Source organism: Pseudomonas sp. RIT409, from assembly GCF_003052515.2.
In the GTDB taxonomy this organism is placed as follows: Bacteria; Pseudomonadota; Gammaproteobacteria; order Pseudomonadales; family Pseudomonadaceae; genus Aquipseudomonas.
Genome location: NZ_QARE02000021.1, coordinates 57,672 through 102,469 on the forward strand (window position 1 = coordinate 57,672; position 44,798 = coordinate 102,469).

31 protein-coding genes, 1 tRNA gene and 1 pseudogene (1 of these 33 only partly in view) are annotated in these 44,798 nt (G+C 62.5%); 13 read left to right on the forward strand and 20 right to left on the reverse strand.

What is annotated here, in order from left to right:
* The 3 genes from DBP26_RS22075 to DBP26_RS22085 form a co-directional block, all read left to right on the forward strand.
* On the forward strand, window positions 1-370 hold the end of the coding sequence (locus DBP26_RS22075; protein ID WP_108239648.1) for a propionate kinase. Its footprint begins 836 nt before the window's first position; 370 of the gene's 1,206 nt are visible here — the last part of the coding sequence; the start codon falls outside the window, past its left edge; it ends in the stop codon at window positions 368-370.
* Between the two features lie 61 nt (window positions 371-431).
* Window positions 432-2,933, forward strand: coding sequence for a phosphoketolase family protein (locus tag DBP26_RS22080; protein ID WP_108239649.1), 2,502 nt, complete (start codon window positions 432-434; stop codon window positions 2,931-2,933).
* 8 nt (window positions 2,934-2,941) lie between these two features.
* Window positions 2,942-5,749, forward strand: a complete 2,808-nt coding sequence (locus DBP26_RS22085) for a cation-transporting P-type ATPase (protein WP_108239650.1) — start codon at window positions 2,942-2,944, stop codon at window positions 5,747-5,749.
* Window positions 5,750-5,853: 104 nt separating this feature from the next.
* On the opposite strand, the gene arsH is transcribed toward DBP26_RS22085, so the two are convergent.
* From arsH to DBP26_RS22135, 10 genes and pseudogenes are all read right to left on the reverse strand, one after another.
* On the reverse strand, window positions 5,854-6,588 hold the full coding sequence (gene arsH / locus DBP26_RS22090; RefSeq protein WP_108239651.1) for an arsenical resistance protein ArsH: 735 nt from the start codon (window positions 6,586-6,588) through the stop codon (window positions 5,854-5,856).
* The gene (locus DBP26_RS22095; protein ID WP_108239652.1) at window positions 6,588-7,058 is read right to left on the reverse strand and encodes an arsenate reductase ArsC; all 471 of its coding nucleotides are present in this window, start codon (window positions 7,056-7,058) and stop codon (window positions 6,588-6,590) included. The genes arsH and DBP26_RS22095 overlap by 1 nt, the downstream gene beginning before the upstream one ends.
* A gap of 144 nt (window positions 7,059-7,202) precedes the next feature.
* Window positions 7,203-7,553: a metalloregulator ArsR/SmtB family transcription factor gene (locus DBP26_RS22100; protein ID WP_108239653.1), complete on the reverse strand. Its 351-nt coding sequence runs from the start codon at window positions 7,551-7,553 to the stop codon at window positions 7,203-7,205.
* A 164-nt stretch (window positions 7,554-7,717) separates the two neighbouring features.
* A complete protein-coding gene (locus tag DBP26_RS22105) occupies window positions 7,718-9,091 on the reverse strand; it encodes an ATP-binding protein (RefSeq protein WP_108239654.1) in 1,374 nt (457 codons plus the stop codon).
* On the reverse strand, window positions 9,088-9,750 hold the full coding sequence (locus DBP26_RS22110) for a response regulator (RefSeq protein WP_108239655.1): 663 nt from the start codon (window positions 9,748-9,750) through the stop codon (window positions 9,088-9,090). Before DBP26_RS22110 ends, DBP26_RS22105 begins: the two co-directional genes overlap by 4 nt.
* Before the next feature lie 10 nt (window positions 9,751-9,760).
* Window positions 9,761-10,402, reverse strand: a complete 642-nt coding sequence (locus DBP26_RS22115; RefSeq protein ID WP_108239656.1) for a tetratricopeptide repeat protein — start codon at window positions 10,400-10,402, stop codon at window positions 9,761-9,763.
* Window positions 10,399-11,209 (reverse strand): annotated as a pseudogene (locus DBP26_RS22120) (SDR family oxidoreductase). The gene DBP26_RS22115 and the pseudogene DBP26_RS22120 overlap by 4 nt, the downstream one beginning before the upstream one ends.
* Window positions 11,196-11,885, reverse strand: coding sequence for an iron-containing redox enzyme family protein (locus DBP26_RS22125; RefSeq protein ID WP_108239657.1), 690 nt, complete (start codon window positions 11,883-11,885; stop codon window positions 11,196-11,198). The pseudogene DBP26_RS22120 and the gene DBP26_RS22125 overlap by 14 nt, the downstream one beginning before the upstream one ends.
* The gene (locus tag DBP26_RS22130; protein WP_108239658.1) at window positions 11,882-13,363 is read right to left on the reverse strand and encodes an AMP-binding protein; all 1,482 of its coding nucleotides are present in this window, start codon (window positions 13,361-13,363) and stop codon (window positions 11,882-11,884) included. The genes DBP26_RS22125 and DBP26_RS22130 overlap by 4 nt, the downstream gene beginning before the upstream one ends.
* Complete coding sequence (locus tag DBP26_RS22135; RefSeq protein ID WP_108239659.1) at window positions 13,353-14,030, reverse strand: thermostable hemolysin; 678 nt, start codon at window positions 14,028-14,030, stop codon at window positions 13,353-13,355. The genes DBP26_RS22130 and DBP26_RS22135 overlap by 11 nt, the downstream gene beginning before the upstream one ends.
* Window positions 14,031-14,207: 177 nt before the next feature.
* Between DBP26_RS22135 and DBP26_RS22140 the strand changes: the two genes are divergently transcribed.
* Together DBP26_RS22140 and DBP26_RS27005 are read left to right on the forward strand one after the other, a co-directional pair.
* A complete protein-coding gene (locus DBP26_RS22140; RefSeq protein WP_108239660.1) occupies window positions 14,208-14,744 on the forward strand; it encodes a cytochrome b in 537 nt (178 codons plus the stop codon).
* 21 nt (window positions 14,745-14,765) lie between these two features.
* Complete coding sequence (locus DBP26_RS27005; protein WP_158541407.1) at window positions 14,766-14,942, forward strand: hypothetical protein; 177 nt, start codon at window positions 14,766-14,768, stop codon at window positions 14,940-14,942.
* Window positions 14,943-15,231: 289 nt separating this feature from the next.
* Here the strand turns inward: DBP26_RS27005 and DBP26_RS22145 are convergent, their stop codons facing one another.
* The gene (locus DBP26_RS22145) at window positions 15,232-15,711 is read right to left on the reverse strand and encodes an LEA type 2 family protein (RefSeq protein WP_108239661.1); all 480 of its coding nucleotides are present in this window, start codon (window positions 15,709-15,711) and stop codon (window positions 15,232-15,234) included.
* A gap of 36 nt (window positions 15,712-15,747) precedes the next feature.
* Complete coding sequence (locus DBP26_RS22150) at window positions 15,748-17,226, reverse strand: nucleobase:cation symporter-2 family protein (RefSeq protein ID WP_108239662.1); 1,479 nt, start codon at window positions 17,224-17,226, stop codon at window positions 15,748-15,750.
* Window positions 17,227-17,571: 345 nt separating this feature from the next.
* Here DBP26_RS22150 and DBP26_RS22155 point away from each other — a divergent pair, with 345 nt between their 5' ends.
* Complete coding sequence (locus DBP26_RS22155) at window positions 17,572-17,865, forward strand: helix-turn-helix domain-containing protein (protein ID WP_108239663.1); 294 nt, start codon at window positions 17,572-17,574, stop codon at window positions 17,863-17,865.
* A 136-nt stretch (window positions 17,866-18,001) separates the two neighbouring features.
* Entirely contained in the window at window positions 18,002-19,435 is a 1,434-nt protein-coding gene (locus DBP26_RS22160) for an NAD-dependent succinate-semialdehyde dehydrogenase (RefSeq protein ID WP_108239664.1), read from the forward strand.
* Window positions 19,436-19,550: 115 nt separating this feature from the next.
* On the opposite strand, the gene DBP26_RS22165 is transcribed toward DBP26_RS22160, so the two are convergent.
* Entirely contained in the window at window positions 19,551-20,231 is a 681-nt protein-coding gene (locus tag DBP26_RS22165) for a DUF480 domain-containing protein (RefSeq protein ID WP_108239665.1), read from the reverse strand.
* 117 nt (window positions 20,232-20,348) lie between these two features.
* Between DBP26_RS22165 and DBP26_RS22170 the strand changes: the two genes are divergently transcribed.
* Together DBP26_RS22170 and DBP26_RS22175 are read left to right on the forward strand one after the other, a co-directional pair.
* Window positions 20,349-20,858 carry a DUF1993 domain-containing protein gene (locus tag DBP26_RS22170; RefSeq protein WP_108239666.1) on the forward strand — a complete coding sequence of 170 codons (510 nt, stop codon included), beginning with the start codon at window positions 20,349-20,351 and terminating at the stop codon, window positions 20,856-20,858.
* Between the two features lie 183 nt (window positions 20,859-21,041).
* On the forward strand, window positions 21,042-22,199 hold the full coding sequence (locus DBP26_RS22175; RefSeq protein ID WP_108239667.1) for an MFS transporter: 1,158 nt from the start codon (window positions 21,042-21,044) through the stop codon (window positions 22,197-22,199).
* On the opposite strand, the gene nhaR is transcribed toward DBP26_RS22175, so the two are convergent.
* The gene (nhaR, locus tag DBP26_RS22180) at window positions 22,190-23,092 is read right to left on the reverse strand and encodes a transcriptional activator NhaR (RefSeq protein WP_108239668.1); all 903 of its coding nucleotides are present in this window, start codon (window positions 23,090-23,092) and stop codon (window positions 22,190-22,192) included. The genes DBP26_RS22175 and nhaR overlap by 10 nt on opposite strands.
* 124 nt (window positions 23,093-23,216) lie before the next feature.
* Between nhaR and DBP26_RS22185 the strand changes: the two genes are divergently transcribed.
* The gene (locus tag DBP26_RS22185; RefSeq protein WP_108239669.1) at window positions 23,217-23,981 is read left to right on the forward strand and encodes a TerC family protein; all 765 of its coding nucleotides are present in this window, start codon (window positions 23,217-23,219) and stop codon (window positions 23,979-23,981) included.
* Between the two features lie 76 nt (window positions 23,982-24,057).
* Here DBP26_RS22185 and DBP26_RS27080 read toward each other — a convergent pair whose 3' ends face one another.
* Complete coding sequence (locus DBP26_RS27080; protein WP_177411114.1) at window positions 24,058-24,234, reverse strand: hypothetical protein; 177 nt, start codon at window positions 24,232-24,234, stop codon at window positions 24,058-24,060.
* A 268-nt stretch (window positions 24,235-24,502) separates the two neighbouring features.
* Between DBP26_RS27080 and DBP26_RS22190 the strand changes: the two genes are divergently transcribed.
* Window positions 24,503-25,147, forward strand: a complete 645-nt coding sequence (locus DBP26_RS22190; RefSeq protein ID WP_256600876.1) for a peptidase C39 family protein — start codon at window positions 24,503-24,505, stop codon at window positions 25,145-25,147.
* A gap of 92 nt (window positions 25,148-25,239) precedes the next feature.
* On the opposite strand, the gene DBP26_RS22195 is transcribed toward DBP26_RS22190, so the two are convergent.
* Window positions 25,240-26,523 carry an FAD-binding oxidoreductase gene (locus tag DBP26_RS22195; protein ID WP_108239671.1) on the reverse strand — a complete coding sequence of 428 codons (1,284 nt, stop codon included), beginning with the start codon at window positions 26,521-26,523 and terminating at the stop codon, window positions 25,240-25,242.
* A 206-nt stretch (window positions 26,524-26,729) separates the two neighbouring features.
* Here DBP26_RS22195 and DBP26_RS22200 point away from each other — a divergent pair.
* Window positions 26,730-26,806: transfer RNA gene (locus tag DBP26_RS22200), tRNA-Val, on the forward strand.
* Between the two features lie 210 nt (window positions 26,807-27,016).
* Window positions 27,017-27,670 carry a trypsin-like peptidase domain-containing protein gene (locus tag DBP26_RS22205; RefSeq protein WP_108239672.1) on the forward strand — a complete coding sequence of 218 codons (654 nt, stop codon included), beginning with the start codon at window positions 27,017-27,019 and terminating at the stop codon, window positions 27,668-27,670.
* Here the strand turns inward: DBP26_RS22205 and DBP26_RS22210 are convergent, their stop codons facing one another.
* The 4 genes from DBP26_RS22210 to DBP26_RS22225 form a co-directional block, all read right to left on the reverse strand.
* Window positions 27,671-28,879 (reverse strand): HlyD family type I secretion periplasmic adaptor subunit, encoded by a 1,209-nt coding sequence (locus DBP26_RS22210; protein ID WP_108239673.1) that lies wholly within the window; start codon window positions 28,877-28,879, stop codon window positions 27,671-27,673. It lies immediately after the preceding gene.
* On the reverse strand, window positions 28,876-31,029 hold the full coding sequence (locus tag DBP26_RS22215; RefSeq protein ID WP_108239674.1) for a type I secretion system permease/ATPase: 2,154 nt from the start codon (window positions 31,027-31,029) through the stop codon (window positions 28,876-28,878). The genes DBP26_RS22210 and DBP26_RS22215 overlap by 4 nt, the downstream gene beginning before the upstream one ends.
* Window positions 31,026-32,513 carry a TolC family outer membrane protein gene (locus tag DBP26_RS22220; protein WP_256600834.1) on the reverse strand — a complete coding sequence of 496 codons (1,488 nt, stop codon included), beginning with the start codon at window positions 32,511-32,513 and terminating at the stop codon, window positions 31,026-31,028. Before DBP26_RS22220 ends, DBP26_RS22215 begins: the two co-directional genes overlap by 4 nt.
* Window positions 32,514-32,552: 39 nt before the next feature.
* Window positions 32,553-44,798: BapA/Bap/LapF family large adhesin (locus DBP26_RS22225; RefSeq protein WP_146752957.1), on the reverse strand; the 12,246-nt coding region annotated here is incomplete at its 5' end.

Consider the following 44,798-nt stretch of genomic DNA (forward strand, 5'->3'; position numbering starts at 1 on the left):
GTTGTTGGGAGTGTCGGGCGGAATCTCCGGTGACGTACGGGAGCTGCTTGCCAGCGAGGCTTGCGAGGCGAGAGCGGCCATTGATTTATTTATCCGCAGCGTGGTGCGCGAGATCGGCATGCTGGCTGCGGTCCTCGGTGGCGTCGACGCTTTGGTGTTCACAGGCGGGGTAGGTGAGCATGCCACCCAGGTCCGGCAGGGGATTCTGGAGGGATGTCGATGGCTGGGCTTGCAACCGGACCGGGGGGAGCGCAGGGGCCCCAGTCGCCCATCCTCTCAGGCCAATGGCGTCAACGCCTGGGTTATTGCCACTGACGAAAATCTGGTCATGGCTCGCCATGCGCTTAAGCTCATCAGCCACCCGGCCTGAAGTGTGCGCGAGATGGTGGACAGCGCGATCGGTACCGCGTCGCTCTATTTACGGAGGTCTCATGTATCGTTTCAACCCTCAGCTGTCCACGGTCGATGTTTCAGCGAATGTCCCTTCGCCTCAGGCCGAGCCTTGCACGGGCGGCCCGCTGTCGGCGCAGCTTCTGGCTGGCATGCACCGCTACTGGAGTGCTGCGAACTATTTATGCGTCGGGCAGATTTTCTTATGCGCCAATCCACTGTTGCGTCGGCCTCTGCGGGCGGACGACATCAAACCACGTCTGCTCGGCCACTGGGGCACTTCAGTGGGCCAGACGTTCATCTACGTCCATCTGAACCGTTTGATCAGCGAGCGAAGGGTTTCGACACTGTTCATTTCTGGCCCGGGACATGGTGGCCCGGCGATGAACGCCTGTGCCTGGCTCGAGGGCACGTACAGCGAGATGCATCCGCACGTTACGGCAGACGAAGCTGGCCTGCTCAGGTTGTTTCGCAGTTTCTCGACGCCGGGCGGCGTACCCAGCCACTGCGGGCCACACACGCCCAACTCGTTGCATGAAGGCGGCGAATTGGGCTATTCGCTTGTACACGCTTTCGGTGCCGCGTTCGACAATCCCGAGCTGCTGGTGGCTTGCGTCATCGGCGATGGCGAGTCGGAAACAGCGCCGCTTGAGGGCAGTTGGAAGAGTATTCATTTCCTCGATCCCCGTCGCGACGGCGCAGTGCTGCCGATTCTTCACCTCAATGGCTACAAGATTTCCGGCCCGACGGTGGAGGCTCGGTGTTCGGATGAAGACCTCGTAAGTCTGTATCGTGGGCGCGGCTATCTGCCGATCATCGTGGCAGGGGACGACTTGCCGGGAATGCACCAGCGTTTTGCTTTGGCGCTGAACACCAGTTATGACCGCATTGTGCAAATACAGCGCCAGGCGAGGGAGCAGGGGGGCGAGGTGCGGCCTCGCTGGCCGATGATCATCTTGCGCAGCCCCAAGGGCTGGACGGGGCCGAAGATAGTCGATGGACTGCCGGTGGAGGGCACGTTCCGGGCACATCAGGTACCTCTGGCCAACGTTACCGGTAACCCTCGACACTTGCAGCAGTTAGACGACTGGCTGCGCAGTTACGAGCCGCAAACCTTGTTCGATGCCGACGGCCGTTTGTGTGCCGACCTGCAAGCGCTGAATCCGCCAGGCGCGTTGCGCATGGGCGCAACGCCTTATGTGAACGGCGGTCGTCGCCTGACAGCGCTCGACCTTCCCGATCTCGCGAATTACGGACTGCAGGTGCCAGCGCCTGGGCAGGTTATGGCTGAGGCACCGCGCAAACTGGGTGAATACCTGCGGGACGTAATGCGTTACAACCCGGACAATTTTAGGGTGTTCGGCCCGGATGAAACCAACTCCAATCGCCTCAACGCCGTGTTTGCTGCCAGCGATCGGACCGCTCCAGGCCCCTGCCTTGAAGTCGACGATCACCTGGCGCCCGACGGCAGGGTAATGGAAGTCCTCAGCGAGCACCTTTGCGAAGGGTGGCTGGAAGGGTATCTGCTGACCGGGCGGCATGGCATGTGGTCAACCTATGAAGCCTTCGCCCAAACGGTGGACTCGATGGTGACCCAACACGCCAAGTGGCTGCAGCAAAGCCAGGCGTTCGCCTGGCGACGTCCGCTGGCGTCTTTGAACATTCTTCTGACCAGTCACGCCTGGCGTAACGACCATAATGGCTTCAGCCATCAATCCACCGGGTTTGTCGATAACGTGCTGCAGCGGCGCGCTGACGTGGTTCGGGTGTATTACCCGCCGGATTCAAACTGCCTGGTCAACGTATTCGAGCACTGCCTGCGCAGCCGCAATTACGTCAATGTCGTGACATGCGGCAAGCAGCCGGACTTCCAATGGCTCAGCCCTGAAGCGGCCCGTGAGCATTGCTCCCGAGGCGCCTCGATCTGGTCATTCGCGAGCAACGACCACGATGACCGACCCGATATCGTACTGGCGTGCGCAGGCGACGTGCCTACGACCGAGATCGTCGCTGCAAGCTGGCTGTTGCAGAAGTACGTGCCCCAGATACGCGTACGTCTGGTGAATGTGGTTGATCTTGGCGTACTCAGCACACCTGAAGCGCGCCCCCATGGTTTCGATCAGCCGTCGTTCGAGGCGTTGTTTACCGCTGACGCCCCGGTCATGTTTGCCTTTCATGGCTCCACTTGGGTGATTCATTCCATGGTTCACGGCAGGGCCAACGAGGCGCGCTTTCACGTCCGCGGCTTCAGCGACCGAGGCACCACCACAACGCCTTTCGATATGGTGGTGCTTAACAACATGAGCCGCTATCAACTGGCCCTGGATGCCTTGTCCCATGTGCCCCGGCTGAGGGAGCAAAGCGTTGATGCAGTCGATCTTTTTCGCAGCCAATTGACTCGTCATCACGAATGGATTCGCGAGCACTTCACAGACCTGCCCGAAATACGCCATTGGCAGTGGACGGTGGACTTCAGCGAGTGCCTGCAAGGGGCATCGATGGCGCATGAGCATGCACACAGGCAACCTTTTACCGATGACTGAGGCCGTTTATGTCCTTTTCAACGGGGTCAGTCCGACAAAGCGCGGCATCGCGCTTTCCGAAGGATGTAAGTGGGCGGCAGGCATCGCCGCCCTGGCCTTCGCTGGATGTCGAGCAAGTTGCCGAGTCTTTGAAAACCGACCAGCTCAAGGGATTGAGCGCGGAAGAGGCCGGACGGCGACTGAGCACCATAGGATTCAATAGTCTGCCGGTCGCGCGCGGGCGTTCGATCCTGCTGACGCTGCTTGACCAGTTCAAAAGTGTCATCGTCCTGCTGCTATCCGTCGCCGCAGGTTTGGCCTACGGGATGGGGGAAGGCGCCGAGGCCGTTATGATCATGGCAGTCGTCGCTCTGAATGCAGCGATCGGTTTTTTTACCGAATGGAAAGCCGAGCAGAGTGTGATCAGTCTCCAGTCTCAGGAACCCGCCGTTTGTGACGTGATTCGCGATGGCATCCAGCAAGGCATTTCTGCCCATCTGCTGGTGCCCGGCGACCTGCTTGTGTTGAGCGCGGGCAACAAGATCGCTGCTGACGGTCGGATAGTCCAATCTCGCGATCTGCAGGTCAACGAATCTGCGCTGACTGGCGAATCGGTAGCGGTCATGAAAACGGCCGAATCGATGCCTCAACCTTGTCCTCCGATGGCTGAGGCTCAGAATATGGCGTTCATGGGCACGGTCGTTGTCAGTGGGCGCGGCCTGATGCTCGCGACCTCGACGGGCAAGCGAAGCCGGATGGGCGACATCGGAACGATGGTCGCGCAGGTCCACAAACAGCCCAGCCCGATGACGAAAAAGCTCGAACAGTTGGGTAACGTGCTCACGGTGCTCGTTGTCGTGTTATGCGTGATCATGGTCATCGCGGGGTTATTCAAAGGCCTGCCGCTGATTGACATGCTTCAAGTGGCAATCTCGTTGGCGATCGCGGCCGTTCCGGAGGGCCTGCTTGCCGTCTCAACCATGACGCTGGCCTTGGGCATGCTGCGCATGGCGAGAAGCGGGGCGATCATACGCCACCTCAGTGCAGTGGAGACGTTAGGGTCGACGACGATCATATGCACCGACAAAACCGGAACGCTGACGCGAAACGAAATGACAGTCGAGACTCTGATCGTCGGCGAGCGCTGCTGGAAAATTACCGGAGCTGGCTACGACAGTGAAGGCACATTTTACAGTGAGGGGGTTGTGCAAGACGTCCGCCGGGACTTGGCCGTCCTTGACTTGCTCCGTTCGGCTGCGTTGTGCAATGACGCCATGGTCGATCATCGCGATGGCCGGAATGTCATCCGTGGCGATCCCATGGAAGCGGCACTGCTGGTGCTGGCGGAAAAAGGCGGCTTCGAGGTGAAGGCCCTCCAGTCGGAGTACCCACGGTGGGCCGAGTCGCCGTTTTCCACGGCCTCAAAATCCATGAAAACCGTGCACCGCTCCAACGACGGTCAGGTCCTCGAATGTGCCAAAGGCGCTCCGAGCGTGATGCTTGATCTGTGTGGGCTGGAATCAGGGCCGCAAGGACCACGCTCTCTCACGGCCGCGAGACGACAATGGTGGGCGCACGCCAACGAGACACTTGCCGAACAGGGGCTTCGGGTGCTAGCGGTCGCGCATCGGATAGCTTCTGGCGGGAAGCAGGCGAGCGCTGAAGCGGGAGCCGATTCCGACCAATGGGTGTTTCTGGGACTGGCCGGACTAGTCGACCCATTACGGGATGAGGCCCGCCCGGCGATAGCCCGCTGCCGGGAAGCGGGTATCGAAGTGGTCATGATCACAGGAGATCAGGTCGTCACGGCTCAGGCGATCGCTCAACAGGTTGGGCTTGGCGACGAGGAACAGTGCCGTGTTTGCCACAGTCGCAGTCTGGACGCCCCTGGTCGAGGGCTCATTGCAGATCAAGTCAGAGCGGTCCACGTCTTCGCTCGTGCCGAGCCCAGGCACAAACTGCAGATCGTCAAGGCTCTCCAGTCAGCAGGGCAGATCGTCGCCATGACCGGCGACGGGGTGAACGACGCGCCGGCGTTAAGACAGGCCGATATCGGCATTGCCATGGGCCTGTGTGGAACTGACGTCGCTCGACAAGCTGCGGACATGATTATCACCGACGATAACTTCGCGACGATCGTCCTGGCAGTCGAGCAGGGCAGGATGCTTTACGCCAATATCCTGCGGTTCGTCCACTATCTGCTCTCTTGCAATCTGGCCGAGCTGCTGACTGTGTTCATCGCGATCATGGCGGGCTGGCCATTGCCGTTGTTGCCGTTGCAAGTGCTGTGGCTAAACATCGTCACGGACGTCTTTCCAGCGCTCGCGCTCGCGCTGGAAACATCGGCCCCTGGTGTCATGAAGCGCAAGCCGATCGCTCCAGGTCGGGCCTTGATCAGCCGTCGCCTGATGCTGACGATCGGTTGGCAGGGCGTGCTCTTGGCGGCATGCACGTTGGCAGCGTTTGCGTTTACGCTTTATGGCCTTCCAGGAACGGCGCACGACATTCCGCGGGCGGTGACGGTGGCTTTCATGACGCTTGGGCTGGTTCAGATTCTGCACGCCTTCAGTGCCCGATCGGTCCGGCGTCCTGTATTGACAGATCGGCTTTTCACAAACGTCTGGTTATGGGCAGCAGTAGCGGGGTGCCTGTCGCTTCAGCTTATGGCGGTCTACGTACCGCTACTGGAAGCGGTGCTGGGGACAGTCTGTCTGGGTGTGGCAGATTGGTTGGTGATCTTGGGTTGCGCCTTCGTGCCAGCGGTGTTTATCGAATGCATGAAGTGGCTCGACAGAGATTGCCGAGGTATGGGTCTGGAGTCTCCCCCTTTGGACTGATTGGCGTGGCGTACGATCAAGCCCGACTTTGCGGATACTCGGCTGTACTCCATGCCCTGCTTTCCACCGTAGTACCAACCCTCTCCCATGCCAATCAGCGCCGTCTAGATGGAGCGTTGGTTCACCCTGGCCGATAAAGCTTCCGCGCTTTCTTTCCGTTCAGAGTAGCGGTCGATCAGATAGTCCTCTCGGCCACGAACCAGCAGCGTGAACTTGATCAGTTCTTCCATCACATCGACTACACGGTCGTAGTACGGCGAAGGCTTCATTCGGTCTGCCTCATCGAATTCCAGATACGCTTTGGGCACCGACGACTGGTTCGGGATGGTCAACATGCGCATCCACCGACCCAGAATACGCATCTGATTCACGGTGTTGAAGGACTGCGAGCCGCCGCACACCTGCATCACCGCGAGCGTTTTGCCTTGGGTAGGCCGCACGGCGCCCATGGTTAACGGAATCCAGTCGATCTGCGCTTTGAACACCGCGGACATCGCGCCGTGGCGCTCCGGGGAGCACCACACCTGACCCTCAGACCACAGCACCAGATCGCGCAGCTCCTTCACTTTAGGGTGATCGACCGGCGCGTCATCCGGCAACGGCAGTCCGGACGGATCGAAGATCACCGTCTCCGCACCCATGTGTTGGAGAAGGCGTGCCGCCTCCTGCGTCAGCAATCTGCTGAACGACCGATCTCGGGTCGATCCATAGAGAAGAAGGATTCGTGGCTTGACGGTCGACGCATCTGGCAGGCCCAGCTTATCGGTGCTGGGGAAATCCATCAGCGACAGATCAAGGGCTGGAAAGGTGTCGGCAGAATCCCTATCAAACTCGCTCATCACAGTGCTCCGATCCGATCCAGGGCCTGCTTCAAATCCGCACCTTGAAGCGTTTTCAGATCCAAAGTGAAGAACGCGGAGAATCGCCTCTTGATGTGTTCAACCGTCGCATCGAATGCGGCCTGACTATCTTCATCAGTGCCGTTTACCTCGGACGGGTCGGACAGCCCCCAATGACTTTTGATTGCTGGGCCGAAATACACCGGACAAGGCTCGCCGGCGGCTTTATCGCACACAGTGATGACGACATCAGGGGGTGTGTCTGCGAAGGCTTGCGAGCCTTTGCTGTACAGGCCGGACGTGTCGATTCCCAGTCCTTGCAGAGTGCTCACCGCACGCGGATTGAGTTTGCCGCTTGGGAAGCTGCCCGAACTGATGGCTGTGAATCCGTCCGGGGCTACATGATTGAATAGCCCCTCGGACAAGACGCTGCGGCAGCTATTGGCCGTACACATGAACAAGATTTTCATAAACTGATTCCTACGCGCTGATGCTTAAACCCAAGGCAAGTACTGCCACTGTCGCAAGAATGGAAAGGTGAGTCCGCGGCCGACCGGGCAAGCGTGACCAGAAATATTGAAACTGCCAGCAGCATGTCAGTTCTCCATAAACACTCAGCAGCAGGCAACCTGGCGTACCGGGCGGCCTTCCATGGAAGCGAGGCGACCTCGGTCATCGCCTAACCACGAACGGTTAGCCTCATACGTCGTTTGGAGTACATGCACTGCCCATTGAGGCAGTTCTGGATGGAGGCGGTAATAGATCCACTGCCCCTGACGGCGATCCTCCAGCAGCCCGCAGGTTCGCAACTGTGCAAGGTGTCGGGAGACTTTTGGTTGGTGATCGTCGAGAGCGCAGATCAGCTCGCAGACACATAGCTCCCCCTCGGCAGCGAGCATGAGCATGATCCGGGCACGGGTTTCATCACCGAGACATTTGAAGAAGGTGTGGGGCTGGAAGGGCATGGCCAATCAACATATTCGGTTACTCGTATATGCGAATCTACAGATTTATTATGTTCGTAGGAAGACCTACGGGTTCTGATAGTGCCTCCTACGAGGCGATTGTCCGATTCGATGGCGGGCCCTCGATGCTCTTCCAGACATTCTGGATCGCTAGCCCACCCACACTATTGCGCCCCGACGGAAACCGCGAGGATGGCAACCAATCCTGTAGGTACTCTGTTTTCCAGTCGAACTGCACCGCTGAGGCGTACTGCGACTGTCTTCACGATGGCAAGACCGAGCCCGACCCCGTGGTCGTTACCTTTGCTGTAGAAGCGCTCGAAAAGCCGTTCACGATCAGACTCACTGATGCCGGGCCCTTGATCCGCGACGCTCAATTCAAAACCGTCGTTTTTAAACGTCAGGACGACATTGATTTGGCCGCCTTTTGGCGAGAAATTCACTGCATTCGTAATAAGGTTCTGCAGCGCGATATCGATCGCCGCGAAGTCAGTGTTCAGCGGATGCGTCTGCTCGTCGCACTCGAAGGACAGTTCCACCCCCCGGCTCAAGACCCAGGGTGTGAGCTGCGCAAGGCTTTCGCGTACGGAGGCCACAAGATCTCCCTGCTGCGCCTTGACCGGATTGGTACCCGGTTCGAGCCGGGCAATCGTCAACAGTTGATTGACTAACCGTGTCGTTCGATCAACACCCACGACAAGGTAGTTCAGTGACTCCCTTCGTTCCTCGTCGTTTTGCGCCTCCAGTACGTTTTGAGCATGTACCCGGAGCACCGCAAGCGGCGTGCGCATCTCGTGGGCCGCATCGGCGATGAAACGCCGCTCGCGGCTCAACAGTTCCTGAATCTGTCCGAGTAACCGATTCAGGGCCGCCTGCATCGGTTCGAGCTCGCTGGGTAACGGCGCAAGCTGCAGAGGCTCCAGTGATCCAGGATGACGACCACGTAACGTAGCGGCCAATCCGGCCAATGGCTTCAACCCCCAGCCAATGGCGAACCAGATGGCGGCCATCAACAGCAGGCTGCCGACCAGGTTGGGCAAGACGGTATGGCGGACGATCCGGTTGACCAGATCGGAGCGCACGTCATCGCGCTCGCCCACCCAGATCAGCAGGTCATGCGACTCGTCCTTGAGCACAAAAGTGCGCCACTGATGTTTGCCCAGATCATTGATGTCGCTGAACCCGGTGTAGGTCGGCGCACGCGTCAGGGTTGGCGCGCTGGGGGTGTGCACCAGCAGGTTGCCTTGGAGATCCCACACCTGAAAGGCGATCTTGCTTTCGTAAGGATGGCCATTGACCTTGGGGTCTGCCTGGCTCAAGGCCTGGTTGAACGCCTGATACAGTTGGGCGTGCTCCTGACGCGCCAGTGGCATGCGCATCACCCCTTGCAATAGCCGGGCGTTGGTGGCGAGTTGCGCGTCGTAGACCTCGGCGATCTCGTGGTTGCTGTCATGGACATTGGTCAGCGTCAGGATCGTCAGCCCGCTGAGTACCAGGCCAATGATGAGCGTCAGGGTACGGCGACGTATCGAGGTCAAAGGCGATCCTCCACCAGATAGCCGACCCCTCTGACGGTGCGAATCAGTTCACTGGAAAACTTCTTGCGCAGATGATGAATGTGCACCTCCAGGGTGTTGCTGTCCGCTTCTTCGTTCCAACCGTAAAGCAACTGGGTCAGGCGCTCGCGAGTCATTACTCGGCCGGGAGGGGACAGCAGCTCATGCAATAGCTGGTACTCCTTAGGGGTGAGAGAGACGGGCGCTGCGTGATAGCTCACTTGCTGCGTCGCAGGGTCGAGACGGATGCCGGCGTGCTCGATCGCCACCTGCGCGCGCCCGGCACTGCGTCGCAGCAGAGCGCGCAGCCGCGCCTTGAGTTCATTGAGGTCGAAGGGCTTGATCAAGTAATCGTCAGCACCTGCGTCAAGGCCGGCAATGCGATCTTCGGTGGCATCCCGCGCGGTGAGAATCAACACAGGCAGAGCAGAACCGCTCTCTCGCAGGCGCCGTAGCACCGACAGCCCATCGAGCCTGGGCAGCCCCAAGTCAAGTATCGCCAGATCGAACCCTTCGCTGAGCAGCGCATGCAGCGCGCTGCTGCCGTCTTTCACCCAATCGACGGTATAACCCTCTCGACTCAACGCCTGATGTATTCCTTCACCCAGCGCAACATCATCTTCGATCAACAGCAGACGCATGCAAGCTCCGTCATTTCAGTTTCTTGTTCACGTCGACCAGCAGCAACTGGATATCCTTGCGTCGGCCACTGTCGGCCAACTCCCGACCCGGGCGGGGGGGCGCTTGCAGGGCTTTCTCCAACGCCGCCTTCGCTTGAGCATAGTGCCCCTGGCGGAAAAGATGATCGCCCCAGAAGTACAGTGGGTCGATGCCGTCGGGATTGATTTTCAACGCCTGCTCCAACAGGCCTTGAGCCTTGTCTGCGTCGCCAAATCCGATGGGCCAGCCGGGCACTCGATCATACAAGGCCGCCAGGCTCGCATATGCGGAGCCTTGCAGCGCCGACGGATCCAGCGACAGCGCCTTTTCCAGATCAGCCTTGGCCTGCTTGACCTTGCTCAACGCGCCGAGGCCACCTTGGGCACCGGCCCAACTGCTGGTGACGATACCTGACCAGATCCAGGCCTCGGCAGCAGTGGGGCGCTCCTGCTTGAACTGTGCTGACTGGGCGGCCAGCTTTTCGAATGCGGCGACACGCTGGTCTTCAGGCAACTGGTACTGGATGTGTGCCCATTCCTGTTGAATGGACGCCAGGCGCTGTTGGTCCGGCGCTTCTAGCGCCCAAGCAGGCACGATGAACAATGAGAGCAGGGTAATGATCAGGGCTTTCATGGTTTGGGTTTCTCTTCAAAAGGCGTGCTGCTCAGCCGACGAATCAGCGGCAGGTGCTTGCGCAGGGAGCGGTCAACCAAGGCGGGAAGCAGACCATTGAGGCGCACGAAAAAACGTTCCGGCCAGCCGAGGTAGAGTTCTCGTTGATCGCCAGCGATCGCGCTGACAACGGCGGCAGCAACAGTCTGAGGGTCGTCCTCATTGCTTTTTAGGGCCGTATTCAAGGCGCGCGCCGCCGGCCCGTTCATCGAGGTGCGGGTCGCACGCGGGGCGACGTACAGCACACCGACTCGCGTATCCGCCAACTCTCGACGCAAGGCTTCGGAGAATCCACGCAGGGCAAACTTACTGGCGCAGTAAGTGGCATAGCCGGCGTAACCGATCGAACCAAAGGTCGAGCCGACGTTGACGATCATGGCGCGCTCGACACTGCGTAACAGCGGCAGCATCAGGCCGGTAAGCAGGATCGGCGCATGCACATTGATGTTGAGCATCGCGTCGACTTCTCGGGCAGGGAGTTGCTCCAGCATCGCGAAGTGATTGACCCCCCGCTGCATTGATCAGCAGGTTGATGCCCTCCATGGCCTGAGCTGTCATCAGGGCATGCTGACGACCGTCATGAGTCGTCAGGTCGGCTTTGACCCAGTGCAACAAGTGCGGGTACTGCTTCTGCAACGGCAGCAAGGGCTCCTGATGCCTGGATACCGCCAGCACCTCGGCGCCATGGCTGCACAAGGCTTCGGCAATGGCGAGGCCGATTCCGCCGCTGGCCCCGGTCAATACGACACGGGCTTCAGACAGACGCATGAATAGATTCCTTCTCAGGCTCGACGAGCACGGCAGGGAGTTGCCGGAACATGTCGGTATACAGCGCGTACACCATCTTGGACGCCTTGATCACCGCTGCCTGATCTTGCGGATCGTTCAGACGATCCATCAATTTGCGGTAGGTTTCCATGTGCTCGACGTCAAGGCTGCCGTGGGAACTGAGGTAACTGAAAGCAGTGGCAGGCAAGCCAAGCCGTTGTTGGATGCTACCCGCCGCATGAGTCGCTAAGGCGATGCTGGTGCCCTCCAGGACATTCACCATGCCGAACAGACCCACGGAATTGCCCCGGGCAATCAAGTCATAGAGGTAGGCGACCATCAACTCGATAGGCTGGCCCGGCGTGCCGTCACGTACCGCGTCAGCGTCAGCACCGCAGGCGCGCAGGTCGTTGAGAATCCATTGCTCGTGACCGTACTCATCTTCGATGTATTCGCACACAGCGCCGCGTAGCCATTCCAGCCGCGGGGGCAGGCGAGCGCCACAGGCCATCATCAAGGGCACGGTATGGCGCACGTGGTAATAGGCCTGTGTCAGAAACGCGGTATAGCTCTCCAGCGTCACTTGCCCAAACAGCGCATGGTGAATCACCGGCAGATTGAACAGTGCCTCGCGTTCAGTACGCGTGGCGGCTTGTAGCGTCTCGAAAAAACTCATGATGAATGATCCTCGGCTCGTGCGGGCTCGGTAAAAAGATGGTGGTAGTGCGCCAGAATGGCTTCCCGCTTGGGACGACCATTGGCGGTCGCCATGCCATTACCTGGGCTGAACGGCTGCTCTAGCCGTGTCCAGCCATGGACGCGCGCATAGTCGGGTAGCCCTTCATTGGCCATGGCGACGGTTTCGGCGATTTGCAGGTCAGTGGTTTCAGGACGCAGCGGCCAGATCAGCGCATGGTTGTGGGCCATCGCTTCGCCGTATACGAACGCCTGACCGACATGGCCGCGCTGGGTCAGCTCGGCCTCTACCCATTCAGGGCTGACGTTTCGGCCGAAGCTGGTGACGAACTGAGCCTTCTTGCGGCCGTGAAGGTGGAGGAACCCATCGGCGTCCCATTCCCCCAAATCACCGCTTGGCCACCACTGAGGGACGGGCTGCGTATCGCCGAGGTATCCCAGCATGCCGGAGCATGCAATCAAGACTTCGCCGTCTTCAGCCAAACGCAACTGGACATGTGGCAATGGCTTGCCAACACTGCCCGGACGAAGTGCCCCAGGGCGATTGAGTGCGACAACCGACGCGCATTCGGAAAGCCCGTAGCCCTCGTAAACGGGAATGCCCGCGGAGGCGGCGCGCATCAGCAGCTCATGGCTGACCTTTGCGCCTCCTACTGCAACGAAGCGCAACTCGCCGCCGTCGAACGCGCCGATCTCACAGGCCTTGACCAACAGCAGGAGCAGTTGCGGCACGAGAATCATGCTCTCAGGATGGCGGAGCTTCAGGCTAGACAGAAGCTTCGGCAGATCCACGCCACTGGCGCCGTGGATACCCAGCGTCCGCTGGCTGGGCAAACTGATCAAGGCACCGGCGTAGAGCGCGGCGTAGCAGCCGATGTTTTCCAGCAGAATGGCCAACGGTAGTAGTGAGAGATGGTGACGAGGTTCCTGCGACTCACTGGCCAGTTGCAGTTCCCGCGCGACGGACAGCACGCTGTCGGCGCTAAGGCACACGCCTTTTGGTGTGCCCGTGGTACCAGAGGTGAAAGTCAGCTTCGCCGTGCCCGGTGGGAGCGGCGAGGGCTCAGCCGCAGGCCTGACCCAGAAACCATCACGGCATTGAAAACCCGCTTGCGCCATTTCTGCCTCATGGTCGGCGCCGCCGATAACCACGTCGGCCTGACTCTGTGCAAGGCAATGAAGGCGCTGAGCGGCGGTGAAGAAGGGCGGTAGAGCAAGGCAGGCCAGCTCCTCAAACAGAATCGCCAGATCCCAGATCATCATGTCAGGCCCGTTCTCCAACGAGACTGCGACCACCTTGGCATTCAGGTCGCGCAGTCTCTGCTGGCGCAGCCGAATCTCGGCATCCAGTTCGGCGTAGTCGAGCTTGAGGTCATCGCCCCAAAGGGCATAGGCGTTTGGCTGATGGGTCGCCAGCTCTGCGATCCGCTGACGGAAAGCGCTGAGTTCAGGCGACATGGCAACTGCGCTCCAAGGTCAGTGGCAGGCCAAACCGCTCGAACACACCGCTGTGGCTCAAATGCAAGAAGCCGGAACGTATGTCCCCCACATGCACGCTGGGCTGAGTGTCGTAGTAATTGCCCCAGGCATGGCGATCATCTCCCAGCCGCATCGGGTCGGCAGCGCACAACATGACAGGGCGCAGACCCAAGCGATTGAAGCTGTTGACCAGCCCCGCATTACCCGTAAACGCTACCCATTCCAGGCCGCCCATCGCCAGTAACCAAGTGACGGTGATGATGCTGAGCCTGGCACTGCCCAGGTTGCTTGCGGCCAGGTTGCCGACCTCGACGATACCCTGGCGATCCACTGGCCGTGCCGCGTGCGCCTCGATGGCTCGCTCGATCGGCTCGTCCAGATATTGTTCCAGGAACAAAGAGCCTGAGGTCGCCGTGCGTACCCCTGCGACTGCACACAGGCTACCTGCGCCATCGTTCAGGCCGAACAGCTCAGGCATGAACTGACGGATCTCTGCGTCGTGGGCTTTGCGAAAGCGCTGCTGGATAAAGGCTTCGAAACTTTCGCGCTGCGGCTCTTGTGCCAAGGCACGATGGAGTGAGAGAGCGGGGGCTTCAGCGGTGCCGAAGCTCAGTGGTAGACAAATGTTCCAGTCCAGACCCTGCATGGGTGAGGCTCCTCCCCAGTGGTGAATGGAGGGGAGTATCGGTGCCGATTCTTAACGAAGTCTGAAGGTGAGAGAAAAGGGAGCAGGCCGCGTTCTTCAGATTGCCTTAAGACAGCTGCCGCACAGTCCGATCGCCGCCACGGCCTGTTCATCCTCTTCTTGAAAGCGAGCCCCGACATGACGTCATCAACACCGCGTTACGCCAACCTCTCCATGTATCTGCATTGGCTGATGCTTGCGCTGTTCGTCGGCGTCTATGCCTGCATCGAACTCAAAGGCCTGTCGCCACGTGGGAGCACATTGCGCTCCGCACTCCTGGGCTTGCACGGCCTGTTTGGCCTAGCAATCTTTGCGCTGGTCTGGATTCGTTTGCTCGGGCGCTTGGTATATCAGGCACCCGCGATAAGCCCCCAGCCGCCCATTTGGCAGGTTGGGCTCTCCCATTTGATGCACGCATTGCTGTATGTCCTGATGATCGCCACACCCGTATTGGCATGGCTGATGCTGGCCGCTGGAGGCAAGCCCGTGCCGTATTTCGAGTTTTTCATGCCCGCGCCTATAGCCATTGACCCCGCATTGGCCAAGCAAATCAAAGGCTGGCATGAATGGATGGGGCGTCTGGGCTATTGGCTGATCGGGCTGCATGCGGCGGCGGGTCTGTTTCATCATTACTACGTGCGCGATAACACGCTGAGGCGGATGCTGCCTCGATAGGCTCCAACCTAGGCACGCCCAATGGCATCACATCGCTCTATGGGCAAGGCGGTAAACGGTCGGTTGACCGTTGCGACCGATGCCCAGGCCGACAATGTAAGGGCTGATGGCATCGAAACCGACTTAGGTTTGAACGCTGTAGCCTGGCTCGATTTTGACCAGGTTGCCGTCGGCTACCAGGCCTTCAATGTCGGGTAGGACGATGTCTTCGCAGCGCCAATCTCAATCGGGTATCGAGATCCTTCGGCAACTGACATACAGAGGTATTCCTCCGGGTCGATGTGATTGGAGGACGGGGGGCTTGATCAAAATGAACGTCGGTCCCACTCGCGGGCACCCTTCTGCCGACTGCTTAGGCCGCACATACGCGGTGATAGCCGTGCGCGCTACGGTTTCGATGTCGTCGGCCGTTATGCCCGACCTGGCGTTCGGTTCGTCAGAGACTGAGCGCGTCGCTGGCTGTCGAGGGGGTGGCGGGCGCCGGTGATCACCAACTGCCGCTGGCAGGTTGCGGCAGGCTCAGCGTGCCGCTGTCATAAAAGCGCAGGGTGCCGAATAGCCCGCCGGCCAACTTGCCGTGCAGCTCGTAAGGCACGTTGTCCAGGCTCTGTTTCTCGGACAAACCCACCGCCTGACGCAGCGCTGCAAACGCCGAGACCGTGACCGGTACGGTGAGCACGCCTTCCGAGAACCGAGTGATCGTGCCTTTTTGATCGCTCACCCCCGATGCCAGCAGCCTGCCGTTGACGTCCAGATTCAGGGCCACGCCGTCATACTGAATGTCCGTTTCATTGGGGTTCTGCAAGCGCAGCTTGACGGCGAAGCGAATCTCGAGATCCTGCGCCGGCAATGGCTCGATGCCCACCACGTTGATGTTCAGCGGATCGCGATGAGAAAAAACCGAGCAGGCGCTCAATCCTGTCAGCAGCAGGGCAAGCAGCAGGTAACGGCTCAGGTGTCGCGGCATTCAAGCCTCCGTGGGCCGTGATGGCTGGCCCTGTCGTCAAGTCTGGCGGTTCCCTTCTGCGACCGCGCGGTTCATCAGAGGTTCTGCGTCGGCATCCTGCAAAACCCTGACGGTCGAGGCTTCCGGATCGAATTCCGTGACGTCGTCGTCGACGGCGTCTTCCGGTAAAAAAAGATTGAGGGCGATAGCGCAGAAGGCGCCCACCGTGATCGGCGACTCGAAAATGTTATGCAGCGCCTTGGGCAGTTCGCGCAGGACTTCGGGAACCGCCGCCACCCCCAACCCCATGCCCAGCGAAATGGCCACAATCAGCATGTTGCGACGGTGCAGGCCAGCCTCTGACAGGATCTTGATCCCGGCCACCGCCACCGTGCCAAACATGATCAGCGTGGCGCCGCCCAGGACCGGTTTGGGCATCAACTGCAGCACGGCGCCCACGATCGGGAACAAGCCCAACAGCACCAGGATTCCGGCAATGAAGAACGCCACGAAGCGACTGGCCACGCCGGTCAACTGAATCACCCCGTTGTTCTGGGCAAAGGTCACCATGGGCAGGCTGTTGAAGGTCGCGGCCATGGCGGAATTGAGGCCGTCGGCCAGCAGCCCCGATTTGATGCGTCTCAGGTAGGCCGGGCCGCTGACCGGTTGTTGGGAGATCATCGAGTTGGCGGTCAGGTCGCCGGCGGCTTCCAGGGGGGAAACCAGAAAGATCACGGCAATCGGGATGAACGCCACCAGATCGAAGGAAAACCCGTATTTGAACGGCACGGGAACGCTCATCAGCGGCACATCGGGCATGAGCGCGAAATCGACCCTGCCCAGTGACCAGGCGACGAGAAACCCCAGCGTCAGGCCGATGATGATGGCGCTCAGGCGCAGCACGGGCACGTTGAAGCGATTGAGAAGGACGATGGTGCCCAGCACCAACGCTGCCAGTCCCAGGTGCGTTGCCGATCCCAGGTCGGGTGCCCCGACGCCGCCCGCCATGTCGGTCATCGCGACTTTGAGCAGTGACAAGCCCATCAAGGTGATGATGGTGCCGGTCACGACCGGGGTGATCAGCTTGCGCAACTTACCGATGAACTGGCTGAGCACCACTTCGACGAACGCCGCGCAGAAGCACACGCCGAAAAGGGTCGAGAGAATTTCCTCGGGGCCACCGCCACGGCTTTTGACCAGAAACCCGGCGCTGAGGATCACGCTGAGAAACGAAAAGCTGGTGCCTTGCAGGCACAGCAGCCCTGAGCCTATCGGGCCGATGCGCTTGGCTTGAACGAAGGTGCCGAGTCCGGAAACGAACAACGCCATGCTGATCAAGTAGGGAATTTCATGGTCCAGTCCCAACGCACTGCCGACGATCAGCGTGGGCGTGATGATGCCAACGAAACTGGCCAGCACATGCTGCAGGGCGGCGAACATCGCGGCTGCGAAATGCGGTCGGTCGTCGAGTCCGTAGATCAGGTCGGTTGTGCGGTTGACTGGGCGCGAAGCGGCGCTGCGTGAGGGTGTGATCATGGTGAGCCTGCCAATTGTTTTTATTCGGTCGTGGGCTTTGCAAAAGGCGCGGTACGAACCGGAGTAGAGAAACTGTCTATCAGGTCAGGTTCTGGACTTTACGCTATGTCTACAATAATAAAAACAATTAACTCGATTATTGTGTACAAAAAACAGTTCGGATGACGCCCGCGGTGAGTCCAGTCAATAAAGCCGGAAAATGTTTCATCCGCGGGGCACCCCGCTTATGCTGTCCCCCTGAACCTCAGGCGCCAAAGTGCGTCGAACATGCCGCGTGGCCAACATTCCGCTCGCGGCGAGCCGGTGACCGACAGGGAGGTTTCAACTGAGGCGTTTCGATCCGACATGAATACGGCACCTCCCGCTCCAATGACCGATTTGCAGGTGGCAGCGATCTCCCGAGCGCTGGCCGACCAGCGACGCTATCAAATCCTGTTGCAAATCGCGGCGCATCCCGACGCCGTTCCCTGTGCAGACCTTCTCAAGGTTCACCCCATCAGCGCGGCAACCGTTTCCCATCACACCAAAGAGCTCGAGCGAGCAGGGCTGATCACCACGCTGCGCTTGGGTAAGTTCGCCAGCTTCAGAATTCAGCGGGAAACGTTGCAGGCGTATGCGCGGCAATTGATGGAAATATAAGACCGAACCGCGTTATTAACCGATAACTAATGGTTATCGAATTTTCAGGTGTTGACCCAAAGAGGCATCGCCCCCTACATTGTTTGCCTTCGCATTTTTCCATTCTCCGCCGTTCAGGCGTATCCGGAGCATTCTCATGTACCCAGACGTTCAGCTGTTCATCGATGGCCAATGGCGCGCCAGTGAAAACGGCCGCACCCTCCCTGTCATCAATCCGGCGACCGGGGAAACCTTGGGCACCGTTGCCCATGCGGACATCGTCGATCTGGACAAGGCACTGGCGGCGGCCGAGCGCGGTTTCGAAGCCTGGCGCAGTACGCCTGCGTATGAGCGCTACAAGATCATGCAAAAAGCGGCCAATCTGCTGCGCGAGCGTGTCGACGCCATTGCCAGAATCATGACCCAAGAGCAGGGCAAGCCGCTGGCAGAGGCGCGAATGGAGACCCTCTCCGCGGCCGATATCATTGACTGGCTGGCCGAGGAGGGGCGCCGTGCCTATGGGCGCCTGGTACCGTCACGCAATCCCTCGGTTGAACAAAAGGTGATCAAGGAGCCTGTTGGACCGGTCGCCGCCTTCACGCCGTGGAACTTCCCGATCAACCAAGTGGTGCGCAAACTGTCGTCCGCGTTGGCGGCCGGTTGCTCGATCATCGTCAAGGCACCGGAAGAAACCCCGGCATCGCCTGCCGAACTGATTCGTGCCTTCAGCGATGCCGGTGTTCCGGCGGGTGTGATCGGGCTGGTTTACGGGGATCCCGCACAGATTTCCAGCTACCTGATCGCGCACCCGGTGATCAAGAAAGTGACCTTCACCGGCTCCACCCCCGTCGGCAAGCAGTTGGCGGCATTGGCCGGTCAGCACATGAAGCGAGCGACCATGGAACTGGGCGGGCACGCTCCGGCACTGGTCTTCGATGACGCCGACCTGGACCTGGCGGCGCGCACGCTGGCAGGCGCCAAGTTTCGCAACGCCGGCCAAGTGTGTGTATCGCCGACGCGCATTCTGGTCCAGCGTGGGGTGTATCAGCAGTTCATCGAGAAGTTCGTGGGCCTGACGCACGAGGTCAACGTTGGCAACGGGCTGGAGCAGGGTGTGACCATGGGGCCGCTGGCCAACGAGCGGCGCGCTCCGGCGTTGACGGCGCTCATCAAGGACGCCTGCGACAAGGGCGCTACGCTGGAAGTGGGCGGCAAAGCGTTGGAGGGGGCGGGCTACTTCTTCCAGCCGACCGTCCTCAGCGGGCTGACGCGCGACATGCGTGCCATGAATGAGGAGCCGTTTGGTCCACTGGCGCTGATCGTGCCGTTCGACACCGTTGAAGAGGCTGTAAAAGAGTCCAACCGCGTACCGTTCGGTCTGGCCTCGTATGCATTCACTTCGTCCATGAAGACGGCGCACATTCTCAGTACCCGCATCGAAGCGGGGATGCTGTCGATCAACCATCAGGGCATTGGGCTGGTCGAGGTCCCATTCGGGGGGATCAAGGACTCCGGGTACGGGTCGGAAGGCGGCACCGAGGCGATCGAGGCCTACCTGAACACCAAACTGGTGACCGTATTCAACCTGTGACGCGGCCCATTACTGACGGAGCCCGGCTGCACCGGGCTCCGTGCTCGCAGCGGCGCGTCGTCGCCCCTGCATTCACCACGCCTTCTCTAACGCCAGCAGCACTGGCGAACGGCAATTAGCCCTCCCGATTCGCCAACCGTTCTTCCAGCGCAGCGAGTCGTTCCTCCAGTGCTTGCACCCGGTCCGCCAACGCCGCCTGCCCACCGCTGACCCGTTCGGCCGAATGCTGCCGAGCGGCCAGTACTGCCTCCAAGTCCGCAGGGTCGCCCAGGGCGTGCGTGTAGCGGTCTTCGCGTTGTCCCGCCTGTTTCGGAATCAGCACCGCCAGACCGCGACCAATCAGTCGATCAAGCTGATGAACCACTGCCTCCGCATCGTCGAAGTCGTGCATCCGGCTGCTGCGGGTGAGCAGTTCATTGACGGTCTGCGGGCCACGCAACAGCAGCAAACCCGTCAGAATCAGTTGTGCTGGCACCAGCTCAAGTTTCTTGTCGGCCCGTTGTTCCCAGCGGTCGGCGCGGCTGCCCATGACCAGCCGCGCCAGCTCCAGGCTTTCCAGGGCGCGCAAGCCCTGTCCGACCTGGCCTGGCGTGAGGTTCATGACCGGCTCGCGGCTGGTTTTCTGATTGCAGGCCAGCACCAGCGCGTTGAGCGTCAGGGGGTAAGATTCGGGCTGGCTGGCCTGCTTCTCGATCAGGCAGCCCAGAATGCGCACTTCGGTGCTGTTCAACTGCAGGGTGTCTGCGCTGTGGGCCTCGTGCCCGGCGTCGTTATTGGAATCCAGCTCGGTGGACATGGCCTACCCCTACGTGTTGAAAAGGCTATGAGGGTAGGGGGTGGATGAGGTAAAAGACAAGCCGCGTTCGCATGCTCGTCATGCCGATCATTGCGACTTCATCCATCAGGAACTGCCATGACCATTTCCCTTTACGCCGCCTCGATTCCGGTTTTCAAACAAATGCTCACTGCGCTGGGCGCCGTCCTGGCCAAGGGCGAAGCCCACGCTGCCGCCAAGAACATCCAGCCGGACGCACTGTTGCAGGCGCGCCTGTACCCCGACATGTTCCCCCTGGTACGCCAAGTGCAGATCGCCGTGGACTTCGCCAAGGGCGCTGGCGCGCGTCTGTCCGGCATCGAGCCGCCGAAGTACGAAGACACCGAAACCACCTTTGCCGAGCTGCAGGCTCTACTGAGCAAGGTGCTGGCCTTCCTCGACACGGTCACGCCCGAGCAGGTCAACGGCAACGAAGCGCGCGAAATCGTGTTGCGTCCGGGCACCGATAAGGAGAAGCGCCTGAACACCCAGGCGTACCTGCTGCATTATTCCCTGCCGCAATTCTTCTTCCACGTCACCACGGCTTACGACCTGCTGCGCCACAACGGCGTCGAGGTCGGCAAGCGGGATTACATCGGCTCGTTCTGAGTGACCTGCTCGCTCGTCCCATCGGGTTGAACGCCTGAACGGCTCCGCCGTCTGAACCCTTCGGACGGCGGGGTTGCCTTCAAGGGCCATCAAGCGCCCTGCCTCTCATCTGTCGTCATCCGCTCATTTCCATCGTCTGGCCCTTGCGCAAGGGTTGGCGGTACCGTCTTTCATGGAGTGTTCATGTTCTTCCCCATTTACCTGTTGTCAGCCGCCGGATTCACGGTCCTGACCACAGAGTTCGTGATCGTCGGTCTGTTGCCGGCGATCGCTCGCGACCTGGAGGTGACCATTGCGCAAGCAGGCTTGTTGGTGACCCTGTTCGCCTTCACTGTCGCCTGCTTCGGCCCTTTCCTGACCGCTTATTTTTCCCGCTTCGAGCGCAAGCGCCTGTTCATATCAGTCTTGATGCTGTTCGGCGTGGCCAACGCCGTCGCGGCGGTGGCGCCGAATATTGGCGTCATGGCCATCGCGCGATTGATCCCAGCGCTGGGGTTGCCGGTGTTCTGGGCGTTGGCCAGCGAAACGGCGGTGGATATCGCCGGCCCGGACCATGCCGGGCGCGCCATCGCCAAGATCGGCTTTGGCATCGTGTGCGCCACGGTATTCGGGATTCCGGTGGGCACGCTGGTGTCTGACGCATTCGGCTGGCGCAGTGCTTTTGCGTTGCTGTCGGTGCTGGCGTTCGCCAAGGCCTTGCTGTTGTTCATCTATCTGCCGCAGAGCGTGCACCAGCACCAGGCCTCGTTCCGCAGCCAGTTCGCCATCCTGCGCAACCGCTTGATGCAAGGCCATGTGCTGCTGTCGGTGCTGGTGTTCAGCGGTATGTTCACGGCCTACACCTACTTGGCCGACATGCTCGAACGGCTGGCCGGTTTCGATGGCGCGTTGGTGGGCTGGTGTCTGATGGGGTTCGGTGCCGTCGGGTTGCTGGGTAACTGGCTGGGCGGCCGTCTGGTGGATCGTCACCCGCTGATGGCCAGCCTCACCTTCTGTGCGTTCATGATCGGCGGCATGGTGATGGTGGTGCCAAGTATGCACTCGGTGCCTGCGCTGGCGCTGTCTTTGACCGTGTGGGGCGTGACCCAGGCGGCGTTGTTTCTGGTCAGCCATGCGCGCTTGATGAAAGCGGCGCCTCAAGCCCCTGCATTCGCCGCTTCACTGAACATTGCCGGGGCCAATCTGGGGATTGGCGCGGGGGCGCTCATCGGCGGACGGGTGATCGAGCAGTTCGGCCTGGACAAGCTGGGCTTCGCCGGGGCGGGCATCATCCTGCTGTCGATCCTGCTGGCAGGGGTGTTGATGATCGCAGAGCCGCGTCAGGCGACCTGTCAGGCCTGATCGGTGAACAGTTGGCGTCGGGCACCTTCGGTGATCGCGACGATGCCGGGGTGCTTGACCTTGCGCTCGACCGAAATCGCATAGAAGGACTCGGTCACTGCATCCGTCTGGCCGATGAGTTCCACATCGTACTGGTCCATCACTTCATCGGCGATGACGCTCGGCGCGATGAAAATCCCACTGCCGGATTTGCCAAAAGCCTTCATCAACGCGCTGTCATCGAATTCCCCGACGATCTTCGGCTGTACGTTCTGCTCGGCGAACCAGCGCATCAGCCGGTTGCGCACCACGGTGTGCTGCCCGGGAATCAGCAGGGGCGCGCCTTGCATCCCATGGGGAAAGTCGCTTCCGTAGGCCTTCGCCAGGGCGGAGGTGGCGAAAAAGCTGACCCCGCATTCGCCGAGTTTCTGGCTGTAGCCCTTGATGTCCAGGTGACTGGGCATCGGGCTGTCGGAGATCACCAGGTCCAGTCGTTGAATCGCCAGATCGGCCAGCAGGCGTTCGAGTTGATCTTCCCGACAGGTAATGCGGATCGGCTCGCTCAAGGTCATGGTCGGTGCAATCAGGCGGTAGACGATCGACTTGGGTACGACATCGGCCACGCCGACACGAAACAGCACCTGTTGCTCGTCGGGTTGCGCGCGCAGCAGGGCCTCCAGTTCGCCGCCCAGTTGAAACATCTGCTCGGCATACGGCAACGCGATGCGGCCCGTCTCGGTCAGTTCAAGCTGGCGTCCGACCCGTTTGAACAGTTCCACGCCATAGGTTTGCTCCAACAGGCTAATCTGACCACTGATGGTCTGTGGCGTCAGGTTCAGTTGCTCGCAGGCGCGCACGATGCTGCCCGTTTTGGCCACGACCCAGAAGTAGTGCAATTGGCGGTAATTGAGCATGATCGGGTCATCGTCCGGACTTCGTTAAAATCGAAGTATACGCCTGATAAATACGAATTTTCCTGAAGTATTCGTTTGCCTAGAATGCCGCCTTGTCTCCCATTACGATCTGGAACAGTGACCCATGGAATACCTTTTGGAATTGGCAGCAAGCCCTACGGCGTGGATCGCCCTCGCGACGCTGGTCGTCATGGAAATCGTCCTGGGTATCGACAACCTGATCTTCATCTCCATCCTCACCAATAAACTGCCGGTGCATCAGCGCACCAAAGCACGTCGAATCGGTATCAGCATGGCGCTGATCCTGCGTCTCGGGCTGTTGACCACGGTGGCCTGGATCGTCCAGTTGACCGAGCCGGTCATCGAGGTCTTTGGCCAGGTGTTTTCCTGGAAGGACATGATCCTGATCGCCGGTGGCCTGTTCCTGGTCTGGAAGGCGACCACGGAAATTCACCACAGCATGGACATCCAGAGCGAAGCGGAAAAGGCGGTTTCCAATACGGTGACCCTGGGCATGGCAGCGGCCATCGGACAGATTCTGATGTTGGACCTGGTGTTCTCCATCGACAGTATTGTCACGGCCGTGGGCATGACCGAGCACCTGCCGATCATGGTCATCGCAGTGATCTCGGCAGTCATTGTCATGCTGGTGGCGTCCGAGCCGCTCGCGAAATTCATCAATGACAACCCGACGGTGGTCATGCTGGCCCTGGGCTTCCTGATCATGATCGGCATGACCCTGATCGCCGAAGGGTTCGGCGCGCATGTACCGAAGGGTTATGTCTATACCGCGATGGCGTTCTCGGCCCTGATCGAGGTCTTGAACATGATGGCTCGACGCTCGAAGCAGAAACGGCTGGAGGCTGAGGCGAGCGTTCACAAGTCCTGAGGGGCAGTCGGATAAATCAAACGGTCGGGATGGGAAGCCATCGCCGACCGTTTTTCATACTGCGCGTGCAGGGTGCTCAGTGTGCAGCGGCAGGACGAGGTTTGCGCCCGCCAGGCTGCGCGGGCCGTGCTGCAGGACGGTGTTGCGGCTGTGGGTGGTGGCGACGGGAAATCCGCAGTACGCCCCACAGCATGGCGGCGGCAACGGCCAGCCACGCGGCGATCAACATCACAATGGTCATTCCGAGGCTCATACGTCCCTCCGGCTCTTCTCGCTTCGTTCTCTTTGTAACCGACAGTCTAGTCCGCCAGTTGTTTCTGAAAATTGACCGTTGGTATAAATCCATGACCGTTTTGTTCTATTGCAGGGGCTGAACTGCACATTGGCGCTATACCGCAGGGGACGACCGCTCTATGATCGGCCTCCACGCCGGGTCGCGCGATGCCCGGCACCAGACAAGTGAGTGAAGAATGTCTCGATCGGGCCTCTCGGCAACCCAATGGAAATGGTGTGCGCTGGCAATGGTGTTGGCGCTGGCAGGGTGCGCGGATCCCCATGCGTACAAGCCCGGCTACCCCGCTGAGTACAAGCGCTTGCCGGACCGGGTGGAAATCAACGCGGTGCCGTTCTTTCGTGGCAAGGCGTTCCAGAGCGCCCCCAATGCGCTGGCCAGCATGCTGACGGTGCATGGTGTGCAGACCACCCCGGGCCTGCTGGAAAAGCCGCTCAAACTGCCAGGCGCGCAAGCCTCGCTCGATCAGAGCATGTCGACCGTTGCGCGTGAGTACGGCTTCGTGGTTTACCCGGTCGATCATCAGTTTCCCGACTTGCTCGCCCAGGTCTCGGCCGGATACCCGGTCCTGGTGCGTTTCAACGAAGGTTCGCTGTGGTGGAAAGAGCAGCGCTATGGGGTGTTGGTCGGCTTCGATCAGAACAAACGCACTGTGCTGGTCTATACCGGGCTAGGGCGCATGACCGAAAGCTTCGAGGGGTTCACCTCCGACTGGAACAGTGCCGGTAACTGGGCGATCCTCGTTCAAAGCCCGCGTCAGCTTCCAGCGCCGGTCGACCGGGAACGCTGGCTCAAGGCGGCGAACGAACTGGCCCAGGCCGGGCAGGAACAGGCGGCGGGCGAAGCGGTAAAAGCCATCAACAACGCTCGGTGAGGCGCTCATGGCGCCTATAGGCAGCGCGGTTGCGGCGGCCCAGTGAGCTGGGCCACTTGCAGCCCGTGCTGCTCCTTTTGGCGGTCCTGTGCTCAGACGCCCAGGCGGTCCCGCAGGCTGTAATACCACGCACCCAATGCGGTCAGCGGCGCACGTAACAGTGTCCCGCCCGGGAACGGGTAGTGGGGCAGGGCAGCGAATGCATCGAACCGCTCGGCCTGGCCTCGCAATGCTTCGGCCAGCACCTTGCCTGCCAGGTGGGTGTAGGTCACGCCGTGGCCGCTGCAGCCCTGTGAATAATAAATGTTGTCCCCCAGGCGGCCCACCTGGGGGAGGCGCGAGAGGGTCAGCAGGAAGTTTCCGGTCCAGGCATAGTCGATCTTCACGTTCTTGAGCTGCGGGAACGCCTTTAGCATTTTCGGGCGGATGATCGCTTCGATATTCGCCGGATCCCGCGCGCCATACACCACGCCGCCACCGAAGATCAGACGCTTGTCGCCAGAGAGGCGGTAATAGTCCAGCAGGTAATTGCAGTCTTCGACGCAGTAGTCCTGCGGCAGCAGGGTGCGGGCCAGCTCGTCGCTCAGGGGCTCGGTGGTGATCACTTGGGTGCCGCAGGGCATCGATTTGGCCGCCAGTTCAGGCACCAGATTCCCGAGGTACGCGTTGCCCGCCACGATGATGAATTTGGCCCGCACCCGGCCTTGGGCAGTATGGACCACCGGATTGGCGCCGCGGTCGATGCGGATGGCGGCGGACTGTTCATAAATCGCCCCGCCCAGTGACTCCACGGCAGCCGCTTCGCCCAGTGCCAGATTCAACGGGTGAATGTGGCCGCCGCTCATGTCGAGCATGCCGCCGACGTACTGATCGCAGGCCACGACTTCACGCATGCCGGCTGCGTCCAGTAATTCCAGTTGAGTATGGCCATAGCGTTCCCAGAGCTGCTTCTGCGACGCCAGGTGGTTCATCTGTTTGCCGGTGAGGGCGGCGAATACGCCGCCGTCTTTCAAGTCGCACTGAATCTGATATTTAGCTACGCGCTCGCGAATGATCCGTCCGCCCTCGAAGGCCATCTGGCCCATCAGTTGCGCCTGCTTGGGCCCCACGGCGCGCTCGATCGCGTCGATGTCTCGGCTGTAGCTGTTGACGATCTGTCCGCCGTTTCGCCCCGATGCGCCGAAGCCGACTTTCGCCGCTTCCAGCACGGTGACCTTGAAACCGCTTTCCAACAGAAACAGCGCGCTCGACAAACCCGTATAGCCGGCGCCAATGACGCACACGTCAGTTTCGACTTCGCCCTGCAGCGCGGGGCGGTGGGGCGCAGGGTTGGCGGACGCGGCGTAATACGATTGCGGGTAAGCGGTGTTCGTCATCCTGTAGGCCCCTGTTTAATATTCTTGACGAGTGCGCCGATGCTACCCGAGATAAAACGCAGCCACCAGTGGAATTGGGGCGGTGAGGTGTCGGAAATATTTATCGGTTGAGAAGAGCGCTTGATAAAAGCCGATCGTTTTCAGTGGCTTATCGAAAATGCGCGGTTGACAGCCTGTTGAATATCCGTAGAATGCCGCCCCACAGCAGGCACGTAGCTCAGTTGGTTAGAGCACCACCTTGACATGGTGGGGGTCGTTGGTTCGAGTCCAATCGTGCCTACCAAACAAATCCGCTTTCTGCTGGCGGTAACGAAAAGGGCGATCCGAAAGGTTCGCCCTTTTTGCTTTTCTCTGGCCAAAAATGGGCAGGCCCGATTCTGGATCCAATAACCTCACTCCATCACCGTTCGACAAACGGTAGGCTGAGTCTATTGTAAAGGTGATATCACAATGACATATTTCTTGCGTCATTCACTGCCCATCGTGTGCATCAATGCGACCCTTATTGCCTCTCGTAGCAGCCTGTGCGCTGCTCAGCGGGTGCAATGGAGTGCCAACCGCTTTCAACCAGGACCCTGTTTACGATCAAGCCATTCTCGTCCATTCGGGCGGCCCGCTCCCATACCTGTTAATGGGCACGGCGGTGCAGTGGAATGAGGATTACGCTGTCACGGTCAAGCATATCCCCTACGTTCCCGGTGCCGTGTATCAAGGGCAGGGCGACGTTCAGTTCTTCCGCCACAAGGCAAACGGTGTGCCGGTGTGGCGGACCTACCGGCCAGGCGAGGCGGTCACTGCAGTGGGATACAACTCACTGTACATGTCGGTCAAGGGCAGTGGTCACGCTTTGCCCGCGATGGTGAGGCTCGATACCAAGGAAGGCAACGTCATGTACGGCACCCACGACGGCCCGACGGCCAAAGGGATGTCAGGCGGGCCGGTGTTCGCGGAAGACGGCAAGGTGGTCGGGATTACCGTGGCGTTCTTGACCCGCAGCGATCTGGCGGCGATCAAACGCCCGGATCTGGCCGATCAGCCCCGGGTGAGTATTTTCATGCCCTATGCGCAGATCAAGCGCGAATGGAACCGCTACCTGGCCCAGGCCAAACCGGTGGCGTCGGAAACCAGCCAGGTGGCCAGCCGCTGATCAGCGTTCGCGCAGTGCTTCGCGGGCGCGGTTCAGCGGCTTGATCAGGTAGTCCAGCACCGTTTTTTCACCGGTGCGGATGTCCACCGTGGCAATCATGCCCGGGACGATGGCGAACGTCTTCCCGGCCTTGTTGCGCAACACGTCTGCATCGGTGCGGATGAACACCCGGTAGTAAAAGACCTCCGGCTTCGCCTCGTCCTGAATGGTGTCCGGAGAAATGGTCACCACCTTGCCGTTCAGGCTGCCGTAGATCGAGTAGTCGTAGGCGGTGATCTTCACCTTGGCCGCCTGATCGGGATGAATGAAGGCGATGTCCCGTGGGGAAATTCGAGTCTCGATCAGCAGTTGTTCATCCTGGGGCACGATCTGCATCAATTGACCGTTGGGCGGTATCACGCCACCGATGGTATTGACCTTGATGTCCTTGACGATGCCGCGCACGGGTGAGCGAAGGGTCAGGCGCGCGAGCGAGTCGGTGCGACCGCGGATCACTGCCGCCAGGGTTTTGGCCTCGGCACTGGCTTTGGCCAGGTCTTCTCGGGCGCGCACCATGTAATCCGAACGGGCTTCGGTGGCCTTGAGTTCCAGTTCCGAACGCTGGCGGTTCAGGCGCAGCACTTCCACTTTGCTGGATGCGCCAATCCTGGCCAGGTTCTCGGTGATTTCCAGCTCACTGCGCACCAGCTTCAGCGAGCTTTGAATCCCCGCCAGCGTGTCGTCTAGGCCTTTGCGGCGGGTCTTGTAGAGTTCGGTTTCGGCGCGGATCAAATCCGGCGCATCGCTCAGCGACGGGTCGAACTTCAATGGCTGGTCGCTGACTTCGGCCTGCAAGCGGTTCAGGCTGGCCAGGGCCGCCCGGTACTTCGCCTCGCTTTCGCCCACATTGGATTCGTTCTTCACCGCATCGAGCTGCGCGAGCACCTGGCCGCGCTCGACCATCGCCCCCTCGGTGACGTTCAGTTGCTGGATGATGCCGCCCTCCATCGATTGGATGACCTGCTCGCGGGAGCTAGGGATCACCTTGCCGGTGCCGCTCGAGACTTCCACCACTTCGAACCATGCCGCCCAAGCGAAAAAACACCCCAGCATCAGCGCGCAGCCCCAGATCACGCGGGCACCGCCCACCAGTTTTCGTTCATCGCTGCCGTCCAGGTGGGACACTGGGTCGGGTAGGCGCGGTGGCTGATCGATGATGACTGCGCTCATGCCGGTGCTCCTTGCGGTTGACGCAGCCGGGCCAGGGCGGCTTCCCGATGGTCATCGATGACGATGCGGCCGTTGTCCAGCACGATGATGCGCTCCATGAGCTGGAGCACACTGACCCGATGCGTGGCGACGATCAGGGTGCGGCCGTGGCACCAGGTGGCGAGTTTCTCCAACAGGAAACGCTCGGTGATGTCGTCCAGAGATGCCGTGGGCTCATCGAGCAGCAGCACCTGCGGCTGGCGCAGCAGCAGACGCGAGAGCAACAGGCTTTGACGCTGGCCGCCCGACAACCCCAGCCCCCCTTCGAGAATCAGATGGTCCATGCCCTTGGGCAACTGCCGCACGAAGTCCAGCGCGCCAGTGACGGCCAGGGCCGCAACGATTTCCTGGTCGCTGGCCTGGCCTGCACCGAGGGTAATGTTGTCCCGCAGGGTCCCGTGGAACAGCCGCGCCTGTTGCGACATCAGCCCCACGTCACGCCGCAGGTCGGCCGGGTCCAGGTGGGCGAGGGCGATGCCGTCCAGAGTGGTTTCGCCGGTGGCGAGGTCCATGCCGCCGGCGAGGGCGTGAAGCAGCGTGGATTTACCCGCACCATTGCGGCCAAGAATGGCGATGCGCTCGCCAGGGCGAATCTTCAGGTTGATGTCGCTGAGGGCAGGGGCGGATTCCTCACTGTAGCGAAAGCCCGCCTGACGCAGTTGGAAGTCGCCGCGGATGGCAGGCAGGTGCACCCGCTGGCTGCCTTCGGGATGATCGACGGGCAGTTGCATGAGGCGGTTCAGACCTTCCAACGCGACCTTGGCCTGCTGCCAGCGGGTCAGCACATGGGTGACCTGCGCCAGGGGCGCCATCATCCGCGACGACAGGATCGAGGCCGCCACCAGGCTGCCGGTGGTCAGGTCACCGGCAATCACCATCGGCGCGCCGAACACGATGACCACCGCGAATACGCCTCCCTGGACGCTCTGGGTCCAGGCCACCAGGCTGTTGGTCAGGCCTCGCAGGCGCAAACTGCTGTCGGCGGAAGCGGCGTTGTATTGGTTCCACTGCTGCTGGAACCGCTGTTCAGCCTGCAGCGCCTTGATGTCGTCCAGCCCTTGCACACTTTCCACCAGCATCGCGTTGCGCAGCGCCGCTTCACGCATCGACGCGTTGGCCAGGCGGGCCAGACGACGTTGCGCGACGATGCCCGGCACGATCATGAGCACCACCGCCAGCAAAGGCACCAGCACAAGGGGGCCGCCAATCAGATAGAACACCAGCAGAAACAACAGGAAGAACGGCATGTCGGCCAGCGCCGTCGCCGTGCTGGAGGTGATCAGGTCGCGGATCTGCTCCAGCTCGCGCAGCTGTGAGATGAACGAACCGGTGGATTTGGGGCGCGCGGAATTGCGCAAGCGCAGAGCGTGGCCGAACACCAGGTCCGAGACGCGCAGGTCAGCGCGCTTGCCCAGCACGTCGGTCATGCGCAGACGCATGATGCGCATCACGAAGTCGAACCCCAATGCCAACAGCACGCCTCCGAAGAGTACATAGAGGGTTGGCAGCGATTCGGCCGGAATGACGCGGTCGTAGACCTGCATCGAAAACAGCACCCCGGCCATGCCTAGCAGATTGGCCACCAGCGAAGCGATCATGACGTGGGTGTAGGGGCGCAGGTCGCTGAGCACGATGCGCCGGAACCAGTGCTCATCGTAGGGCTTGATGTAGTCGTTGGTGCGCACATCGCTCAAGGGCTGGGTCGGACGCAGGATAGCGGTGCGCAGCACCTGTTCCGCCAGGGCATCGGGTTCGACCCGGCTTTGCAGGCCTTGATCGCCGCTGAAGGCGATGCCCAAATCTCCCTGTTCACCCATGCTCTCGATCACGCCGACCTGACCGTCGCGCAACTGCACCACCAGTGGCGTGCGCCAGCGGGTCAGGCTTTTGGTGTCGAAGGACGCGAACTTGACGCTCAACCCGGCCTGTCGGGCCATGTGCCGCACGCCGTCTTCGAGGCGACCTGTGGGGTGCAATGACGCCAGCCGAACACTTTCCGGTGAAACATCCAGGCGGTAGTGGCGTGCCACGTTGAGCACGGCTTCCAGCCAGGGACCGAGGTCCTGACGGGCGTCGCCAGCCGGTTGGGGGATGACGATGGGATCGGTCATGGCAGGATCTCCACGTGCTGAATGGTGCTGTGGTCGATACCGAACGCCCGGCGCAAACCGCCACTGTTGTAGAGGCAGTCGATCTGCAAACGGCGCAGGTCAGCCTGGGTGTTGGCCAGGTCGAAGCGTGACTGATGAATTTCCTGCTCGGCATTGAGCAAGTCCAGCAAGGGCCGTGTACCCAGTTCCAGGTATTGCTTGCCATACAGTTCGCGGGCTTCACTGATGCTTGTCTCGCGGAACTGCAGCGAGTCCAGTCGTCGGCTGAGCCCTGACGTCTGTGCCTGGGCTTCGGTCAGCCCCTGCCGCGCCTGGAGTTTGGCGGCGTCCTCTGCGGAGTCGGCCGCCGTCAGGGCATAGCTCGCCGCGCGGCTGCGGGCACTGATGGCACCGCCTTGATAGATCGGAACTTCCAGATTGAGAAAAATGGCCGCCTGCGTCCGATCGATGGCCGGGTTCTGGTCAGCGTAATGGTCATCCAGGTATTGATTGAGCGAGGGCTGGAGGGACAGGGTCGGATAGGCCTCTGCCTTGGCCTGGGCCAGCTCGGCCTGCGCCTGGGTGCGCTGCGCCACGGCTTGCAGGACCCCCGGCAAGGCATCGGTGATCACCGGTGCATTGCACGACTGGTTCAAGGACGGGGCGAAGTCATCGGTCACCCTGGGCGTGCTCTGTCGCCCGAGGAGGTTGGACAGCGTCTGCTGCCAGCGGGCGTACTGCGCTTTGTATTCCTGAAGCGTGGCGATCGCACCATCGACCCTGGACTGCGCCTGCACCACGTCGGAACGGGTGCTGGCACCCATGTCGCTGCGCTGGCGGGCCAACTCGACGATGTCGCCGACGCCCTTGATCTGCTCGCGGGAGATGTCCAGCAGGCGTTGGTAGCGTTGCACCTCGATGTAGGCGAATGCGGTATCCCGGCCGACCTGGTCGATGGCCAGCAGGATGCTTGCCTGGCTGCGGGCAACCTTGGCGCGCGCCGCCTCCACTGCACTGGAGACTTTGCCGAAGTCGTACAGCATCTGTTTCAGCGAAATGCTCACCGACTGGCTGCCCGCGTCGCTGCCGTAGCCACTGCTGTAGCCACCCTTGATCCCTCCGGCGATTTGCGGGTAATAACCGGCTTCGGCCACGTTGATGCCCTCGGCCTGTTGATACAAGGTGCCGACGGCCTCGGCGATGCTCGGGTGCCAGTCCACTGCCAGGCGCACGGCTTGTTGCAAGCCGAGGGTTTCCTCGCCTTGCCGGCTCATGTCCCTGCCCGATACCGAGGGCGCGTCGGGCCGGGTTACCTCGCGCGTTGCCTGGCGCTTTGCGCCGGGCGTATCCCGGGCCCGCTGCGGCTGGCTTTGCAGACGGGTCGGGCTGATGCTGCGCAGCGTGGGATCGATGTCATCCTCCGCTGCAACCTGGGTGACACATCCCTGATACAGGCCGATGGTCAGCGCGACCATCGGCCAGGTGTGGCGGCGAGCAGACTTCACGTGATTCCCTTACTGTCGGTTTGCTGGCTGTTCCCTGCGTCACACCACGTGTACGCCGTTCTGTACCCATAAATGGTGGCTCGGATCCTCCTGAGGGGTGTATTGGGTGTAATCGACACCGTCGAGCTGATGAGTGCCGTCGGCTAGCCAGCGATCGGTCATGTGCACGCTGTCTGCGCTGTTGCCTTTGATTACCAGGGTGTCGTTGTCCGAGGACGTGATGGCCAGCACATCGGCCAGGTTCAAGGTCAAGGACACGGAACTGGTGTGGTTGAGGTCGAGGATTTCAATGTTGTGAATCCGGTTGTGCAGATCCCCCAGATTGATCGTCGCATCGCCCCCGGCCCACAGCAGGGTATCCGTGCCGGTACCACCATCCACGGAGGCGAATGACTGGTCGGCAATGATCAGCGTGTCGTTGCCCGCGCCGCCCTCCAGGGTGATCGCCCCGCCATGGGAGCCATCCAGCGTGTCGTTGTCATTGGAGCCGTGAAGCGTCTCGGTGCTGGTGGTCGTGGCAGCGACCAGCGCCGTGCCGTGGTCTTCGGTGGGGGCAATGGACATCGACAGTGCGCTGAACGACGTGCTTGCCACCGCGCTGGCCGGGTCGAGGTCGATGGTCAAGGTCGCGGTGTCGGTGGTGCCGTTCGGGTGGGTCAATTGATAAGTGAACACGTCGGCATGCCCGACGACCGCACTGGTCAGCCCGCTGTTGAGCGTGTAGGTGTAGCTGCCGTCAGCGTGCACCAGCAGCGAACCGTAGGTGCCCGTGATCGTGGTGCCGTTGTAGCCTGGGGTCACGTAGCTGCCCGCCACCAGCACACTGAGCACGGTGTAGGGCGAGCCCAGCATGTCGACGCCGCCACCCGCGGTGTCGGTCAGCAGGTTGCCCGACACGGGCGTGTAGCTGCCGACGACGAACTGATTGGTCGAGGTCGCGGTGTTTATCAGGCTGGTGTTGACCGTGCTCAGCACACCGACACCGCCCACCACGACTTTCACCTGATAGGTCCCGCTGGTCTGGCCGTCGAAGTTGATGCCGTAGTTGCCGCCGCCTAGGTTCAACAGTGAGCCACCCCCATAGGATTTGACGAGCACGTATTGACCCGTGGCCGTATTCAGCTTGTACAGCCCGACGGTGGTCGAACCGAGCAGGCTCAGCAGGTTGCCGGCGTTCAGAACCACGGTCAGGTTGCTGACCGTGTCGGCCGCGACGCTGGTGGTGTAGGTGCCACTGCCGCCACCCAGCAACACGCCGAAGCTGCCCAGCGAGGATTGCGTGGTGGTGACCAGGTTGGTCAAGGTGATCGCCGAATGGGCGATGTCGTTCGTTGCGTCCACCAGCGTCGCAGGGCTGGCCAGGTTGGCATCGCTCCAGACCTCGGTCGCCTGCGGGCTGTCGATGCGCACGTAGATATTGGCCGTCGCACTCAGGCCATTCGGGTGCACCAGTTGGTAGCTGAACACGTCGACCTTGCCGACGCTGCCCACGCTGCCATTGCTGGTGTAGGTGTAATGGCCGCTGGCGTCGATGGTCAGCGTACCGTACAGGCCCTGCACGGTGGTGCCGCCCCCAGCCGCCACGTAGCTGCCCGCTTTCAGGATCTGCAACACGGCGCCGTTGTCGGGACCGGTCTGGTCGACCTGACCGTTGGTGCCGACGTCGGTGATCACGTTGCCGGTCGTGACTGCCCCCGGCGTCCCGTTGAACTGGGTGAGGCTGGTGATCCCCAGTTCCAGCCTCGTGTTGACGGCGGTCAGCACGTCGACGCCAGCGTTGGAGACGACCAGTCGATAATCGCCACTGAGCAGATCCGGCAGGTTCACGCGCACCCCTATACCCGCCAATCCGATGACGTCGAGCAGGCCGCCGTTGCCGCCGGTTCCGAGGGTGACCCAAACCCCGCTGGCACTCTTGACCTGCAGCGTGTAGTTCAGCGAGGTCAGCACGCCGACGATACTCGGCGAATTCAGGAACAGGGTCGGGTCAACGCTGGTCCCGGCGTTGACCGTGAAGCTGTAGACCTTGGACGCGCCCAGGAGCAGGGAGCCAAACGAGTCGGTGTAGGACTGCACGGTCACTGCCGGTGCGATGTTCACGGTGGCGACGGCGAGGTTGTCACTGGCGGTCACCGGCGCGTTCGCATCGATGTCCGGTGCTGTGACGCTCGCGCCTACCGAAACGTTGCCGCGGTTATCGGTGAGGCTGACCACCAGCCGTTCGCCGTTGATCTGCGCGGCGTTCAACGTGATGCTGAACACACCCGTGCCGCCGACCACCCCTGTCCCGAGGACCACCCCCGCAGACGATTTGACGGTCACCGTCGAGCCCGCTTCCCCGGTACCGCTGAGGCTCAGGCCGTCACCGCTGACCACCAGGGTGGACGCGGCAGCCGGTGGCGTCAGGTCCGGCGCCGTCGCGGTGGCACCGACAGACACGTTACCCGCCCCGTCGGCCTGGGTCACGGTCAGCACCTCGTTGTTGATCTGCGCGGCCGTCAAGGTCACGGAGAAGGTGCCGTTGGCCGCCACGGTGGCGGTGCCGAGTAACAGGCCCGCCGCATTGCGGACGCTGACGGTTGCGCCCGCGACCCCCGTACCGGTGACTAGCGTGCCGGTGGTGCTGACCGCCACCCCGACAGGCGCCGCCGGTGGCGTCGTGTCGGGGGCAGTGAGCGTGCCCGCGACCGAGACGTTGCCCGCGGTATCGACCAATCTGACCGTGAGCGCCTGGCCATCGAGTTGCGCGCTGTTGAGCGCCAGGCTGAACGTTCCGGTGACGCCGATCGTGGTCGAGCCCAACAGGGCACCGTTCGGTCCGTACACGTTGACCGTGGCGCCCGCTTCGCCGACGCCGCTGAGGGTGATGCCATTGGCCGCCAGCAGCAGCGCAGTGGGTGCGGTAGGCGCGGTGACGTCGCCAGCGGTGAGTTGGGCCACAGCCGATAGGTTGCCTGCCGCGTCGCTTTGCTGGACGTTCAACACCTGGCCGTTGAGTTGTGCGCTGTTCAAGGTCGCGGTGAAGGTCCCCGCGGCGTTGACCACGGCGGTGCCGAGCAGGGTCCCAGCCGCACTGGTAATTCTGACGGTCGCGCCTGCCTCACCCGAGCCGCTGACCAGCAGGCCCGCGCCACTCAAGGTCAGGTTGCTCAGGGGGGCCGGCGCGGTGACGTCGGCGGCCGTCAGACCGGTGGCCGCAGAGACATTCCCCGACAGGTCGGCCTGAGTCACGCTCAGGACTTGCCCATTAAGTTGCGCCGCATTGAGGGCCACCGAGAAGGTGCCGTTCGAAGCCACCACGGCGGTGCCCAGGCTGACGCCGCCCGCCGTTCGCACGGTCACCGTCGCGCCGGCTTCGCCCAAACCACTGAGCACCAGCCCGGCAGTGTTGAGTGCGAGTGCAGTCGGCGCGGCGGGTGGTGTGACGTCCGGCGCTGGGACGGTCACTGTCGCCGAGACGTTATTGGCCGCGTCGGTCTGGTGCGCGCTGAGCACCTGACCGTTGAGCTGGGGCGTGGTGAGCACCAGGCTGAACATGCCATTGGCGCCGACGAGGGCGGTGCCGAGTACCGTACCGCCCGGCGCGTTGACGGTCACCGTCGCCCCCACCTCACCGCGCCCGGTCACCAGGGTGCCTGCGGCATTCACTGCTAAGTCGGTAAGGGCCGCCGGGGCCGTCGTGTCTGCCGCCACGAGTGTTGCCGGCAGCGAGACGCCGCCCAGCGACGCCGTCGCGGTGACTTGCAGGCTTTGGCCATTGGTCTGAGCGGCATTGAGCGTCACGCTGAAATGCCCGGTGCCGTCGGTGGTGGCCGTGCCGAGCAGGGCATTCCCAGGGCCGTACACGGTGATCGTGGTGCTGGCGGCGGCGTCCCCGCTCAGGATCAGCCCGTCGGCGCTGAGCGTCAGATTCACCGGCGCACTGGGCGGCGGGGTCGTGGGCACGGTCAAGAACGCATCTGCCGAAACGTTCAGGCTGGCGTCGGTCTGAATGACCCGAAGTTGCTCATTCGGCGCGACCGTTCCCGTCAGCGTGATGAGGAACGTCCCGTCCGCCCCGACGATTGCCGAGCCGAGGGGGCCCCCCGACCCGCTCACGACCACGGTCGCGCCGACTTCGCCGCGGCCTGCCAGTTGCGTCAGGGCCGCATTGAGCGCGAGCCCCGTCACCGCATCGGGATCAGTGGTGTCAGGTGCCGTATAGGTCAGTACCGGTGACACGTTGGCCTGAGCATCCGTTGCCGTGATCGACAGCAACTCACCGTTGGTCTGCGCCGACGTGAGGGTGAGGCTGAACGTTCCATCGGCAATCGCAACACCCCGCCCGAGTTCCGCGCCGCTGGCCGAAGTGACGATCACCGTACTGCCGGCTTCGGCATGGCCGGTCAACGAGAGGCCACCGGTCAACAGCACATCGAAGGGGATCAGCGGCGGCGTCGAGTCCGGTGCCGTGACCGCTGCCGTGGGCGAAGTGTGGAGCGCCGCATCGGTTTGCACCACGGTCAGCGACTCGCCATTCAGCTGCGCACTGGACAAGGTGACGCTGAAGGTCCCATTGGCGGCGACGGTCGAGGTGCCCAGTACGGTCCCCGACGCATCGGTCACCCTGACCGTTGCGCCGCCTTCACCATTGCCTGTCAGGGTCAGGCCGTCGGCGCTGACCGCCAGGCCGCTGACGGCAGAAGGCGTGGTGACGTCGGGCACCTGATAGGTGAGGACATCCGAGCGGTTGGTCGCGGCGTCCGTTTGCGTCAGGCTCAGGACTTCGCCGTTAAGTTGCGCGGACGACAGGCCGACGCTGAAGGTGCCGTTGGCCGCTACCGTCGCAGTGCCCAGCACGCCACCGTTGGCACTGGTGACAGTGACTGTCGCGCCCGCTTCCCCGGTCCCGCTTAGGGTCAGGCCGTCAGCGCTCAGCAAGGTGACCACTGGCCTGTCGGGTGCAGTCCGGTCGGCAGCGATCACTGTGGCTTCGGACGACGCGTTCCCTGCGGCATCGATTTGCACCACGGACAGCACTTGCCCGTTGAGTTGTGCGGCGTTCAAGGTCACCGCAAAATTGCCGCTGGCATCGACCGTGCCAGTGCCCAGCGTGATACCTGAGGCATTGGTGATCGCCAGCCGTGCGCCTGGCTCGCCGGTCCCGCTCAGGATCAGCCCGCCGGTGTCCAGCGCCAATTGCGCGACCGGCACGGGGGCGGTGGTGTCGGGTGCCACGACGCTGGCGGCTGTCGATGCGTTGCCCGCGGCGTCGCTGAGCACCACATTGACCTGCTCGCCGTTGTGCTGCCGGTCCGGCAGGTTGATCAGGAAACGGCCGGTGGCATCGACGGTTCCGGTGGCGATCTCAGTGCCATTCAAGGTGATGCTGACTGTCGCGCCCACTTCGCCGGCGCCACTGATCACATCGCCCGCCGCGTTGAATTGCAGGTCCGTGGCGGCCGCTGGCGGAGTCAGGTCGGGTGCGACGACGTTGACGGGCGCGCTGATGTTTCCGGGCGGGTCGGCCTGCTGCACGCTGAGCACTTGATGATTCAATTGGGCGGCATTCAGCGTCACGCTGAAGGTGCCATTGCCCAAGACGAGCGTCGTCCCCAACAGGTTGCCACTGGCGTCCTTGACCGTCACGGTAGCGCCCGGCTCACCGCTGCCGGTCACGACCAGCCCCGTCCCGTTGATGGCGACGTTGTTCAGAGGGTCGGGCGCCGTAGTATCCGGTGCGTTGAGCGTTGCGATCGGCGACACGTTACCGGCAACGTCGGTCTGGGTGAGGGTGAGCGGCTGTGCATTGGTCAGCGGGGTGCCCAGCACCAGCGTGAAGGTTCCGGTGCTGTTCACCGTCGCAGTGCCCAGTACGTTGCCAGCGCTGTCGGTCACCGTCACCGTGGCGCCGGCTTCGCCTTGCCCGGTCAGCGTCTGGCCGTCACTGGAGATGGCCAGTTGAGTCAGCGCCGCGGGCGCGGTGGTGTCCACTGAAGTCAGGTTGCCGGCCACCGAGGTGTTGCCCGCGGCGTCGGTCAAGGTCACTGACAACACTTGCCCGTTGGCCTGAGGCGTGGTGAGGGTGATGGAGAACCCGCCATCGATGCGCACGATGCCGGTGCCCAGCAACGTTCCGGCGGTGTTGTAGACGTTGACCACCGCACCTGCTTCACCGGTACCTGACAGGAGCGTGCCATCGCGGGTCACGGCCAATGCCAATGGGGCATCGGGCGCGACGCGGTCGGGGGCGGTCAGGTCAAGGCTGGGCGACTCGTTGCCACTGGCATCGGTCTGGCTGATGTGCAAGGTCTGACCGGCAATTTGCGCGGTGGTCAGCGTGACGCTGAACGTGCCGTTGCTGCCGACCACGGCGGTGCCCAGGGTGACGCCGCCGTTCCCGGATACGACGACTGTCGCACCGGCCTCGCCGCGACCGGTCAAGGTCGTGCCATTGGCCGTCAACACCAGGTCGCTCAAGGCGGACGGCGGGGTGACATCGGCAGCGACATAGTCGGTGGCGATCGAGTTGATGCCGTCACTGGAGGTGGCGGTGGCGAATACCTGTTCGCCGTTGAGCTGTGCGCTGGAGAGGACGGCGGTGAAGGTGCCGTCACTGCCGACCAGCGCGGTGCCCAGCACCACGCCTGCGGCACTGCGTACGGTGACGGTGCTTCCAGCGGTGGCATTGCCGGCGAGGGTCAGGCCATCGGCGCTGAGGGACAGATTGGTCGGCGCGGGTTCTGCGAGGGCGCCGGGCGCGACGACCGAGACGCCAGGTGAGGCATTACCGGCCGTATCGGTCTGAATGACGTTGACCGCCACGCCCGCGCTGACACCTGGGGACAGGGCCAGGCTGAATTGCCCGTTGGCATCGACCGCACCGCTGCCGAGCAGGTTGCCGTTACCGTCGCGTACCACGACAGTGGCTCCCGCTTCGCCATGCCCCGCCAGCGTCGCGCCGTCCGCCGTGATCGCCAGATCACTGACGGCCAGCGGGGCAGTGGTGTCCGCCGCCACCAGTGACGCGGCAGGCGATGGGTTGCCTGCGGCGTCGCTGGCCACGACGCTGAGGGTCTGGCCGTTGACCTGTGCGCTGCTCAGGGTGATCTGGAAGGTGCCGTTGGCGGCCGTGTTGCCGGTGCCGATGACGCTACCGGAGGCATCGCGTACCGTCACGGTGCTGCCAGGCTCGGCGCTGCCGGTCAATTGCAGCCCGGCGCCATTGAGCACCAGCGCGAAGGGGGCGTCCGGGGGTGTCAGGTCCACGGAAACCACCGTCACGGCCGTGGACACGTTGCCCGGTGGATCTTCTTGAGTGACGGTCAGCACCTGGGCATTGAGTTGGGGGGTATTGAGGGTCAGGGTGAAGGCCCCGTTGCTGGCGACCAGGCCGGTGCCCAGCAGAACGCCGTCGACGCTGCGCACCGAAACGGTCGCGCCAGGCTCGCCGTGGCCCGTGACCGTCAGGCCATCGGCATTGACCGTCACCTGAGAAAGCGCCGCAGGTGGACTGATGTCGGGGGCGGGGAAGGTCACCGACGGCGATACGTTGCCGCTGGCATCGGTCTGGCTGATGTCCAAGGTCTGGCCGTTATTCTGGGCGGGCGAGAGGGCGACGATGAAATGCCCATCGGCACCGACGATGGCCGTGCCGAGCACCGTGCCGTTGGCATCGGTGACCTTGACGGTAGCGCCGACTTCGCCGGTACCGCTTACGGCGCTGCCGTCACCGCTGACCCGCTCAACCTGTACCACGGCCGGCGGCGTGCTGTCGGTGGTCGCCAGGCTGGCGGTCGGCGATACGTTGCCCGACGCATCGGTCAGCGTGACCTGCAACGCCGCACCGGTGGTCTGGGCGGCGGGCAGGGTCACCTGGAAGTTTCCGCTCAAATCCACGCTGCCGGTGGCGAGCACATTGCCCGCAGCGTCACGAATGGTGACGGTGGCGCCGGCTTCGCCCTGGCCGCTGACAACCGTGCCCACGGCATTGATACTCAAGCCCGTGGCGGCGGGCGGGGCGAGCAGGTCAGGGGCAATGAGGGTCAAGGGTTGCGACACGTTGCCTGCAGCATCGGTCTGGGTCGCCACCAGCACTTGCGCGTTGGTCTGCGGTGTGGACAGGGTGATAGCGAAGGTGCCGTTGCTGGCCACGGTTGCCGTCCCGAGCAGCACCCCGGCGCTGTTGGTGATGCTCACCGTCGCACCGGCTTCGCCCCGACCGGACACCACGCTGCCCGTTCCATTGAGGGTCGCGGTGGTCAGCGCGTCCGGTGCAGTGGTGTCGTTGGCGATGACCGTGGCGACAACCGAGCTGTGACCGGCGCCATCGCTGGCGGTGACATGCAGGGTTTCGGCGTTCAACCGGGCGAAATTCAGCCGAATGCTGAAGCGCCCGAAACTGTTGACGGTCGCGGTCTCGGCCGGGTTGCTGCCAACGACGGTCACCGTGCTGCCGGGCGTGCCCACCCCGGTCAGGGTCAGGCCGTCGGTGCTCAGGGCCAGCTCGCTTGGCGTGGCGAGCTGTGTGCCGTCAGGGCCGGCGAGGGGCACGGGTTGTGACGTGTTGCCCGTGGCATCGCTGCTGGTCACGGTCAGCGTGCTGCCATTGGCCGCCGGTGGCGTGAGGGTAATGACGAAGGTGCCGTCGGCGCCGACCGGGCCGCTGCCCACGACGGTCGCGCCGTTGCTGATGGTGACGGTCGTGCCCGGTTCCCCGGTGCCCGAGACGACGGTGCCCTGCGGGTCGATGGCCACATTGCTGACCGGTGCAGGCGGCGTGTCGTCGGGGGCAGTTACGGTGGAAGGCAGGGAGGTGTTGCTTCCGTCCGTCGCAGACACCTGCAAGGTTTCGCCGTTGTGCAAGGGGGTACTCAACGTCACCGTAAAGGTGCCGCTCGAACCCACAGTGACTTGCCCCAGTGCCGTCCCGTCGGCGCCACGTACCACCACCACGCTGCCCGCCTGGGCCTGGCCCGACACCGTGGAACCCGTGCCGTCCACTGTCACGCCGGTCGGGGCAGGGGGGGCGGTGACGTCCGGCGCGGTTACTGGGCTGATAGGCGACGACAGGTTGCTCGCATCGGTCTGGCTGACGCTCAGCACCTGGCCATCCAGTTGCGGCGCGCTCAGTGTCACGCTGAACGTGCCGTTGGCCGCGACCACCGCGCTGCCCAGCACCGTGTTGCTGGCATCTCGTACCGTCACGGTGTCACCTGCCGTGCCGATCCCGGTGACCACTGCGCCGTTGCTGCTGATGGCCACGTTGCTCAGTGCCACCGGCGCGGTGACATCAGGAGCGGTCAGCGAGGCATTGGCCGACAGGTTGTTGGCGGCATCGGTCTGGTTGACCTGCAGCACCTGGCCGTCGTTGAACACCGCGCCGAGCTGAACGGAAAAATGCCCTGTGTTGTCGACCACGGCGGTATTCAGCAATGCACCGCCCGGGCCATAAACCCTGACCGTGGCGCCGGGCTCGCCCGACCCACTGAGGGTGTCGCCTGCGCCATTGAGCACCAGAGCGCTCGGGGCAGCAGGGGCTTGCAGGTCGGGCGCAGGCACCGTCACCGGCTGGGAGGTCGAAGGGGAGCCGTCCGCCTGCACGATGCTCAGGGTTTGCCCATTGGTTTGCGCGGCATTGAGCGTGATTTCGAATTGGCCGTTGGCGCCGACCACCGCTGAGCCCAGTATCTGGCCTTGACTGTCGGTGACGGTCACGGTGGCGCCCACTTGACCGTTGCCGGTCACCACCAGGCCGTTGGCAGACACGGTCACCGCGGTCACGGGGTCGGGCGTGGAGGTGTCGGGTGCGGTCACCGAGGCGGGCGGCGAGACGTTGCCCGCCGCATCGGCCTGGGTGACCTGCAGTACTTGGGCGTCGGTTTGTGGTGTGTCCAGGGTCAGGGAAAACTGCCCATTGTTGCCCACCTGGCCGCTGCCGATCACGTTACCCTGATCGTCGCGTACGGTCACTGTGGCTCCGGCCTCGCCAAGGCCGGTCAGCACCGAGCCCGATGCGTTCAGCGCGAGCCCGCTCACGGCCACGGGCGGCTGCGTATCCGGGGTGATGAAACTGACCGCAGGTGCGGCATTGCCGGCGCTGTCGACGGCAGTCACCAGCAGGGTCTGGCCATTGTGCTGGGGCGTATTCAACGTGAGGCTGAAATGCCCGTCTGCACCGACGATGGCACTGCCCAATACGGTGCCGTTGGCGCCGGTCACGGTGACGCGCGACCCGACTTCGCCATCCCCGGTCAGCACCCGTCCGTCACTGCTCACGCTGATGTTCTCGGGTTGCAGCGGGCCGTCGAGGTCGGGGGCCGTCACAGGGGCGCCCGCAGAGGCATTGCCCGCTGGATCGGTGAGGACGACGGTGAGCGGCTGGCCGTTGGTCTGGGCGGTTGAAAGGTTGACCGTGAAGCTGCCAGTGACCAGCACCACGGCCGTGCCCAGTACATTGCCTTGGGCATCGGTCACGGTGACGGTCGCGCCTGCTTCACCACGTCCCGCCAAAGTGAGGCCGCTGTTGCTGACCGTCAAATCGGTGGCTTCGGCAGGCGGGGTGAGGTCCGGTGTGGTGAACGGAATGGTGACCGAACTCACGCCATTGCCGTCGGTGGACACCACGTCGATCACTTGCCCGGCCAGTTGCGCAGGGGACAAGGTCAGGGAGAACGTGCCATTGCTGTCGGCGACAGCACTGCCGAGCAGGTTGCCGCTGGCATCTCGGACCTGGACCAACGCATTGGGCGAGGCCGTGCCCGTGAGCTGCGTTCCGTCGGCACTGAGGGCGAGGTTGTCGGGGGTGGCAGGGCCCGTGGCCGGGGCAATCACGGTGACGGGTGACGACGCATTGTTGTGTGCATCGGTCTGCGTGACGCGCACGCTGTCGCCGGCGCTGACGGGGGTGGTCAGCGTAGTCTCGAAGGTGCCATTCGCTGCGACCACTACGGTGCCCAGCGGCGTGCCGTTCTGGCTGACGATGGTGACCGTCGCCAAGGGTTCCCCATGGCCGGAAATCCGGGTGCCATCAGCGCTGATCACGAGATCGGTGACCGGTGCCGGAGGTTGTGTGTCATCGGCGGTGAACACCACGGATGCCGAAGTGTTCCCCCCAGCGTCGAGGGCACTGACGTCCAACTGCTGGCCATTGATCTGAGCGGCGTCGAGGGTCAGGGTGAAGTTGCCGTCAGCACCTGCGCGGCCTATGCCAATGACGCGACCAGCGATGTCTCGGACGTACACCCGGGCGCCTGCTTCGGTGTGTCCGGACAGGGTCAGCCCGTCGGCGGACAGCGCCAGATTCGTCGGGGTCAGGGGGGGCGACAGGTCATAGGCCTGCACCGGGACATTAGCCGAAACGTTGCCCGCCGCATCGGTCATCGTCAGTTGCAGCACCTCACCGCCGGTTTGTGGGGGCGTGAGGGTCACGGTGAACGTGCCGTCCTGACCGACAACCGCGGTGCCGAGTACGTTGCCGTTGGCGTCGATGACTGTGGCGGTGGCGCCGACCTCACCGCGACCGGAAATCTGCGTACCGTCGCGAGCGATGGCGACGTCGGTGGGCGCGTCGGGAGGTGTCTGATCTACAGGTGTCCCAGGTTGATCGACGTCCGGCGCCTGCGTCTGAGCACTGACCGAGGTGTTGCCGGCGGCGTCCGTGGCGCTGATCGACAACGTCTGACCGTCGCTTTGCGGCGGGTTGAGCGTCAAGGCAAAGGTCCCATCGGCAGCGGCGACTCCGCTGGCAAGGACGGTGCCGTCCGCGCCGCGCACTTGCACGGTCGCGCCGGGCTCTGCCGTGCCGGAAAGCTGCGTGCCGTCGTTGCTGACCTGCAGGTTCGTCGGAGCATCCGGCGCAGTGGTATCTGCAGCAATCACGATGCCGGGCGCGGAGGTGTTGCCCGCCGGATCCGTGGCACTCACCGACAGCGTCTGGCCATTGCTCTGCGGTGGGTTGAGCGTCAGGTTGAAGGTCCCATCGGCAGCGGCGACTCCGCTGGCAAGGACGGTGCCGTCCGCACCGCGCACTTGTACGGTCGCGCCGGGCTCTGCCGTGCCGGAAAGCTGCGTGCCGTCGTTGCTGACCTGCAGGTTCGCCGGGGCATTCGGTGCGGTGGTGTCGTTTGCCGTGGTGGTGCTCGGTGCGGAGGTGTTGCCCGCGGCATCGGTGAGGGTCACGTTGACGCTCTGACCATTGGTCTGCGGTGCGTTGAGCGGGACGTCGAACCGCCCGTCGTTGCCGACCGTACCCGTTCCGATCACGTTGCCGTTGGCGTCGCGAACGGTCACCTGCGCGCCGACTTC

Bases quoted from the DNA above. Each gene is read 5' to 3' on its own strand.
- DBP26_RS22080 (WP_108239649.1), top strand. From the start codon at position 432: ATGTATCGTTTCAACCCTCAGCTGTCCACGGTCGATGTTTCAGCGAAT.
- DBP26_RS22085 (WP_108239650.1), top strand. From the start codon at position 2,942: ATGTCCTTTTCAACGGGGTCAGTCCGACAAAGCGCGGCATCGCGCTTT.
- arsH (WP_108239651.1), bottom strand. From the start codon at position 6,588: ATGAGCGAGTTTGATAGGGATTCTGCCGACACCTTTCCAGCCCTTGAT.
- DBP26_RS22095 (WP_108239652.1), bottom strand. From the start codon at position 7,058: ATGAAAATCTTGTTCATGTGTACGGCCAATAGCTGCCGCAGCGTCTTG.
- DBP26_RS22100 (WP_108239653.1), bottom strand. From the start codon at position 7,553: ATGCCCTTCCAGCCCCACACCTTCTTCAAATGTCTCGGTGATGAAACC.
- DBP26_RS22110 (WP_108239655.1), bottom strand. From the start codon at position 9,750: ATGCGTCTGCTGTTGATCGAAGATGATGTTGCGCTGGGTGAAGGAATA.
- DBP26_RS22115 (WP_108239656.1), bottom strand. From the start codon at position 10,402: ATGAAAGCCCTGATCATTACCCTGCTCTCATTGTTCATCGTGCCTGCT.
- DBP26_RS22125 (WP_108239657.1), bottom strand. From the start codon at position 11,885: ATGAGTTTTTTCGAGACGCTACAAGCCGCCACGCGTACTGAACGCGAG.
- DBP26_RS22130 (WP_108239658.1), bottom strand. From the start codon at position 13,363: ATGTCGCCTGAACTCAGCGCTTTCCGTCAGCGGATCGCAGAGCTGGCG.
- DBP26_RS22135 (WP_108239659.1), bottom strand. From the start codon at position 14,030: ATGCAGGGTCTGGACTGGAACATTTGTCTACCACTGAGCTTCGGCACC.
- DBP26_RS22140 (WP_108239660.1), top strand. From the start codon at position 14,208: ATGACGTCATCAACACCGCGTTACGCCAACCTCTCCATGTATCTGCAT.
- DBP26_RS27005 (WP_158541407.1), top strand. From the start codon at position 14,766: ATGGCATCACATCGCTCTATGGGCAAGGCGGTAAACGGTCGGTTGACC.
- DBP26_RS22145 (WP_108239661.1), bottom strand. From the start codon at position 15,711: ATGCCGCGACACCTGAGCCGTTACCTGCTGCTTGCCCTGCTGCTGACA.
- DBP26_RS22150 (WP_108239662.1), bottom strand. From the start codon at position 17,226: ATGATCACACCCTCACGCAGCGCCGCTTCGCGCCCAGTCAACCGCACA.
- DBP26_RS22155 (WP_108239663.1), top strand. From the start codon at position 17,572: ATGAATACGGCACCTCCCGCTCCAATGACCGATTTGCAGGTGGCAGCG.
- DBP26_RS22160 (WP_108239664.1), top strand. From the start codon at position 18,002: ATGTACCCAGACGTTCAGCTGTTCATCGATGGCCAATGGCGCGCCAGT.
- DBP26_RS22165 (WP_108239665.1), bottom strand. From the start codon at position 20,231: ATGTCCACCGAGCTGGATTCCAATAACGACGCCGGGCACGAGGCCCAC.
- DBP26_RS22170 (WP_108239666.1), top strand. From the start codon at position 20,349: ATGACCATTTCCCTTTACGCCGCCTCGATTCCGGTTTTCAAACAAATG.
- DBP26_RS22175 (WP_108239667.1), top strand. From the start codon at position 21,042: ATGTTCTTCCCCATTTACCTGTTGTCAGCCGCCGGATTCACGGTCCTG.
- nhaR (WP_108239668.1), bottom strand. From the start codon at position 23,092: ATGCTCAATTACCGCCAATTGCACTACTTCTGGGTCGTGGCCAAAACG.
- DBP26_RS22185 (WP_108239669.1), top strand. From the start codon at position 23,217: ATGGAATACCTTTTGGAATTGGCAGCAAGCCCTACGGCGTGGATCGCC.
- DBP26_RS27080 (WP_177411114.1), bottom strand. From the start codon at position 24,234: ATGAGCCTCGGAATGACCATTGTGATGTTGATCGCCGCGTGGCTGGCC.
- DBP26_RS22190 (WP_256600876.1), top strand. From the start codon at position 24,503: ATGGTGTTGGCGCTGGCAGGGTGCGCGGATCCCCATGCGTACAAGCCC.
- DBP26_RS22195 (WP_108239671.1), bottom strand. From the start codon at position 26,523: ATGACGAACACCGCTTACCCGCAATCGTATTACGCCGCGTCCGCCAAC.
- DBP26_RS22205 (WP_108239672.1), top strand. From the start codon at position 27,017: ATGCGACCCTTATTGCCTCTCGTAGCAGCCTGTGCGCTGCTCAGCGGG.
- DBP26_RS22210 (WP_108239673.1), bottom strand. From the start codon at position 28,879: ATGAGCGCAGTCATCATCGATCAGCCACCGCGCCTACCCGACCCAGTG.
- DBP26_RS22215 (WP_108239674.1), bottom strand. From the start codon at position 31,029: ATGACCGATCCCATCGTCATCCCCCAACCGGCTGGCGACGCCCGTCAG.